Source organism: Mycobacterium sp. P2_H7, assembly GCF_056403275.1.
In genome coordinates this window covers 171,775-229,445 of the sequence record NZ_JBFUFU010000003.1, presented here as the reverse complement: position 1 = coordinate 229,445, position 57,671 = coordinate 171,775, and the positions used below count along the sequence as shown (strand labels likewise).

Sequence of the window (57,671 nt, the reverse complement as noted above, 5' to 3'; positions counted from 1 at the left end):
GGCGGCGTCGACGTGGTCCCACCCGATGTCGGCCTGTTCGGCGGGCAGCACCACCTGTTGGGCGGTGCCCCCGGGCGCGGTGTAGAGGGTGCGCAGGGATTCGTGCCTGCCGACCACGTCGGCCAGTGCCGCCCGCAACGCGCCGGCGTCCAGCCTGCCGCGCAGCCGCAGCGCCACCGCCAGGTTGTAGATCGGTGAGGGTCCCTGCAGCTGGTCGAAGAACCACAATCTGTTCTGCGCGAACGACAGCGGCACCACGTCGGGCCGCGCGGTCGCGGTCAGCGGCTCCAGCCGGCGGGCATCCCCGCCGACCCGGGGCGCCAGCTCGGCGACCGTCGGCGCCTCGAAGACCGTGCGCACCGAGAGATCGGCATTCAGGCTGGCGTTGACGGCACCGATCAGGCGCATGGCGGACAGCGAGTCGCCGCCCAGATCGAAGAACGAATCGTCCACCCCGACCCGTTGCACGCCGAGCACCTGGGCGTAGATGTCGGCCAGGATCTCCTGCACCGCGCCCACCGGGGCGCGGTAACCGTCGGCATCGGAATACTCCGGCGCGGGAAGGGTTTTGCGATCCAGCTTGCCCGAGGAGGTCAATGGCATCTCGTCGAGCACCACGATGTGTGGGGGCACCATGTAGTCGGGCAGCCAGGTGCTCAGTCGCCGACGCACCGCGCTGAGCTTGGTGCTGCTGTGCGGTTCGTTGGCCAGGTGATGCTGATGCGGGTCCGGTAGGTACACGTCGGTCAGCACGGCATCCGTGGGCCTGACGAAGACGGCGTCCACGGTGCCGGGCTCGGCGCCCCAGGTGACAGCCACGCGATAGCCGGCGCCGGCGCCCAGCCGATGCAACTCTTCGGGTACCACTCCGGCCTGCACGGTGCCGACGGCGCCGCCCGCCGCGAGTGCCCGTTCGCCGGCGACGTCACCGATGACGCCGGCACGCGGAATTCCGCTGATACGCAGTGCATCCGGGATCTCGGTGGTCAGCCGATCCGTCAAGACGGACAGGTCCGCGACCTCCGCCCACGGCCAGGCGGGGGCGGTCGCGACCGAACGGACCGCGGCGGGTGCCTTATGGATGGTGACGTCGTAGCGGTAGCGGCTCAGTTCGTTGTCCGCTGATCCGCGTCGGACCTGGATGTCGAGTCCGCCCGCGGCCGACCATCGGGAGAAGAATTCCGGGGCCAGCAGCAGTTCGGGTTCGCCCAGCACGGCGTGCTGCACGCGCTGGCGCAGCACCGCCGCGTCGGTCGATGCGGTACTGCCGGTGCGGGCCATCGCGATGCCGGTCTGGAAGGCGTTCTGCAGACTGTGATTGCGCACATCGCCGATGAACAGGGAACCACCCGGCGCCAAGAGTTCCAGCGCGTTGTCGATGACCTCGGCCAGATAGGTCGCATTGGGGAAGTACTGCACCACCGAGTTGACGATGATCGTGTCGAAATGCGCCGTCGGCAGGCCTACGGTGACGTGCGCGGGCCGCGCCGACAGGTCGACCCGGTCGCGCCACGGAATCTGCCACTGCTGCAACGCATGTGTGAGCTTGTCGACGGCGGCCGCGGAGATGTCGGTGGCCACGTAGCGTTCGCAGTGCGGGGCGACCTGGGAGAGCAACAGGCCCGACCCGGCGCCGATTTCCAGGGCGTGCCGCGGGTGCAGCGCCAGGATCCGGTCGACCGTCGTCGAACGCCATTCCTCCATCTCGGCCAACGGAATCGGTTCTCCGGTGTAGCTGCTGTTCCACCCCCGGAAGTCGGACCCGAACGGCACCGCCTCGCCGTCGGCCGCGTACAGCTCGTCGTAGATGGTCTGCCATTCTTCGACGATCTCGTCGTCGTGCTGGGTGTCGCGGTTGGTCTCGGTGGCCTGCTCGAAGGTGATGTAGGCGACCAGCTGGGAACCCGTCGTGCCGTGGTGCACGGTGGCCGCCGCCTGACTGACCTGCGGGCAGGCCAGCAGTGCACTCTCGATCTCGCCGAGTTCGATGCGCTGGCCGCGCAGTTTGATCTGGGTGTCGACGCGCCCCAGGTAGTCCAGCGTCCCGTCGGCGTTCCACCGGGCCAGGTCGCCGGTGCGATACATGCGTTGCCCTTGTCCGCCATGCGGATTGGCGACGAATCGATCGGCGGTCAGGCGAGTGCGGCCGAGGTAACCGTGCGCCAGCGCGGGTCCGGCCAGGTACAACTCGCCGACCACGCCGACGGGTACCGGGTTCAGCTGGGCATCGAGTGCCAAGGTGCGCACGCCGCCGATCGGTGCGCCGATGTTGACCGGCCGCGCCGGTGTCAGCGGTGTTCCGGTGGCCCAGATGGTGGCCTCGCTGGGGCCGTAGGCGTTGAACATCCGCCGCCCGGGCGCCCACGCGTGCACGAGCTCGTCCGGGCAGGCCTCGCCCCCGGTGATCAGGGTCGTCAGGCCGTCGAGGCGGGCCCGGTCCAGCGATGCCACCACGGTCGGGGTCAGCAGTGCCGCGCTCACCCGCTGCCGCTGCATCAGCGCGGTCAGCGCCTCGCCGGCGTAGACATCGCGGGGGGCCACCACCAGCGCGGCCGCGGAGCCGGTCGCCAACAACAACTCGAACAGCGAGGCGTCGAAGGTGGGCGCGGCGACCGCCAGGACGCGGGCGTCCGGGCCCAGCCCATAGCCGACACGTTGGGCCGCAGCGGCTCCCAGCAGTCCGGCATGCCCGACCGCCACACCCTTGGGCTCGCCGGTCGAGCCCGAGGTGAAGATGACATAGGCAGTGTTGGTGGGGTTCAGCGGGCCGGGCCGGTCGGCGTCGGTGAGCGGCGCCGCGCTGAATTCCCCGAGCTGCAGGTCGTCGATCCGCAACACCGGCCGGGCTCCGGCGCCCGCCACCGTGTCGGTCCCGCCGGTCAGCACACACACCGCCGCCACCGAGTTCAGGACCGTCGCGATGCGTTCCACCGGATGGGTGCGATCCACCGGCACGTAGATGGCGCCGGCCTTGCTCACCGCCCACCAGGCCGCCACCAGTTCCGCACTGCGGTCGATCGCCACGCCGACGGCGTGCTCGGGCCCGGCTCCGTCGCCGATCAGCTTGCGCGCCAATCGGTTCGACCACTCATCGAGTTCGCGGTAGGTGTAGCTGCGGTCAGCGTCGATGACGGCGACCGCTTCCGGATGGGTGATGACCGCGGCCGCCAGCAGCTCGGTGGCGACGCCGACCGGCGCCGTGGCGTCCGCACCCGACCAGCGGTCCAGCTCAGTCTGTTCTTCCGCACCGAGCAGGTTGACCGACAACAACTTTCGATCGGGCTCGGTGGTCATGGCCACCAGCAGCCGGCCCAGCCTGCCGGTCAGCGCGGCGATACCGGCCGCGGTGAACACCTCGGTGTCGTACTCGACGTGCAGGCTGAGTTCGCGGCCCGGTAGCGCTTCCACCGTCAGCGGGTAGTGGTTGTATTCCCGGTTGGTGAAACCGGCCATGGTCAGGTCGTCGCCCAGCGGGACGTCGGTGTCGATCGGATAGTTCTCATAGACGAACAGGGTGTCGAAGAGTTGCTCGTGGCCGGTGGCGCGATGAATCTCGGCCAGGGCCAGGTGCTGATGGTCCAGCGTGTCGTTGTGCGCGGTCTGCAGCTGCCCGAGCAGATCGGTGGCGGTGGTGTCCGCGGTGATGGCGGCGCGCACCGGCACCGTGTTGATCAGCAGGCCCACCATCGATTCGGCGTCGGCCACGTCGAGTTGGCCCATCCGGGATCGGGCCGTGCCGAACGCCACGTCCTGGTTGCCGGTCAGCGCGGTGAGCAAGACGGCCCAGGCTGCCTGCAGCACCGTGCTGACGGTGGTCTGGCGGGACCGGGCCAGTTCGCCAAGCGCCCCGGTCGTCTGTTCGGAGACCTCGAAGGTGGCGAAACCGCGCCGCCCCAAGCCCAATCGATCCTGCAGCCGGTCCCGCGGGCCGACCAGAGTGGGCGTGTCGAAGCCGGCGAGCACGTCGCGCCAGGCCGCGCGCGCGGCGTCCAGGTCGCGGTCGGCCAGCCAGGTGATGAATCGGCGGTAGGACGCGGCGGCGGGCAGGCGTTGCCCGAAGTAGCAGGCGAAGATCTCGCGCAGCAGGATCGGCATGGACCAGCCGTCGAGCACGATGTGGTGGTTGGTCAACACGAAGCGGTGCCGCTGCGGCGCGGTGCGGATCAGCACCGCCCGGAAGGCCGGTTGGTCACCGAGGCTGCCGACGGCGGTGCGTTCCCGCGTGCAAAACCGCTCGATCTCGTCTTCGAGCCCGTCGCCGGTGCCGCTGAAATCCAGGAAGCTCCAGGCGATCACCGGATCCGAGAGGATGACCTGCACGGGATGCTCGTATTGCCTGCAGAACTGCGCGGCCAGGTGCGGGTGCCGGCCGACCACCGTGCGCACGGCGTCGTGCAGCCGGTCCGGGTCGAGCGTGCCGACGAGCGTGAAATCCAGCTGCACCGAATACATGTCGGCGAACACCTCACCGCCGGCGGTGCTGGTGTGGAACAACAGCCCCTGCTGCAGCGGAGTCAACGGCAGAATGTCGGCGATCCGGTGGTGGCGCTGCAGTTCGTCGATCTCATCCTGGTGCAGCCGGGCCGGCACGATGTCGGACGGGGTCAGCCCGCCACCGCCGGCCCGCACATGCGCGCAGATACCCGCCAGGGCCTCGAACCACAGCGTGTTCAGCCGCGCGACCTCGTCGCGCTCCAGCACGGACGTGGCCCAGGTCCAGTCGGCCTGCAACTGCGGGCCGGCGGCGGTGTCGATGGTCCCGGCATCGAGCTGCACGCTGTGGGCCAGCGGAATAGCCAGTGCGGCAGCGAGACCCGAGCGGGAGAGGCTGTCGGAGCCCAGTCGCCAGAGGCTTTCGATCCCGTCGATGGCCGGGAAGCCGAACCGGCCCAGATAGTTGAACCCGATGGTGGGCTCGGCGGCGTCGAGCAGGTTGTCGGGCCGCAGGTAACGCAGCAGCCCGTAGGTCAACGAATCCGGCAGTGCCCGCAGTTGCTCCTTGGCGTCCTTGAGCACCGGACCCAGCGCGGCGTCGCCCGCACCGATCCGCGCCCAGGGCACCCCGGCCCGGTCGACGGTGAGCGCGACCGGGTACTTGGTGGTGAACCAGCCGACGGTGCGCGACAGGTCGACGTGGGCGCTGAGTTCTTCGTGGCGGCCGTGGCCTTCGACATCGATACCCACCGGCGCCGTCGGGTTGCCCGCGAATTCTGCTACTGCCAAGGCGAATCCGATGAGCAGGACATCCTGCACCCCCGCGTGGAACGCGGCCGGCACCTCGCCGAGCAGCATGCGGGTGCACTCGGCGTCGAGTGTAGCCGTCAGCTGGCCGGCGGTCGCGTAGGTGTCACCGGGACCCGCGGGTGCCAGCACCGGCGGTACGGCCGCCGTCCGTTGCCAGGTGTCCGTGTGCCGCGTCACCTCGTCGGAACGGGCGTGCTCGGTGAGCAGCTGCGCCCACCGCTGAAACGAGGTGCCGGTGGGCGCCAGCGTCACCGGTTGCCCGGCCCGATGCTGGCCCCAGGCGATGTTGATGTCCTCCAACAGGATTCGCCAGGACACCCCGTCGACGGCGAGGTGGTGGACGACGAGGACCAGCTCGCCGCTGGTCGCGACCCAGACCGCGCTGAGCATCACCGCGGTGGCCGGGTTCAGCCGTGACCGGGCCGCCAGCACCACCGCATCGGACAGTTCGTCCACCACGCGCAGGCAGTCGCGGGCGTCGACCTCGCCGGCCTCCAGTGTCTGCAGCGCACCGTTTTTCAGGCGCAGCCGCAGCATCGCGTGCGTGTCCAGCAGTGCCTGGAGCACCGCGGTGACGTCGGCCTCGATCACTCCCGCCGGTGCCTGCACCACCAGCGTCTGGTTGAACTGGTCGACCGGTCCGTCTTGGGTGGCCAGCCACCGCATGATCGGGGTGGCCTGCACCGGTCCGACACCGTCGTCCGCGACAACGGTGTCCGTGTCGGCTGCCCCCACCGCGCGCGCGAGGCGTGCCACGGTCTGCTCGACGAACACATCGCGCGGCCGGCACGTCAGTCCGGCGGCCCGCGCCCGGGCCGACACTTGCATGGAAAGGATGCTGTCGCCGCCGAGTTCGAAGAACGAGTCGTCCACGCTGACGCTGTCGACACCGAGCACGTCGGCATAGATGCCGGCCAGCAGTTCCTCGGTCGCGCTGCCGGGGGCGCGGTACGCGCCTGCGGTGTACTCCGGTGCGGGCAGCGCCCTGATGTCGAGCTTGCCGCTGGTGGTGAGCGGCAGTTCTGCCAGCACCACAACCACCGCGGGAACCATGTACGCCGGCAGCCGTAACCGTAGCGCCGCCCGCGCCTCGACCGGGTCGACGACGCCGGTGACGTAGCCGACCAGCCGTCTGTCGCCGGGCCGGTCCTCGCGAACGATGACGGCCGCCCCGGCGACGCCCTCGATACCGGCCAGTGCCGTGTGCACTTCCCCGAGTTCGATGCGGTAGCCGCGGATCTTGACCTGATCGTCCGCGCGGCCCACATAGTGCAGCTGACCGTCCGGTCCCCAGTACACGAGGTCACCGGTGCGGTACATCCGCTGCCCGGCGGAGCCGAACGGGCAGGCGACGAAACGCGCCGCGGTCAGGCCGGTCCGATTCACGTAGCCGGCCCCGACTCCGTCACCGGCGACATACAGTTCGCCGACGACGCCGGGGGCCACGGGCTGCAACCATGAGTCGAGCACGAACAGTGCCGACCCCGGCACCGGTGTACCGATCGGCGCCGCGCCGCTGCCCGCGGTGAGTGGGTCGCTGACCGCGACATAGATCGTGGTCTCGGTGGGGCCGTAGGCGTTGATCATCGTCCTGTTCGGACTCCACCGGTCGACGATGTCGGCGGGGCAGGCTTCACCACCCATGACCAGCGCACAGGATTCCAGTCCCTCATCGACCAACATGCCTATGGCAGAAGGGGTCTGGGTGAGGACGGTGACCTGCTCGGCGATCAGCATGTCGTGGAATTCCTGCGGCTCAGCCGACACGGATTCCGGTATCACCACCAGCCGGCCGCCGCGCAGCAGCGCCGCGAAGATCTCCCAGATGGAGAAGTCGAACGCGTAGGAATGCCAATGCGACCATGCCTGCTCCGCCGGCGCGGGCAGCCCGCCGTCCAGCGACGCGATGAGCTGCGTCAGGTTGTGGTGGGTGATGGCCACCCCCTTGGGGGTGCCGGTCGTCCCGGAGGTGTAGATGACGTAGGCGATGTCGCCGGCGTCCGGTGCGGTGAACGCGGAGGCGACATCCGCATCGTCGACACCTGCATCGTCGACATCGATGGCGCGCACCCCGAATTCGGCTACCCGGGCGGCGAGTTCGGCATTGGTGAGCACCGCCGACGGGGCGGCATCGGAGAACAGGAACGAGATTCGGGCGTCCGGTAGCGCCGGGTCGATCGGCAGGTAGCTCGCGCCCGTCTTGAGCACCGCCAGGATCGCCGTGACGGCCTGGGTGGAGCGCGGCAGCAGCAGTGCGATCCGCTGCCCCGGGCCGATCCCCCGTTCCACGAGCAGATGGGCGATGCGGTCGGTCGCCTCGTCGAGCTCGGCGTAGGTCAGCGACTCACCTTGACTGCTGAGCGCGATCGCCGCGGGACTGCGGCGGACCTGCTCGCCGAACATGGCCGGTATCGAAACCTGTTCCGGCACAGATGATGTCAACGCAGACCAGTTGCCGAGGCTTTCGAGGTGGGCACGCGTGGGCTGGTCCAGCAGATCCAGGGACGACACGGGCCGTCCCGGATCGACGATCATCGCATGCAGCACGCGCTCCAAACGGCCCGCCAGCTCGGCGGTGTCGACCGCCGCGAGTGGCCCTGCCGAACCGAAGACGCCGAGGAACACCTCGTCACCTGTGCCGGAGAACAGAAATCCCGAGCCGCGACCGGGCCCGGAGATCAGCTCGGCCGACGCCGAGGTGGCTCCGAACGGCACCGTGAACGACGAGGGCAGGAAGTCGACGACCATCCGGTCGGACAGCTCACCGGGGCCGCGCAGCCCGGACTTGCGCTCCAGGGCCTCCACCGGGAACCGCTGGTGGTCCAACGCCTCCCGGATACGCACATCCACGTGGGCACAGAAGTCCGACACCGAATCCGTCGGCCCGACACGCAGGCCCAGCGGCACCACCCCGGCGACCATGGCGGGCAGGGTCTTGGTCTCCGGGCGCACCCGCCTGCTGACGGGGAAGTCGAGCACGACGCCGTCACCGTCGGCGCACCAGCCCCGCACGATCAGTGCGCACGCCGCGGTCAGCACGGTGGAGCGCGGCATGTCCCACGCCTCGCACAGGCGCTGAACCCGTTGCAGGACTGCGGAATCCAACGGGACGTGGGCGGTGTTCCTGGCGGAATCATGGCCTGGCTGCGTGCCGGGTGTGCGCCGCCCCAGACCCGTGCCCTGCGCCGGCGTCGGGAGATTCGCCGTCCAGTACTCCCGATCGGTCACGTAGGACTGTGACTTCTCGTAGTCCGATTCGCAGTCGATGAGCTCCTGCAACGATCCGAAAATCGACGCGGGGATCGGCGCGCCGGACTCCAGCGCCGAGTACAGCGAGGCGATCCGCTGGCACACCAGGGCCAGCCCGTAGCCGTCGATGACGATGTGGTGGCAGCACACGAACAGGTAGGTCGTGCCCGCCGCGGCCTGGAAGACGGCGAATCTGAAGAGCGGGCCGGACAGCGGCATGGGCGTGCGCTGGATCGACGAGGCGATGTCGCGCGCTTCGCGCKCGGGGTCGGCGGCCTGGCTCACGTCGAACACGGCCAGGTCGACCCCGGCCGCCTCGGCCGGGCGCTGGTAGACCTCGCCGTCGACGTCGAGGAATGTGGCGCGCATCGGCTCGGCCTCGTCGACGGCCCGCCGAATTGCCCATTCCAGGGCGTCCAGTTCTATGAAGCCGTCGATCTCGGTGAAGAGGCCGAGCTGCCAGGCACTGCCCGCCTGGGAATCGCTTCCCGTTTCCTGTGCCAACCAGATGTCAAGCTGCCCGCGCGTGATCGGCAGCGCTGCGTCGTCGTTCCCGAATTCCATCCCCACCCCGAATCGAGCAGTTGAGCGATTCAGCCTGATTGCTGCTGGGCCAACCGGTCGCGAAGACTCTTCGGCCGGATATCCGTCCACTCGTTTTCGATGTAGTCCAGACAGGCGGCACGCTCCGCTTCACCGAAGACGACTCGCCATCCGTCTGGAATATCGGCAAACGTCGGCCAGAGGCTATGCTGCTCCTCCTCGTTGACCAGTACTACGAAGCGGCCGCCGTCGTCATCGAACGGGTTTGTTGTCACAGTGCCCTCCAAGGCAATTGGCGCTTCGTACTTCCGGTCTTTCGATTGCCCGAATATTACCTGGCCAAACGACTGCGAGGAACTGATTCCCTCAGCTAACTTTCCCCAGGGAATTAGTGACGGTTTCACAGCGTATGATCGTCGGCCGTCACGGCCCGCGCGGGCGCCCCGGCAGCATTTGCACTCGCGAGGAGCTGTACGCGGCGTCAATTTCAGCTAATGCGCTTGCTGATCCGACACCGGAAACAACAACGCCTTTCCCGGATTTGCCTACGCTGTCGCAAATACATCTGATCTTGCGGCTGAAGCGTCCCCGGAGCCCGGGACATCGACGTCCGGGCAGCGGGTTCGGCTTTGCTCAGCACGTCCGGCACCCGCCGCAGCATCTCGCGAGAAAACGAAATAGGCTGTACTGCATCGAATTTGACGCGGCTGCAAATTCCATTTGGCGTGCGGACGGCGGCCGATGATTTGCGCGGGCCGGATCAAACGTCAGCCGAAGAGGATGCCGATCCCGAATTCGCCGCCCGACTCGCCATCGATTTCGTTCGGGCAGCGCACGTCGACGTAGACGGCGTCGCCGACCGCCGGCGGGGCACCGGAGTGGTCCGGATTGTTGACCGCGACGACCGTGCAGTAGGCCAGCGGTTTGGTGTTGTACCCGTTGACCCAATTGATGTTGACGATGTAGCCCTGCGCCTCGAGGTCTGCGATGACGGCGTCGGCGCCCGCAGCCCGTGCGGCGGGCGCGCCGATCACCGCACCGGCCGCCAAGGCCGCGACGACGGGCACCCAGCCGAACCGCATACCTCCACGATCCGCCTCCGGTCGCCGCGGGGCAATGGTCATTCGCCGGTCGGTTACCCGGACCCGGTCGCAGCTGCCCACCCCGGTGGGTGGATCATGCTCCATGACAATTGGTTTCACCGGGCCCGGTCGGCGGGCGCCGCGATCGAATCTGTGAATCGGCTATGACTCGCTGGTTCTGGATGCCGTCACCATTGCTCCAGGCTCCGGACTTTTTACTCTTGACCAGCGTTGTTGCTGTAATTCTCGCGCCACGAAGGTGCCGCCGGCGGGCACCGTGGCGGTTAAGATCAATGAAATCGCTTTGGGGAGGTTGCTTTTGAGTGCGATCGATGCGGCAGGGCTGACACCGGAGTTTCGTGAACTCGTGCATGCGGCGGCCCGGCAGGAGCTGACGCAATGGGGTATCGACCGGTTCAGCATTGTGGCATTGGCGGATCGCAATGATCTGGTGGTCGACGAGATCCTCGAGTTCTGGTCGGACGAGGCGGCACTCATCATCGATGTGCTCCTGGAAGGCGCCGGCCGCGAAGCGATCGCACCCGATACCGGCTCCCTGCGCGGCGACCTGCTTGCGCTCGTCGCCGCCATGGCCACCTATGTGGGGTCCGGGCAGGGCCATCAGATCCAGGGCTCACACCTGATCGGCGAGCCGTTCCTGGATGGCATCGAGATCCGGCGCACGCTGTGGCGGGCCCGCGCGGAGCGGCTGAGCGTGGTGTTCGCCCGCGCCGCGGACCGTGGTGAGCTCCGGGACGGTATCGACTCGGAGGTGGTGCTCGAGCTGCTGCTGGCACCCATCAACATGCGTGCGTTGTTCACCGGCGAGACCATCGACGAGCCCTACTGCCAACTGGTCGCCGATCTGGTGTGGCGCGCGGTGCGCGCCTGATCGCTCGCTCCGTTTGGATTGCTGCCGTGCCCGCGCGTTAATGTGCTCTGGTCAGCCTCGGCGAGCGCGCAGATAGAGAAGTTGAGCCCTTCATGACCGCAGCATCGGACACCTCGACACTTGAATCGCGGGTCGGCCACTACTACCAGATGGACGACACGTACCTGGTCGGCCGCGAGAAGATCCGCGAGTTCGCCCGCGCGGTGCAGGATCACCACCCCGCACACTGGAACGTCGACGCCGCCAGGAAGCTCGGCTACCCGGGCCTGATCGCGCCGCTGACCTTCACATCCGGTCCGGCGATGGCCTGCAACCAGCGCATGTTCGAGTCGGTGGTCGTCGGCTACGACATGTACCTGCAGACCGAAGAGGTCTTCGAGCAGCACCGCCCGATCGTCGAGGGCGACGAGCTGTCCATCGACATCGAGCTGACCTCGGTGCGCCGGGTGGCCGGCCGGGACCTGATCACGGTCACCAACACCTTCACCGACACCGCGGGCGAGATCGTGCACACCCTGCACACCACCGTCGTCGGAGTCACCGGTGAGGAGGTCGATCCAGCCATCAGGCCGGCCGTTGCCGGTGTGATGATGCACGGCATCAACATGCTCGGCGCCGAGGACTCCGCTGCTCCGTACGTGAAGACGGTGCGTCCGGCGACCGCGAGCCGGATCGCCGAGAACACTCACACCCCCACCTCGCCGTCGTTCGACGATCTGAAGGTCGGCGACGAACTGCCGGTGCACCACACCCGGTTGTCCCGCGGCGACCTGGTGAACTACGCCGGCGTGTCCGGCGACGCCAATCCGCTGCACTGGGACCAGAACATCGCCACCCTCGCCGGCCAGCCCGATGTGATCGCGCACGGCATGCTCACCATGGGGTTGGGGGCTTCGTTCGCCTCGTCGTGGTCGGACGATCCCGGTGCCGTCACCCGCTACGCCGTGCGACTGTCCCAGCCCGCCGTCGTGCCGGCCGACGGCGGCGCCGATATCGAATACAGCGGCAAGATCAAGTCGCTGGACCCCGAGACCCGTACCGGTGTCGTCCTCGTGGGTGCGAAGTCGCAAGGCCGGAAGATCTTCGGCCTGGCGACGTTGAACATCCGCTTCGGCTGACCGTTCCGCCTTGCGTCTCCCGGCGCCCGCGCAGATACTTAGATCAATTAACGTTCTGACTGTCGCGGCCGGCGAGCAGAGGAGTGGCGCGGTGAATCTCTGGGGTGACCTCACGATCCTGGACGGCATGCTGGCGCTGGCCCTGGTCGCCTGCGTGTTCGTCTACATCCGACGGTTGGAGAACCGGACGCCCGCGGCGCTGGGTGAGCAGGTGGGTGCCCACAAGACCATTCTCGCCAAACTGCGCAAGCGCGAAGCCCTGACCCGCGACGAGTTCGATTACGCCACCGAGCTGGTCGACGATGCCCGCTCGCCGCTGGCCTACGCGATCCCCGCCGTGCTCTTCAGCTGTGGTTTCTTCTACGTCGTCGGCTGCCTGTACGAACTGCACGTGCACGGCGGCAACCCGTCGTTCCGCACGTTCATCGGCGGGATCCCGATGCTGACGTCCATGAACATCGCCGCACAGCTGCGGCGGGTGGCCCGGCTGAAGAAGAACCTGCGCGACGTCGAGGTCACCGAACCGGTCTAGCTGCCCTTCGGGGCTGCCGAGTCGCCGTCCTCCCACAGCAGGAGCTGACGGACCGACGCCCGGGATCCATAGGGCTGCAGCATCTGGCTCGCAGGCCTGGGGCGCACCTTCAGCGGCCACCAGAACCAACGGCCGAGCAGGGCCGCGATGGCCGGAGTCATGAACGACCGCACGATCAGCGTGTCGAACAACAGCCCCAGCGCGATCGTCGTGCCGATCTGCCCGAGGATGCGCAGATCCGCGAAGACGAACGAGGCCATGGTGGCCGCGAAGACCAGCCCGGCCGCCGTCACCACCGCCCCCGAGCCGGCCATGGCCCGGATGATGCCGGTGTTCAGGCCCGCGCCGATCTCCTCCTTGAACCGGGATATCAGCAGCAGGTTGTAGTCCGAACCCACGGCGAGAAGCAGAATGACGGCCAGCGCCAAGACAATCCAGTACAGATCGATCCCGAACAGGTCCTGCCAGATCAGCACCGAGAGACCGAACGACGCGCCCAGGGACAGCGCGACGGTACCCACGATGACGATCGCCGCGATGATGCTGCGGGTGATGAACATCATGACCAGCAGGATGAGGCTGAGCGCGGCGATCGCCGCGATCATGAGGTCGTACTTGGCGCCGTCCTGGATGTCCTTGTAGGTGGCGGCGGTACCGGCGAGGTAGATCTTGGAACCACCCAGCGGCGTGCCCTTGACGGCGCCCTGCGCGGCATGCCGGATGGCGTCGATATGCGAGATGCCTTCGGGGGTGGCGGGATCGCCGTCGTGGGTGATGATCATCTTCACAGCCTTGCCGTCCGGCGACATGAACAACTTCATGCCACGCAGGAACTCGGCGTTGGTGAACACCTCCGGCGGCAGGTAGAAGGAGTCGTCGGTCTTGGACTCGTCGTACGCCTTGCCCAGGGCCGTGGCGTTCTTCAGCGCCGCCGCGGTCTGGTCGTTGATGCCTGAGGTGGTGGCGTAGTTCGTCAGCGTGAGATCGCGGTTGGTCTGCTGGCTCTGGATCTGGGGCGGGATCAGTGCGAGCAACTTCGGTTGCAGGGCATCGAGTTTGGCGATGCTGCCCGCGACATTGCTGAGCTGATCGGTCAGCGCGTCGATACCGTCCAGCGCATCGAACACCGACCTGAGCGCGGCGCACGCCGGGATGTCGAAGCAGTGCGGTTCCCAGTAGAAGTAGTTGCGCAGGGGGCGGAAGAAGTCGTCGAAGTTGGCGATCTTGTCGCGCAGATCGTTGGCCGTCTGGACGGTCTGCGCGAAGGCCTTGGCCTGCTCGTCGGTGACGGCACCGGACTGCTGCTGCAGTGCGTATTGCTGTCGCAGCACATCGATCGAATTGTTGATGACGTCAACCTGTTTCAGTAGATCCGCACCGCGGGCCTGCTGGAACGGCAGATTGTTGATCTGGGACGCGCTGCTCGCGCTGATCTGGAACGGGATGGATGTGTGGTCCAGCGGCGTGCCCAGTGGCCGGGTGATGGTCTGCACCTGAGCGATGCCGTCGGTGTGGAAGATCGCCTTGGCGACCCGCTCCAGCAGGATCATGTCGGTGGAGTTGCGCAGGTCGTGGTCGGCTTCGAGCATCAACAACTCGGGGTTCAGCCGGGCCTGCGTGAAGTGCCGCTCCGCGGCGGCGTATCCGACGTTCGCCGGTGCGCTCGCCGGCATGTACGGCTTTGCGTCGTAACTGGTTTGGTAGCGCGGTAGCGCGAGCAACCCGATCAGGGCGATGGCGACCGTCGCGGCGAGAATGGGGCCCGGCCAACGCACGATGGCCGTGCCGATACGCCGCCAGCCCTGGGTGCGCATCGGGCGGGCCGGCTCGAACAGACCGAAATGGCGGCCGATGACCAACAACGCGGGCGCCAGCGTCAACGCCGCCACGACGGCGACCAGCACGCCGGTGCCGGCGGGGACGCCCAGGCTCTGGAAGTACGGCAGCCGCGTGAAGGTCAGACACAGCACGGCGCCGGCGATGGTCAGGCCCGAACCCAGAATGATGTGCGCGGTGCCGTGATACATCGTGTTGTACGCCGCGACGCGATCCTGACCGGCGTAGCGCGCCTCGTGGAAGCGGCCGAGAAGAAAGATCGCGTAGTCGGTTCCGGCCGCGATGACCAGCAGTGTCAGCAGATTGGTCGAATACGTGGACAGTTCGATGATGCCGGCGTTGGCGAGCACCGCCACGACGCCGCGCGACGCGGTCAACTCGATCATCACGGTGAAGATCACAAAGAACACGGTGGTGAGACGGCGGTAGAGCGAGAACAGCATGACGGCGATGACCCCGAGGGTGATCAGGGTGGTCTTCAGGGTGCCGTGCCGGCCCACCTCGAACTGGTCGGTGACCAATGGCGCCGCGCCGGTGACGTAGACCTTCAGTCCCTGTGGCGGGGGTGTTTTGTTGACGATGTCGCGCACCGAGTCGACGGATTCGTTGGCCAGGGACTCACCCTGATTGCCTGCGAGGTAGACCTGTACCAGCGCCGCCTTGCCGTCGGCGCTCTGCGATCCCGCCGCCGTCAGCGGGTCGCCCCAGAAGTTGTCGACGTGCTGGACGTGCTTGGTGTCCTCGACCAGTTTCTGCACCAGACCGTCGTAGTAATGGTGCGCGTCCGGACCGAGCGGCTGGTCGCCTTCCAGCACGATCATCGCCGAGCTGTCGGAATCGAACTGCTGGAACACCTTGCCGATCTGCTTGCTCGCTTGCAGCGACGGCGCGTCCTGCGGGCTGAGCGACACGTTGTGCGATTCGGCCACCGTCTCCAGCTGCGGCACGAACACGTTCGTGAGGACCGCCAGGCCCAACCAGAAGAACGCGATCAGGACCGAGAATCGCCGGATGAAGTCCGGCACGCGGTGACTGCTCATCCGGACTTGTCCAGGCAGTAGGTGAGGGCGTTCACGGTGTTCACCGTTCTCTCGTCCTTGACCGCGTCGTCGATCTTGATACGGCAGCCGATCGAGTCGCTATTGCCCTGCGCCGTGACGTTGACCGCGACGGCGGGCTGGGTGGTGGTCGTGTCGTAGGCCCAGGGCAGCGTGACGTCGTCGGCGCGCTGCGGTTGGGCGTCCACATCCATGTAGGTGATGGTGGCCACGGTGCCGGGCGGGCCGAACACCTCGATGACCACATGTTTGGGGTTGAACGGCACGATGTCGTTGCCCGCGCCGTCGGGAGTGGACGTGACGTCCTCGGAGGCGAAGACGCCGTGCAGCCGGGACACCGTGAAGCCGGCGATCAGGATCACCGCTATCGCCACAAGAAACATCCAGCGTTTTGCCAGCTTTCTGCTGAGCGAAACCCGCTGCATCCGTGACCCTTTCATGAGCGGCGACAGGCGCGGACGGTGGATCCTTTTAGGACGGCTAATCAACTAGGTTGACGGTACGACACAAGGCCGGGCATCACAACACCGGCGGCGCCGGGTCACGCCAGCCGCGACCGCAGGATCGGCACACCCGGCCCGGTCAGGCCGTCCAGCGCGACCGTGCGGCCGCACACCGCCAGCATCACCGAGGCACCCGGCCCGCTGACCGTCTCGCCATGTCCCCAGCGACGGCCGGTGTCCTCGTCGTGCAGCGCGATCCCGTGCAGCCGCCGGCGCGGGAAGAACCCGGCCTGGGTCGGGCCGGTGAGAAAGTCGACGACGCGCGCCACGTCCTGCGGATCCGGCCGATACGGCAACCCGAGCGGGAGCCGGATGTCCGCGCCGTGGACCAGGACGTCCGTCAGACCCGACACCGGTCCCGTCAGGGGCGGGCTGAGCCGGTGGTCTGCGTCGCGGCGCAGCGTGTCGGCGATGTGCCCGGCCGATGCCTGCGCCCGGCGCCGGGCGAGTGCGTCGATGCCGCGATCCATACCGCCGTGCCGGATCCCGCTGGCCAGAAACCCCCAGAACCCGTCGGTGAAGTCGCTGACCAGATGTGCGGCAACGGTTTTCACGTCCCAGCCACCGCACAGGCTCGGCGTGGCCAACTGGGCAGGATCGAGCCCGTCGATCAGATCCGCGATGACCCGCCGTTCGGCGGCGACCGCGGCGAATACCTGTTCGCGTTCGGCTGGGCGCAGGCGCACGGGTGTCTAGCCTTTCGACAGGTGGTACATCCGGTAAACCATATCGCCGGTCTGCACCGCCCTGTGCAATCCGTACCCCGGTGCCCCGGCCACACCTCTGGTCAATTTGCGCAACACCGCCGGTGTGTGGCGCTTGAACCGCGCCTCGGTTTCGGGCGCGCTCCACATGGTGTCGAGCCCGCGCAGGATCTCATCGTTGATGTCGCGGCAGGCCACCACCGTCAACGGCGCCGCAGCCAACTGCGCTTCCCATTCCGGCACGTGCTTGCGCTTCCTGAGATCGACGTAGAGGAAGTCGCCGCCATCGACGAGAACGCGTGCGACTTCACGCAGGAAGCCGGGGAAGTCTGGATAGCAGTGCGATGACTCGACGTTCACGACCGCATCGAACGCGGCTTCCTGAAATGGCAGATCTTGGGCGGTGCCCTGGATGAAGGTCAAGCCCGGCACCTGGTGCACCTGCCGGCAGAACTCGATGCCGCTGCCGTTCAGGTCGAGGCCGGTGTACGAGGCCGGCTGCAGGTACCGACTGAGATACGACGCGCCGCCACCGTGGCCACACCCCACCTCAAGCACACGCTTGCCGGATATGTCGGTCTGCGTTGCGGTGCAATGGTAGAGCTGGATCGAGGGTCGATCAGGTTCGTCGGCAGGATCGAGCATCAGCCCCACCGGAGGGTCCGTCTCGTAACCGGCGTCGAGAAACACGGTGCCGTCACGTTTCAGCCGCCGTGTTTGCAGAGGATATGCGTACTTGGCCGAGTACTTCCACGTGATGGGGTTGTACGTGAGACGGAAAACCAGATCCATGAGACAGCCTTCGTAGGTTGAGGTGATTTCGGCCCGACACTCGCGTATCACTATGGCGGAACGGGTATCTCGCCCCGGTGAATGCGCATGTGCAGCCGGGCGAGCGGGCCTGGTGCCCACCAGTTCCACCGCCCGAGCAATTGCATGAAGGCCGGCAGCAACACCATCCGGATGAGCGTTGCATCGACCAGCAGAGCAATGGTCAGCCCGACACCGAACATGCGGATGAGTGCCACCTCAGCGCCGCTTTGCGCGGCAAACGGAATGGCCATGAGGACGGCGGCCGCGGTGACGACCCGGCCGGAGCGGGTCACACCCAGGGCGACACTCGTCTCGTTATCAGCCTGCGTGCGACCGGATTTCAGCCAGTACTCGCGGATCCTCGCCACCAGGAACACTTCATAGTCCATCGACAACGCGAAGGCGAAGCAGAACAAGGGAACGGGAAGGAATGTCGACAAGGTGCCGGTCGGTGTGGTTCCCAGTCCGCCCAGGTGACCGTCCTGGAAGATCCAGACGAGCGCGCCGAACGTTGCGGACAGCGACAACACACTGAGCGCAAGGGCCTTGATCGGTATCACGACACTGCCCGTCAGCAGGAAGAGCAGGACGAACACCGTGACCGCCATGGTCGCGAGCACCCACGGCAGCGGTTTCGTGACGGACTCGACGTTGTCCCGATTGCCTTGAGCCAGACCCGTGAAAAGGACCGACCGCTGTGCCGGCCCCGCGACACCCCGAAGCTGGTCGAGCTGCCGTTCTGACTGCGCGGTGAGCGCAGACACCGTGCTGTTGATCGTCAGGAATGCGCTACCGTCCGCCACCCCACTGGCACCCGACGGCGGACCGGCCATGACGCCGGCCACGAAGGTGCCCGTCGGGGAAGACACCGCGGCCACCCCCTCCACCGTCGATAGTTGTGCCGCATATCGACTGAACGCATCCGGCTCCAGCCCGCGGGCATCGGGCACCACGACGGTGCTCGCCGAGGACTCGTCGATGGCGAAGTCGTTACGCAACTGGTCGCCGACTTGGCGCGCCGACGCCGATGTCGGCAGCATCCGATCATCGGGAATGCCCAGCTTCAGGTTGAGGAAGGGCGCACCGAGCACGAGCAGCAGCGAGATCACCGCCAGGGCGATGGGTACCGGACGGCGCATCACGAACCGGGTACTTCGGTACAGGAACCTGGACTCGACCGGGCGCTCCACCCCGCGCCCACGCCGCAGCAGCTTTCCTATGCTGAGCATGTTGATCCGCTCGCCGAGCAGGGCGATCGCTGCCGGTGCGACGACAACGGATGCGAACGCCGCGAAGAACACCGCCGCCACCCCGGCGTACGCCAGTGATCGCAACATCGGGGTCGGAAGCAGCACCAGCGACAGCAGCGACGTCGCGACCGTGACGGCGGAGTACACGACGGTGCGTCCCGCCGTGGCAAGAGCCGCGACCAGTGCGTCCCCCCTGGATGTGCCGTCGGCCAGCTCGTCACGATAGCGGCTGACTATCAGCAGGGTGTAGTCGACCGCCAGGGCGAATCCGAGCCCGGCGCAGAGATTCAGGGCGAACAGCGATACCTCGGTTCCGTAGGCGAGGAGTTTCAGCGCCGCCATCGATCCGATGATGGCCATGACACCGACGGCGACAGGCAACGCGGCCGCGACCAGGCCACCGAAAACCCAGACAAGGACGAAGAAGGTGATCGGGATCGCGATCGATTCCATCAACAGCAGATCGTGTTTGGTCTGCTCCTCGATCTGCGACGCGAACATCGTGACCCCGCCGGCCCGCACCGTCACCCCATCCCGGTCGACGGCAAGTTGTCGGGCCAACTCCTTGGCCCGCGCAGAAGACACCCCTTCGTCACCTTCGATGCCGGCCACGATCAGACCCGATGTCCCGTCGGTGCTGATCAGTCTCGCAGCGGCCTGCGGGGGAACCGACCACGGTGACGTGACGTTCACGACTCCGGGCGCGTGACTCAGCTGCTCGACGATAGAGGTTCCCACCGCCCTGGCCGGACCCTCGAGCACGTTCTGCTGCCCGGATACGGTGAACATCACCTGCCACGGACTCTGCCCGAACTTCTGCTCCAGAAGCGCATTGGCGCGCGCCGACTCGGCCGCCGGGTCGAATCCGCCTCCCGCGCTGAGACTTTCCACGACAGAACTGGAGAACAGCCCGAGCAGGAGCGTCAAGAACGCGGCCCCGACCAGGATACGGCGTGGCGTGGTCAACGCCAGGCGAGCAAGTCGCTGCAGCATGTCACCTCCCCCGCTCGTATTCGGTCAATCCGTCGCGACGTTCCCGCGTGGGCCCGGGTCACCGAACCTCGCCGCGATGACGGTCCAGGGATCGGCATACGTGCCGGCCTCTCCTCGCCGGTACGCCGCCTGCCGCCGGAACACCAACGCGACGAGCGGGCGCAGAAGGTGTAGCGGAAATCTCTTCCAGCCCATCTGACTTCTGATCTCGCTCAGCATGTCCGGCCAGGAATGGTCCTGGAATGACAGCAGCCGCTGGGCCGGTGCGGTATCCATCCAGTCCGTGGTGAACCATGCCTCGTCGCTCTCCGGATCGCCCGGCAGCCCAGGTGGCAGGCAATCGCCCAAACCGCATACGCCGGTGATTGCCGAGCCGATATCGCCGTGGCGCAGCCTCGTCGTCTCGTCGCCTGCGACCAAGAGGATCTGGCCCACCGCGGGTGTGGTGGTAGCTCCAACGACGGCGGTCACCGCATCGCGAAGATCGATGAGGTGAGCCCGACCATCGATCGGCAACGCGCTACCCATGTACAGGCGGTCGGCGCTGAACGATCCGTTCGGCGGGACGACCTGCAGAATCGCTCCGAGCCTCAGCACCACCCAGTCGAGGTCGGAGGCGACGACCGATGCCTCGGCCTCGAGCTTGTGGACGCCGTAGACATCACATGGTGCAGTAGGCGTGGCCGCCCCGAGAAGTTCACCGCCGCGGTGAGGGTTGCGCGCACCGTAAACGGCTGTGCTGGAAGCGAACACAAACCGTGGGGAAGGTCCGTATCGTTGTGCCGCGTGCACCAGCGCTGAGGTGGCGCCGACATTCACCGCGCGCGCGGCGTCGACATCCTGATATGTCCACGGCGGCGTGACCGCGGCCAGGTGGATGATTGCTCCCGGCCTACTGGCCGAGACGACGCGTTCTGCGGCATGCGGTTCGGCCAGATCCGCCCAGCACACCTCGACCTGTGACGGCAACCGCCGGGCCGCTCGGCGGTTGGCGGCGGAGTCCCGTCCGGTCACCACCACCGAGCGCCCTTCGGCAGCAAGTCTGCGCACCACCTCGGAACCGACCAACCCGAATGCGCCGGTTACCAGAACCGTGTCCGACATCAGGAGCTCGGGACCGAGTCTGTGGTGGTCGTCGCGGAGCGCTTCGCCATGGTGTCCTCGACCTCCCGGCTCCACACCGACACGGGGTACTCGGTGTCCAAGACGTACTCGACCCGGTCCGTCATGTCCGCAGTGACGTCCGCGACATCGACGTAGAACTGCTGATACCACCGCCGCAGTTGATAGATCGGCCCGTCCTCGTCGCACAGCAGCGGGTTGTCGATCATCGCCTTGTGCATGAAGATCTCGACGTCCTGTTCGAACCCGGCCGTGACGCCCTCGGCCACCAACGTGGCCAACTTCGCGCTGGTCTCGGGATCCAGGCCGCGCGGCCGCTGTACCGATACCGCGTTGTACAACATGAACGACCGCTCATCCACCGGATAGTGAAAGGCGATCAGGATGGCTTCGGTCCGATATCCTCCGAAATCGTTGTGCAGGTAGGTCACGACATAGGCCGGCCCGTGATACGACGACTCCACCTTCAGGATCGATTTGCCGAACGCCGGTCCGAGGTTGGTGTCGGGCCGCCCCCGATTCGTCAGGAACTGGCTGGCCACATGCCCCTCGAACACGTTCCTGAACTCGGTGGGAAATCCGTCGTGTACATAGAAGAAGTGCGCCGTGTCAGCCAGGTTGTCCACGATCTCGCGGCTGTGCGAGTCATCGATGCGCCACTGCTTCACCGACCAATCCGTCCAATCGTCCGAATACGCCTCGTCGATGCGCGGGATGGCCACTTCATCGGGCGGCGGGTTGCCCTCGGGGTCGTGCCAGATATACAGGAAACCGTTGCGCTGACCGGTGATCCACGCGCGGGTGCGAGCAATCTTGGGGGTCCGCCTGCTATAGGGCACCAACCCGCACCGGCCATCGCCGCGCCACCGCCAATCGTGAAAGGGGCATGCGATGGCGCCTTCCTTGACAGACCCGCGACTCAGATCGCCGCCCATGTGCCTGCAGTAGGCATCAAGGACCCTGAGCACGTGGCCGCTGTCCTCGAAGACGACAAGTTTTGTTCCGAACGCTTCGACCGGATGCGGCAGGCCGTCCTGGAAGGACGACTCCAAACCGAGGCAATGCCAGCCGCGGGCGTATCTTGCTGGCATTGACCCGGTTTGGATCTCCCGTACAGCGTCCAACATCGTCCCCCCGACTTCAGCTGTCTTCGTCTGTCGCCTACCGCCGCGTGAGCCGGACGGGTAGGCCGCCGACCAGGCCCGCCGATATCCTGAGCTTCGGCTTCGGCACCCAACCGGGCCGCAGTTCGACGCTGTAGCGCTGGAGCACCGCGGCCAGCGTCATCAAGCCGTCGATGTACGCCATCCGCCACCCCATACACTTTCGAGGTCCGGTGTTGAACGGGATATACGCATTCCGGTTGATCGTGCCGGACAGGAACCGCTCTGGCTCATAATTCTGCGGCCGGACCCAGAAGCGCGGGTCGTGGTGCAACGCGTACGGCGACAGCACCACGTGCGAGTCCTTGGGAATGCGATACCCGGCGATCTCGTCCTCCTCAGCGGCTGTCCGGATGAGGCCCGGTGACGCCTGGACTCGTAACGCTTCGTCGAAGCATGCGCGAAGGTAAGGCAGCCGCTCCAGGTGCTCGTAGCGAATAGGCACCGCACCGAGCACATCGACCTCTGTGCAGGCCCTGGCGAGCACCGCCGGATTGCGGTGTAGCAGTGCGACTGTCCATGCCGCCGACTGGGCGGTCGTCTCGAATCCGGCGAAGATCAACGACGACAGCTCGGTTCGTAGTCGTCGATACTGCTCGTCAGGAGTTCCGCTGAACGGCATACCCATGAGAACGTCGAGCAGATCAGGACGTGCACGCGGCCCTTCGCTCACGCGTCGCGCGATGAGCTTGTCGAGTTCACCGAGAAGGGTTGCCTGAGCTGCCTCGCCACGCCGATGCAGGGGGCGGGGCACGAACTGGGGAAAAGCCGACATCAATGCGCGGACGATCGTGTAGGAGCCCAGATCGCGCGCAGCGTCGACGTAACGGGCCAAGGTTTCCGCGTCGAGCACCATGCTGAACATCGACCGCATCAACGCGTCCATGACGACCGCGCCGAGCTCGTGCTCGAGGTCGATCCATTGCCCGTGTTCGGCGTACCCCTGCCAGCCATCCATTCCCGAGGCAACGGCCGCCGACATCGCCTCGCTGAGCCCCGCCAGAGAACTCTCGGTGAAGAACGGATTCAGCGCCTGCCGCCAGCGCCGCCACTCCTCACCCTCCAGGACCGGGATCACCTCGGGCTCACCGACCACGAGTTCGTTGGTCATGCGATGACGGACGTAACGCGCGTGATGGCGGGTCATCACGTGGTCGACGTGATCCGGATGGCTCAGCAGAGTCATCGTCCAACTTCGCACGGGGACGCCCAGGTCGACGACATCGCCATGCCTGCGCGCCAATTCGGGCAGCAAGCCGTAGAACACGTCGTGTCGTGCACTCAGCACGGCGAGTTCAAGGAGGTTCGGGCCCGGTGGACGGCTGCAACCCAGCCCACGTTCGGTTGAGCCATGCCGGCGGCCCAACAACGCTTTCATCAACCGACCTCGATACTTTCGAACCGGTGGTAGCAGGCTTGCCTTCGGCGCAAACTTTACATAGATCGGAGGCAGTGTCAACGTTCAACAATTTCCGCCGTCGTAAATCGCTTGTGCGCCCGCGTGATTGGATTTTTTGCGGCCAAAGCACCGCTATCTGCTGCGATGCTCTGTCATGCTGAGGTCTGGTCTGGGGGCGCAGCCGACCACTCTTGAATGCCGAGAGCCCGGGGGAATCGACGCATGACACCAGTGCAGCACGACTTCACCCGCGGGTGGGCACCGCGACGCCTGAAGATTTACTTCTGGTGCTCAGCCTTCGGGCTGCTGTTCTCGTTGCTGCCGATCACCTTGGTCGGGACCGGTGTGTGGCCGATGGAACCCACCGGCCTGATCTTCGGACCCGCGCTGTGCGTACCGCTCTTCGTGGCGATGGCAGCGGCGTGGTGGGACTCTCCGGGCGAACACCGGACCACGCTGGAGAAGTCGAACGAGTTCTTGCTGGTGTGGTTCCCCATCACGGCAGCCAGTGAGATCTTCTGGGAGCTGGTATGGCTTGTCGCGGACGCACTCGGCCACATGGACCTCACCGAGCAGGACAGGTGGGGGTGGTTGTGGTGGATCTATGGGGTCGCCGACACCCGCTATCTGACCAGCGATCCGGGCCTGTACGCCGTCGAGACCTTCGTTGTTATCGGCGGGATCGTGCTGTTCTTCCAGTGGATCCGACTCGTGTCTGCTGGTGACGACGTCGCCAAACGTATCAACGCGTTGTGGTGGTCCTGCTTCGCGCTCACCAACAATTTGACGGCATTCGGCATCTACTACGTCTCCGAGATTCGCGCGTCCTTCCAGCATTTGGAGCAGGGACTCTGGGGCTTCGTACTGAAATTCATCTTCATGAACAGCCCGTGGCTGGTCGGGCCGGCTCTCTGTCTGCCGTTCATCGTCAAGCAACTCGCTTACTTGTACCGAAACCAAGGCGCGGCCGAGATCGACGCTTCCGCCGTCGGTGACGGACGGCGCACTGCGGCTGAGTCGACGCCCTAGGCGTCCAGAAGCTCCTGCAATGCGAGCGGGACACCGCTTGCGAGGTAACCGATGTCGCGGATCAGCGCCGGGCAGCCCACGAACCCGATCCCGACGGCACCGTTGAGTGTGGAGGCGGTGACGTTCAGCGCAATCTGGTTCACGATCGGACCGAACGGGTAGTTCACGACGATCGGCGCCCCGAGAATGTGTTCCTGAAATCCACGGACGTTCGAGAACGTCAGGTTGATGGGCGGCTGACGCGTTCCGATGCCGGTTCTCGCGAAGAATTTCAGGGCATTTCTGAACAGGGTCGGCATGAACTGTGTCCAGTCCTCGATCAGTGTCGAACCGATGGCCGAGATGTGTTCCTGCCCTAGCAGATTGGTCTGTGCAATGGCAGCGAGCCGTCTCACCGGATCGCTCACACTGGTGTGTATGGAGCACAGCATCGGGGTGAGCTGATTACGGGCCGGCCGGTTCGGGTCATAATGCGATACCGGTATCCCGGCGACCAGATCCTTGGTCGGTAGTGCGTCGTGTGCCGTGAGATACCGCACGAGCGCACCCGACACGACGGCGGTCAGCACGTCATTCGCCTTGACGCCGAACTTGCGTTTGGCGGCCTCGACGTCCTTCAATTCGATTCGGATATAGGCGACTTCACGGGTGGGGTCGATGTCGCCATTGAACAATGTCTGCGGCGCGGCGAACCAGCTGCTCATCGCCTGCCCGAACTTCATCCGACGGCTCGTCCGCAGCAGCGCCACCACCGTTCGCGGCAGCACCCTGGTCACGAAGAACCACGGCCGAAGTACCGCCTGCGCCATCCCGTCCATCGCCACCTGGCGGGCGGTCCACGTCCCGAAGCTGCCCGCGGTTTGCGTCGTAGGTGGTGCCTCGTCGTAGAGCTTTGCCCAAAGATCACCCGAACTGACACCGTCGGCAAAGACGTGGTGCGTCCGGACGAGCGCGGCAACGCGGCCGCTGACCGCCGGTGGCACCGAATCGATGCCCTCGATGATCGTGATATCCCACAGCGGCCGGGAACGATCCATCGGCGCGCTCACCAAACGAGCTGCGAGGTCGCACAATTCGGTTCGACCGCCCGGCGCGGGTAGATCCACGCGACGCACGTGCGCGTCGATGTCGAATTCGGGGTCGTCGACCCATGCCGGGGTACCCAGATTCATCCGGCTGTCGCTGAGCTTGGCCCGGAACTCCGGTAGCAGCCGGGCGCGCGCGGCCAGCTTCGCGCGGAACGTCTCGAACGTGTAACCCTGCGACAAGCCCGACACGTCGAGTTCTGCCAGTGAGCACGAGTGCAGCGGCTGCGCGGGGATCTCCATCAACAGGAATGCCGTGTCGATTCCCGCCAGCCGATGAATGGTCTTCTCAACACCGTGTGCCTGCATGCCCCCGCCCGCGTTACACGCTCTCGCACTGTGCATGCAGTGAATCACGGCAACCGACCGGGCGCAAGGAACGTGGCCATAGGCGCTGTGGCACAAGCAGTTCTGTGTTCAGGCAGGACGCTCGCGGAGCGTGCGTCTGCGCGGCGAGAGAGTGAAACCGTGCGGCTTGAGGGTCAGCGACTCCTTTATCGCCAGTCGATAGCCGGGATCTGGCTCAAGGTCGAAGCGCTGGAGTGCGAGGGCGAGGGTGAGCACGGCTTCATGCATGGCGAAGTGCCGGCCGATGCATGCTCGCTGGCCTGTACCGAACGGCTTATACGCATGCGCCGGACGACTCTTGGCCAGCCCCGGCGCGAACCTGTCGGGATCGAATCTTTCAGGATCGGGCCAGATCTGCGGATCGCGGTGCAGCACCGGAAGGAACACCAGCGCCCACTCCCCCTTTCGCATCGGGTACCGGCCACCGAGCATCGTGTCGGCCCGTGCGGCACGTTGGTATCCCGGCGCAGTCGGCCACAACCGCAGTGCCTCGTCCAGCACCGCGCGCAGGTATCGCAGCTTGACCACGTCTTCGAACACCGGAGCGACGTCGTCCCGCGTCCCCCACAGCGCAGTCACCTCGGCTCGCGCGCGACGGAGAACTTCTGGATCTCTGGTGAGGTAATACAGGGCGAACGACAGCGTGCTGGCCGTCGTCTCGTGACCGGCCATCAGGAACGAGATGATCTGTCTGCGAATGTTCACCGGGTCCAGGCGGCGCCCCGTGACGGGGTGCGCCGTGTCCAACATCAACGCGAGCAGGTCGGGTCGGGGCACCGCCGCGCCCCGCTGACGGTTGCGAATGATCTCGTCGACGGTTTCCTCCATCATGTCGACGTCGGATCGGTAGTGACGAGACAGTGTCGCGAGCACCCGATCAGCCGGCTCCCAGGGAATGGCGCCCGCCATGTTCGCGTGCCGGGCGATTCTGCTCACCGCGGCGACGAACGGATGAGGTCTGCTGTGGTCGAAAGACGCAAACTGGTAGCCGAATCCGACGCGCCCGATCGTCTCGAAGGTCAGGTGCGTCATCTCGGCGGTGACGTCGATCGGCCGACCGCTGGTCGCCACCCCATCCCAGCGCTCCAGCATTTCCCGGATCACCGTCACCATGGTGGCGTGGTAGCCACGCATCGCCTCCCGGCTGAACGCCGGCGCCAGGATGTCATGGCCCAACTGCCACGCCGGTTCGTCGCTCTCGGCGGTGAACAGTGCATCCCCGAGCAGACGGCGCAGTGACTGCAAGGTGAAGCCGACGTGTTTGGTGAAGCGCGCCTCGTCGTTGAGTTCGGTGACGAGGTCGACACCGCTCACCGTCACCAGTTCGATTCCGGCCCACTTCTGCACGGCGATCGGACCGAGATCCTGTAACCGCCGCTGCATCGACTGCAGGGGTTTGCGCAGATTGAACCCGACGAAATCACCTGCGAGCGGCACACGGTGAGGCGGGTGCGGAACTCTGGCTGTGTCCACGTGCGCCTTTCCGGGGGGCAGACGAATCTCTACGAAGCTACCCCGGGGACTCGTCAATGAAAACTGATAAGGCTAGCCTGATGAAATGGCGGCGTCCCGCGAGACCGAACAGGTGGCACGGTCCTTGTTCCTGTGCATGGGCCTGCTGCGAAGGCGGCTACGGCAGATACCCGTCGCCGACGTCCTGACGTTTCCTCAGATGGCCGCCCTGAGCCGGCTGGACCGGTGCGGGTCGACGACATCCGCCGAATTGGCGCGTCAGGAACAGATCAGCCCGCAATCGATGGGCACCACCATCGGAGAGCTGGAGGCTCGCGGCTTCGTCACGCGGCAGTCCGATCCGACCGACGGGCGGCGAATCCTGCTGTCCATCAGCACGTCCGGCCGGCGTGAGGTCAACCGGCGGCGCGACGCCAGGGTGGACCAGCTGACCACGGGATTGGCCGGCTTCACCGCCGCCGAACTGGCCCAGCTGGCCGCCGCCGCGCCGCTCATCGAACGACTGGCACAGCGGCTGTAGATGTCCGTCGAACAGCAGCGCAGCGAAGCCCGCGACAACTACCGCTGGGTGGCCCTGACCAACACCACCGCGGCAGTCTTCATGTCGGCGCTGGACGGCTCGATCGTCATCATCTCGCTGCCCGCGATCTTCCGCGGTATCCATCTGGATCCCCTGGCGCCGGCCAACATCACCTACCTGTTGTGGATGATCATGGGGTACCGCCTGGTGCAGTCGGTGCTCGTGGTGACGCTGGGCCGCATCGGGGACATGTACGGCCGTGTGCGCGTCTACAACCTTGGTTTCACCGTCTTCACCGTGGCCTCGATCCTGTTGTCGTTCGACCCTTTTGACGGTGCGACCGCCGCCGAATGGCTCATCGGGTGGCGACTGTTGCAGGCAGTGGGCGGTTCCATGCTGACGGCCAACTCGGCGGCCATCCTGACCGACGCCTTCCCGGCGGACCGCCGCGGCTTCGCCCTGGGGTTCAATCAGGTTGCGGCGCTGGCCGGGCAATTCATCGGCCTGGTCGCCGGCGGTCTGCTGGCGGCTTGGGATTGGCGCGCGGTGTTCTGGGTCAACGTGCCGGTCGGGGTCTTCGGCACCCTCTGGGCCTACCGCCGGCTGCGCGACAACGGGGAACGCCACCGCGGCCGTATCGACTGGTGGGGCAACATCACCTTCGCCGTCGGACTGTCGGCGGTGCTCATCGCCATCACCTCCGGGATCCAACCGCACGGCGGACACCCCACCGGCTGGCACAGCCCGTTCGTGCTGGGCACGCTGGCGGCCGGGATTCTGCTGCTGGTCGCGTTCGTCATCATCGAGTCCCGCGTCGCCGAGCCGATGATCCGGTTGAGCCTGTTCAGAATTCGGGCGTTCAGCGCAGGCAACATCGCCACGCTGGCCGCCGCGCTGGCGCAGGGCGGCCTGCAGTTCATGCTCATCATCTGGCTACAGGGCATCTGGTTGCCCCTGCACGGCTACGACTACGCCGACACGCCGCTGTGGGCGGGCATCTTCCTGCTACCGCTGACGGCGGGATTCCTGATCGCCGGCCCGGCCTCGGGGGCCCTGTCAGACCGATTGGGCGCCCGCGGTATCGCCTCGGCAGGCATGGTGCTGTTCGGTCTGAGTTTCGTCGGCTTGTTGTTCCTGCCGATCGACTTCGCCTACTGGATGTTCGCTTCACTGATCGCACTGAACGGCGTGGGCAGCGGGATGTTCGCGGCGCCCAACACGTCGGCGATCATGGGCAGCGTGCCCGCCGCCGAGCGCGGCGTCGTGTCCGGGATGCGCGCGACGTTCCTGAACAGCGGCACCGCCCTGTCCATCGGGGTGTTCTTCTCGCTGATGGTGGTCGGCCTGGCGGGTAGCTTGCCCGGTGCCCTGTCGACGGGTCTTCAGGACCACGGCGTGCCCGCCGGGGTGGCCCAGCAGGTGGCCGGGCTGCCGCCGGTGTCCACCCTGTTCGCGGCGGTGCTCGGCGTCAATCCGCTGGAACATCTGCTGACGCCCAGCGGAGCCCTCGCGACGCTGCACGCGGGCGATCGCGAGACCATCACCGGCCGCGAATTCTTCCCGCAACTCATCAGCGGACCGTTCCATCACGGACTGACCGTGGTCTTCGGTGTCTCCATTGCGCTTGCCCTTGTGGCGGCGGCGGCGTCACTGGCCCGGGGGCGGGTGGACGGCCCCCGCTGATCTTTCGATTTGCGCACAGGATCGCACTTTTGGCAAATAAAACGTGCGCCTCGTGCGGATCCATGCCAAGATCAGTTTTGGGGGTACACAGTGCGTGGATCAATGGGACGTCCGCTGGGAATGCGCGGATCAGATACACGAGAGCGAATAGTTGCTGCCGGACGCAAAGTGTTCGGCGAGCTTGGCTACGAAGGTGCGACGGCGGAGAAGATCGCGCATCGAGCGAGCGTCACCCGCCCCGCATTGCGTCACCACTTCCCGTCCAAGCGCGCCATCTACGACGAGATAGTGGCCACCACCAGCGCCGACGTCACCTCCGCTGCGTTGGCCGCCGACCGCGAGGACACCCTGGTCAACCAGCTCACCGCCTTCCTGGGCACCGTCGTCACCTCCGACCGGAAACGCGCGTCGGACACCGCGTTCTTCGCCGCCCTGGTCCTGGATTCCTACCGCCATCCCGACCTGAAGCAGGAATTCTGCGCCCCGCGTGAGGACACCCGGGCGTTCTTGACGTCCGCCGTGGCCGGGGCCGTCGAACGGGGCGAGCTGGCCGACGACTCGGACACCGACGCGGTGGTCGAGATGCTGTTCGCCGTGATGCTGGGCGCGAGCTTCTACGGCCGGCTCGCGGGCGCCGACACCGCGCACTCCGCGGTGATCGACAGGCTGTCCGCCCTGCTGTCCAGCGGATTCCACGGCTAGCTCGGCCGCTTCGCTACCGTCGAAGCGGTGACCGACAGCCCCCTCGAGTACTTCCCCGGCCGGTGGGCCGATGTCTTCGGTGCACTGTCCGGACCCACTGCACTGCTCTGGCACGGATCGCAGCCGAGTTCGCGCGCGGCGGTGCGGGTGTTGGCCCATGCCCTCGACGAACGCGGGTTGAGTGTGGTGGCACCCGACTGGGATCCGCACGGACCCGACGGCGGCCGCGCGGAGTTGCTCGCCTCGGCGGACTTCACCCGCACCCGGGCCGCGGGCGGGCCGCTGGTGCTGATCGGCTGGTCGCTGGGCGGCGTCGCGGCGGCCGGGCTCGCATTGCGCGCGGCGCAGTTCGACGTGGAGGTGGCACACGTCGTCTGCCTCGGCGGCGCCTTCATGGCCCGCGATCCGATCTCCGGCGGCGCAGTGCTCGACGGCGTGACCGTCGGCCCCGCCCGTGCGCCGATGCATCTGTTCACCGGAACGGCCGACGACGTGATACCCGCCTATGCGGCAACCGAATTCGCCGCGGCGCTGCGGGCCCTGCACTGGCCGGTCGACACCGTGGAGGTCCGGGCCGACCATGGCTCGATCGCCGGCGCGCGGTATGACGCGGTGCACCGACGGTATGAACCGGCCGACGACCCGGCCACCCGAGCGGTCGCCGACGACATCGCCAACCGCATCGCCGCGATCGTCCGCTAGCCGACCGTCACCGCAATCTCGTTGCGGCGCAAGGCCGGCAACGTCCACGGCGGATCGTAGAACCAGGCGACCGGGGCGCCGACGGGCGCGAGACCCTTCTCCCGCAGCGCTTCGAGCAGACGCGCCGTCTCGGTGGCCACCGCCTGTGGACTGCGGCTACCCGAGAAACGGCGGGCCGCGACCGTCTCGGCCGGCACCCGCACCAGACGCACCGCCGGGTCGTCGGGTTGGGGTAGCGACTCCAGCGCCAGACCCTCGGGCAGGAAGAACCGGATGACCCAGGCACCGTCACCGACCGACTGCTGCGTGACCGCCTGCTGGGCGACGGGTGCGGTCATCGCGAATTTCGTACCCGCATCGTTACCGCCGAAGATGTAGCCCGCAAGTCGCCGGAACCCGACATTGCGGGCGGCTTCCTCGCCTGCGTCGACGTTCGTCTCGGCGGCCAACCGTTCGCCGTAGTGCCGAATCTCGATGCCCGAGCACAGTGTCTCCACGCGGTGCGGTGGTTCCTCGGTGCCGTCCCGAACACCCACGATCGATCCGGCGGCGTCACGCGCCGTACCGACGATCTTCGCCAACGAGCCGAGCATCGTGGCCTCCTCACCTCGTCTTCCATGATGCCGACGCCGCGGCGATGTGTCGACCACCCGGCGCGGCCGACGGCGACAGGAACTCAGAACATGTTCTGCACCAAAGCGATTGACGCGCAGGCGCTCGGGAGGACTACGCTGCGGTCCCATGAGCACGCGCCGGAAGTTCCTCGTCATGGGTCTTGCCGTCGGCGCGCTTCTCGTCGCCGTCGCCGTAGTGCTCGGCGCCCTCGCGCTACAGAACCGCCAAGCTGCAGAGTCCGCACCCGCACCACCGACGGTGCCGCCGGCCCCGTCCGGCGACCTGTCCGCCGGCGACCTCGCCCAATTCGACCAACAGCTGCTGACCAGCCTGCGGTCGAAAGGGCTCGACATCGCGAACCCCGCCATGACCGCGCGCGACGCGCACCTGATCTGTGCACGTCTGCAACACGGTCAATCCGTCGACCAGGTCAAGCGCGACTACTCGCAGGTGACCCAGGGCGACGCGTCGGTCGCCGACGTTTTCGTCTCGACGGTGATGACCGTGTACCCAAGCTGTCCGTGACCTGTTTGAGACCTCGCCGAAGTGGCTATTCACACGTCGGTCGAGCTGACGCACGAGCTCGCTGATCGAGGAGCCCCCTCATGCCAGATGTCGCCATCCGCGAAGCGACCTTCGACGATCAGCTGGGCATACTGCGCTTCAGGCTGGAGCAGGTCTGCGGACTGCTGGAGGCCTCCCTGCTGGCGGCCGGCGACCTCGGCGCTGCCGAGGCGTTGCTGGTGATCGACGAGGTCCGCCGCGACAACGATCAGGTCCAGGCGCTGTGCGCCGAGGTCAGGCGAGAAGCGCTGGCGCTGATGTGGCACGTCCCCGGCGCCTCGGATATCCCGGTTCTCTTCAATGTCGTTCGTGACACCCGCGCCCTGGCACGGATGGGCTGGCTGGTGGTCGAACTCGCCGAGGCGGGCGCGCCGGTGGCTGGCACGTGCGCCGAGGTGCTGGCGGCGGTGCAGGCGAAAATGCTGGCCGCCACGACCGACCTGTACCTGTCCATGTCGGATGGGGATCGAGCCCGCGCCAACGACATCCACGCGCACGCAGCGTTCGACCAGTCGCTCCTCGGCCCTTCGTCGGGTGGGAAGCACGCCCGGCGGCTGGTACGGGCCTGCGAGCGCTGGACAGGCCATGCGATGGCCATCTCGCGGCGAGCCACCGCCGCTGCCGCCGCGTGACGCCGGCCGGCGTTCACCTCTCAGTCGAGTAGCCGACTACTCGCCCCTGCCGACCGCGTATCGCGAAGAATTCTCGCCAACGAGGGATCAACTGTTGGGCGGCGGTGACTTGGCGCCGCCGCCGGCTGCCCAGAGGTGAGGACGATGAACCACGTCACGATCGCGACCACGGCACGTCATTCCAGCCTGGCCACGCTGACATCGCGGCTGAACACTCTGGCAATCACGGATCTGCAACGGCGCGAGGTGAATTCACTGGACCGGGCGTCACTGATCCGTGAGATCTACCGCATCTTCGCGCTCGTCGGCACGACCGCCGGCCTCGACCGCGCCAGCATCGTCGACGACATCTCACCTCTGCTCGCCACGATGGAATCGCAATGCCTGCCTCTGCACAGTGGCATCTGCCCCCTGCTGGCCAGCCACTACAACCTGTTTCTCGGCACCGTGCTGGAGCTGGGCGACCTCGACCACCCGGCGATCGCGCGTCTGGTGGAGGACGCGCTCGCGATGCGGACGCACGGGATCTACATGGTGACCGAGATCGCACGGGGCAACAACGCGATGAGCCTGTCGACCGAGGCACGATTTGACCCGGCGACCAATACATTCGAGCTGCACACCCCGACACGCGATGCCGCGAAGATGATGCCCTACCTGGCGCTCGACGGGCTCCCCAAGACGGCGATCGTGATGGCCAGGTTGAAAGTGCGCGATCTGGACCACGGGGTGCACCCCTTCGTGGTGCCCTGTCGGGACAGCGACGGGCATCTCTATCCGGGCATCCGTGTTTCGCGGCCGGGTGTCCTCGAGTTGCCCTACTACGGTGCCGTGGACCACGCCATCACGACGTTCGACCGGGTGCGCGTACCTCGGTGGGCGATGCTGTCCGGCAAGGAGAATCACCTTTCGCCGAACGGCGAGTTCAGCTCGTCGCTCGGCGGTTCCCGCGAGATCTTCTTCAGTTCCCTGCGGCGGGTCGACTGGGGCAAGTTCGTGTTGACCGCGTCGATCATCCCCGGTCTGAAACTCAGCCTTGCCCTGGCGGTGCACTACGCGCTGACCCGCGCCCTCAGCACCCACAGCGGACGACGGGTATCGCTGTCCGAGAATGCTTACCACCGGCGGACGCTGGCGCAGTCCTACGTCCGTGGGCTCGGCTCGATCGCGCTCTATGAGGGGCTCAAGTCGAAGCATCTGCCGAACGGCCTGCGCGACCCGCAGCGGTTTCGAACCGATGCCGGTATCGCCAAGGCCATCTGTGTCGAGTTGGCCCGCGAGGTGGTCGGCGACTGCATGAAGCGTTGCGGCGCACAGGGAAAGTTCATGCGCAACCGGATCTCGACCACCCTCGCTCTGTGCGATGCCGTGGCGACGGCCGAAGGCGACAGTGTGCCGGTGATGATGATGGTCGCCAAAGATGTTCTCTCCTGGCCGGAGTCGGATCTGTCCGACGGTGGTGCCCTCGGGACGCTCGCCGTCCGGATCCGCGACGACATGACCCGTCAACTGCTGGCCGCCTCCGACAAGATGGTCGCGTGGAATGACCTCGGCGAGCAGGCGCGCCAACTCGCGTGGGTCACCGGTCTCATCACCGCGGCGGGCTATCTCGATGAACGCCCGGATATCCAGCGGGCGTTCGTCAATGCCGCCATCTTGGAGTTGGCGCCGGCCTTCCTGCGCTACGGCGCCTTGAAACCCGGCCAGATCGCCGCCATCGGCGAGCAGCATCCTGTCGAACTCGACGCGATCTGGAGTCGCCATGCGCATTCCCTGGCCTCCGAGTTCGAGGTCGAGGAACTGATGGCGACCACCCCGCTCGGAAGCCCGGACCTCGGCGCGGCATGGTTCGGGCTGGCGCCCGATTTGTTCACCGAGGAGCTGGCGTGAACTCCTCAGCCAGGAACTCGAGCAGCGCCGCGTTGAATTCGTCTGCGTGACTGACGTTCACGCCGTGCGGGCCGCCCGCGATGATGTGCAGCCGGCTGTCCGGTAGGGCGTCGTGGGTGCGCTTGCCGGACCCCTCGAACGGCACGATCTGGTCCGCGTCGCCATGCAGCACCAGTGCCGGCACGGCCACCCGCGGCAGATCTTCGGTGAAGTCGTGGCTGCCGAAGGCGGTGAGGCACGCCAACGCACCCACCTTGCCGGCTTGGTGGCACATCTCCAGTGCCAACTTGCGCTGCTCGTCGTCGACCGTGAATGTGCCGTCGGCAGTGAAGAAGTCGGTGACGAACTGCTCGAAGAAGGAATCGGCACCGGTGGTCAGGGCCGCGGCCATCTGCGCTGCCTGTTGCTTGCTCAGCGGCCCCTCCGGATTGTCCTTGGAGTGCAACATGTACGGCGTCACCGATGACGCGAACACCACGCTGCGCAGCCGGGCCGACCCCGTGCGCGCGCAGTAACTGGCGACCTCGCCGCCGCCCATGGAGAAACCGACCAGGGTGGCATCCGTCAGATTCAGGCCGTCGAGCAGCGCGGCCACGTCGTCGGACAAACTTTCGTAGCTGTACCCGACGATCGGCTTGTCGCTTCGGCCGAATCCCCGACGGTCGTAGGTGATGACGCGATAGCCCGCCGACTGCAGGGCGTCGATCTGCTCTGACCACGCCTCGCCCGTCATCGGCCACCCGTGGATGAGCACCACCGGCCGCCCGTTCCCTCCGGTGTCGTCGACGTGCAGGTTGGTATTGCGGAACAAGCCGCGGTGGGCCGTGATCTCTGACATGGACGCGTTCCTCTCGATCGATCTGGAACTGGGATTTCGAGAGTGGTACCCGCGTCGGGAGAAATTTACGCCCGCGGCGAGGCTCCGCGATTAACACCCGTCACTTTGTTAACATCGCGCCCGTGTCAGACTCGCCGTGGACCAGGGATCAGCGGCCTTCGCGCCCGGTTTCCCGGCGTGATGCGCTGCGCTACGCGACCGCCTTGACGGCGCTGGGCGTGGCCGCCGTGGGTGTCGGCGCTCCCGAAGCCGCCGCCGCCGCTCCCACGCTGATCGACTTCGCGATGCGCCAGATCCCGGCCCAGGACATCCGCGCCGCCGGCCACGCCGGGGTGATCAACTACGTCTCGACGTCGCGGCCCGGCTCGTCCTTCGGCGCCAAACCGATCACGCTGCCCTACGCGAAGGCGCTGACCGCCGCGGGCCTGGTGATCGTCAGCAACTACCAGTACGGCAAGCCCGGTGGCACCGCACCGTCGGACTTCACCCGCGGGTTCGCCGGCGGCGTCGCCGACGCACGTACCGCCTGGCAGCTGCACACCGCGGCCGGCGGCGCCCAGAACGCCCCCGTCTTCTTCTCCGTCGACGACGACATCAACCGCGAGACCTGGAACAACGTTGCGCTGCCCTGGTTTCGGGGCATCAATTCGGTTCTCGGCGTGCAGCGCACCGGTATCTACGCGGGCATCAATCCGTGCCAGTGGGCCACCGCCGACGGTGTCATCGGACGATCCCGCACACCGGGCCGGGTGTGGGCCTGGCAAACCCGATCATGGTCGGGCGGCCAGATCTATCCCGGTGCCGTGCTGTACCAGCGCGTGGTGAGCACCGCGTCGAACCCCGGTCCGATCGTCGGTGGCCTCGAAGTCGACGTCAGCGATGCCCTGGCCCAGGATGTCGGCCAGTGGAACCTGCATCCCTGAGCACCGCTCGAGTTCTCACCTCCACACCGTTGTTTCCCTCCGTTTAGGCTGGGGCAAGGTACCGGCGAGCGCAGCGTTGATACAGCTCCCCCGGTTCAACACCTGCTCGGAGGAGAGTTATGCGTCGGCGGCCGCCCACCTGGGCGATGGCAATCAGTTGTGCGGTCCTGCTCGTCAGCGGATGCGAGGCACAGGTGCAGAGCGCACCGCCGGCCGCCGAGAGCACCTCGCAGGTACCGCTCGTCGCCCCGCAGGGCTGGTCCTTGCCGCCCGCAGCCCCACCCCTGCGGCCGACGGCGACCCTCGACGGGCTCGACGCCCGTGTCCGTCAGGCCACCTCCGATGCGGCCAAGTCCGGAGCCGTCATCGAGACCGTCGTGCTGGACCGCGACACCGGCCAGACCGTCTCCAACGGCGCCAACAAACCCTTCCCCATCGCGTCGGTGGCGAAGCTGTTCATCGCCGACGACCTGCTGCTGCAGGAATCCCAAGGCTCGACGAAACTGTCCCCCGCCGACCACGCATCACTGGACGTCATGCTGCGCTCCTCCGATGACGGTGCGGCGCAGACTTTTTGGGACCGCAGCGGCGGCAACGCCGTCATCGCCCGGGTGAAGGCGCGCTACGGGTTGACCGGCACGACGGCGCCACCCAACGGGCACTGGGACGTCACCCTCAGCACCGCAAACGATCTCGTCCGCTACTACGACAAGCTGCTCAACGGAACCGGCGGACTGCCGCCCCAGCAGGCCGAGGTGATCCTCGGCAACCTGGCGCAATCCACCCCGACGGGCACCGACGGCTATCCGCAGCGATTCGGCATCCCCGACGGGCTCTATGCCGAATCGGTGGCGGTCAAGCAGGGCTGGTTCTGCTGCTGGAATGGCGGCAATCAGTTGCACGTGTCCACGGGCGCCATCGGACCCGAGCGCCGGTATGTGATGGCGATCAGCTCCCTGGAGACCGACGACGCCGCCGCCGCGCGCGACACCATGACGCAGGCAGTCAAGACGATGTTCCCGGGCGGCAAGATCTGACGTCGCGAGTCGTCAGTCAGCGGCGCGGCGTCGTCGTGATGTGCACATGGTCGAAGTGGCCGTAGCCCGAAGCTTGCGGACCGGCGGGCGTGTAATAGGTGCCCCGCCAGATCACATCCTGCAACCCGAACCGGGCCGCATTGCTCATCGCGAACGCCAGAATCTGGTCGCCGAGCGCGATGCCCTCCGGGCTGCCGGAGTTGGGAATCATGATGTCGATCGCCAGACCGCTCGGATGCCACGGCTTCGAGTCCGGCCGCACCCCGTCGATCTCGGCAACCTGGGGAAAACGTGCGCTGACGGCGCGGGCGGCCACGATGGTGTTGGCCTGCAACCCCGCCTCGGAGGCGACACCGACGGGCAGTGCCTCCGGGATATCGGCGCGGGCCGCCGCGAGAACCGGTGGCGCCTCCTCGACCGGAGGCGGGCCGGGCATGGCGACGATCGCAGGGTCCACCGGCGGGGGTGCTATCGGCGGGGGGACCGCACTGTCGATGACCGCCTGCTGTTGCGGTGTCAACGCGGCGTACTGGGCCTCCGCCGCAGTGATCTGCTTGAGCATCTCAGTCAGTTTGGCCTGCAGCTCGGAGCGCACTGCGGCGGCCTGTTCGGCTGCGGCGCGGGCCTCGGATGCGGACTTCTCGGAGGCCACCGCGGCATGGGTGGCTCGGTCACGCGCTGCGTGAAAGGCTTTCAACTGGTCGGCTGCGCTGTCGGCGACCGCCCGCCGGAGCGACAGTCCGTCGATCAGCTGCTGCGGGGAGTTCGCGGTGAGCAGCGCCACGAACTGACCGGTGCTGCCACTCATGTAGGTCATCGCCGCCACCCGGTCGACGGCGCCCTGGTAGGGCCGAAGCTGGTTGTTCGCGGCCTCAAGCGCCGCAAGGTCCACTCGGTGGCCCTCTTCGGTCGCCGCTTGCTCGGCGCGTCTGGCGTCAACATCGCGCTGGGCTGCGGTGACGGCTTGGCGACTCTGCAGCGCCTGCTGGGACATCTCGTTGAGCTCGGCCAGTGCGTCGGAGGCAGGGTCTGCGTGGACGTCGCCCATCGACATGACCACTGCCAAGACCGCGGCGGCCGTTACGGACACCGTTCGTCGAGGTGATGTTGCGCGCACTCGGGTCGAGCGGATTGTCACGGTCCTTCGCTGCAGGGACCGATCCAGGCCCGCCTTGTATTCCTCGGACAGGCTACGAATTGGCCTCGGCGCTGTCCACTCGTCCGAGTCGGGCTCCTGAAGGGATGGCGTTGTCGACGAGTACAGCCGCGATGGCGGCGGCGGTAGCGAAGCTTTCGGAGTCGAGGACCCGGTTGCGGGCCGAGGCGCCATCCAGGAGCAGCGCCAATTGTTCGCCGAGTTGTTCGGGATCGACGGCGCCTGCCTCGCGCGCGGTCTCGGTGAGTCGCGCGGCGAAAGCCTCCTTGTAGTCGCGGGACCTGCGGCTCGCCGACTATACGGGCCGCATCGTGGAGTGGATCAATGTCGGCCAGCCCGATGAGCGCGCCTTGGGCAAAGCGGCCAGTCAAGCCGATCACGATCAGGTGCTGCTGTTCCCGTTCGCCTCCAGCGCGACCACCTGGCGGCGCACCGTCGCCCCGAAGGTATCGGCATTGAAAAACTTGTCGGTGGTGCAGATACCCCATGCCGCGGTGCAGCAGCTGGCCGAGACCGTGGACCGCCGGTTTTCGGCGCAGGTGCTGGTGATGGAAGGGCAGGTGACGATGACCGTGGGCGATGTCGACGTCACCTTCACGCCCGAACCCATGGCGTGAACGTATGAGCCACGCACGGCCAGGTGAGTTGCGACGCGTCATCTCTGTCCTAGCGCGGAAGTGGCCACAGTCGCCGCCCGCTTCTCTGCCCGAGACTTCTGCGAGGTCTAGCGTGGTCGAATGGGTTTGTTCAGTCATGAGGAACTCCGGGACCCGGCCGATGGCGTGGGTGGCGACTCTGGTACTGGGAGCGTTCAGAGGGTCCGGGGCGCTGAGGTGGACGAGTTCGGGGTCGATGGTCCTGTGGTCGTGGGTCCGGGGTCACCGCCTGAAGATGGTTCGTGTGGCCAGTTCGCGGTGCAGTTTCATGTGACGACGTCAACGCTCGTCGGGCTGAAACGTATTGCTGATGCGCGGGGGGTCACTGTGCCGGAGGTGTGCCGCCAGGTGATCGGTGTCTTTGTTGCCCAGCAGGAGGGCGAGTTGACTGCGTTGCTCGCTGCTGAGGCAGAGGCGGCTGATTATCGGCCTAGTTTGGGTCAGGCGTAGGGATTCAGCTTGCTCGCCGCCATGCGGAACGTAGAGGTACACGCTTCTGGTGACACCCGGGTACACACGGTTACTGACCCACCGGAAGTGGTAATACGTCCCGGACGGCACGTCGTCCTGAGGCAAAGAGTCAGCGCTCAACGTGTAGTTGGAGACCTGATCGTCTGCGAGCGCATAGGCAGCACTGTCTTTTCCTGAGACGCCCGAAAGCGTAAAGCCGACATCGGCGTCATCAGCGACTGCCTGTCCGTGCAGTAGTTCGACAGTTTCCAGTTCGACCGTTTCGGCCTGAGAGTGCTGGGGCATCGAGCAATCACTTCCCTTCTTTGGCGTCGTCCGCAGCTGGGCGGTTGCGGTGGTGTCACCGTCTGGTGTTGGCGCACGGGGTATTGGGCGACCGACCCCGGGATCGGCGGCCGACTCCGCGCTGGTGGCCAGGTTGGACTCGACATGCTGAGTCAGCACTGCCGCTGACATCACGGCTTTGAAGATCGCCCGTAAGACCTCTCGGAAAGTGGCTTCGCCGTGGACTGAACGCCAAGCGTCTTTTTGATCCGTCGGTCAGGCGGTCCGGTCGGCCACGTTCACCCGCGTGGCCGACGCGAGTGCTGCGCGCAAGGTGTCGGTGGAGACGGGCGCTGGCGGGGCGGTCATGAAGTTCTCGGGGGGCACGGTCGGGTCGGACAAGTAGATCTGGGTGTATCCGGCCGATTCGGGCTCGAAACGCCATGTCTGCGAGGCATCTCCGGCGTTGAGAGTGTCGAATCCGAGGCGGTCGATCAAGCCGGCGGCGAGGTCAAGCGCTTCGGCGTTGTCGCCGGCGATAGGCAACGCGGTGCGGTCTGGTGCACCGGATGGTCGGGCGAGTAGGGGGATGTGGTGGGCGAGGATATTGCTGAAGGCCTTCACCAAGGCGGCGCCGGGAAGCAACTTCTGGGCGAGCTGAAGTTGGGTGTACTGGCCAGCGTCCAGTTCGGGGATCCGTCCCTCGCGCGAGGGATAGTAGTTGCCGGTGTCGAGGACCGTCCTCCCGCTGAGCAGGCCTTCGGGAAGCCCGCGGTAGGCCGAGAGGGGGATGCTGAGCAGGACGGCGGCGCCGCTGCTGGCCGCATCCTCTGTCGTGGCGGCTGTGGCGTGGGTCCCCAGTTCGCCGACCAGCTCGGCGAGACTTTCGGGCCCTCGCGAGTTGGCGATGACCACGTTGATGCCGGCCGCTGTTGCCAGCCTTGCCACGGCCGTGCCGATGTTCCCACTTCCGATGATGCCCAGTGTGGTCACGGTGCTCTCCGTTCTTCTCGGTTTCGTGTGCGGTCAGCGATCACTCGCGATTCAGGATCGCGAAGGAGCGTTGCTAGCCCACCTTCACTTCGGTCGCCTTGGCGTCAGTGTTGTGGCGAAAGACCTAGTGCTGGAGCCAAAGTGGTCAGCGCCGGCAGCACGTCGTTGGTGCCGATGACCTGAATGGCGACGTGGTCGGCACCGGCTGCACGGTGCCGGTGCAGGCGTTCAGCTACCTGATCGGCCGCCCCGTAAGCGATGATGGCATCGACGAGTGCGTCGCTGCCGGGTTTGGTGACGTCGTCGTCGCCGAAGCCCAGGCGTTTCCAGCTGTTGCGGTAATTGGCCAGTCCCAGAGGCATTTCCAGGACGTCGCGGCCCACTGCGCGGGCCTGGGCGGTGTTGTCAGACAACACGATTTTTTGCTCCGGCGCCAAGAAGGCCGCCGGCCCCATTACCTCGCGGGCGCGAGCGGTGTGCTCTGGGGTGGTGAGATAGGGGTGCGCGCCCGCCCCGCGCCGCGCGGAAAGCTTGAGGATTCCGTCGCCGAGGGCGGCGAGGACCCGTCGGTGAGCGGGCACACCGTAGCGGTCCAGGTTATCGAGGTAGGCGTYGAGGGCGTCGAAGGGCTTCTCCCACTGCGAGATGGCTTCGCGGTGCCCTGCCCCGATGCCCAGCAGGAAACGGCCTGGGTAGCGGTCGTCGAGTCGGTGGAACGCCTCTGCCACGGGTCCGGCCGGCGAGTTCCAGATGTTGATGATCCCGGTCGCGGCCTTCAGCATCGCGGTGCGATCGAAGATGGGGTCCACCCAGGACAGGTCGGTGGGCGCGGCGCTACTGACCCACACCGCCCCGTAGCCCAGCCTTTCGATCTCTTGGGCGGTCTGCGGGGAGATGGGATTCACCGTCCACACACCGAACGATCCGAGGCCAGGTCTGCCCGCATTGTGCGGTGTCGCTGCCGAGCTGGTTCCTTGGGAATGCATGATCTTCCGTTCTCAATGTCGTTTGCGAACTCATGAGCGCCCGCCGACCGCCACGTCCTACTTAGGCCGCGACACGGCGCCGCGCCGGGCAACGGGCACTGTCACATGTTGAGGACGCGGTTGAGACGCACGCCGTAGTCTTCGTCAGGGTTGGTTCCGTCGGCGCCAAACCGTTCAGCGACGGCGGCCATGCCGATGTCGCGGCGTTTGGGTGATCGGGCAGCATCGGCAGTGGCCAGCGCGGACGGCATCTCGTCACTGGTCAGATCGGTGCAGTAGGCCGGTGTCCCGGGCTGCTGGCGCCACGACTGGTCCAGCCCTGCGGCGTCGAAACCGTCGAAACCGGTGTCCTCGACCAGGGCGATGCCCAGGGCCCGCGACGTGGCGTCATCAGCGGCAACGGGGATCGCGATGCGGCCCGGCGTTCCTGGTGGGGTGTTCTTGTTGGCGAATGAGCCCGACCCGATGGCGTTCCAGGCCTTCACCACGGGGCGGCCGAGTTGTTCTGCCACCCAGTGGCTTTCGATCTGGCCGTCCTCGATGGCCTGGATCTGGGTGTCCCTGGCCGGGTAGTAGTTGGAGGTGTCGATGACGACGGTGTCCGGTGCTGCGCCGGCCACGATCGGTGCGATATCGGGAATGCGGTTCAGAGGGGTGGAGAGAATAAGGACCTCGACGTCCGTTGCGGCCTCGGAGGCCGGTACGGCCCGCGCCCCGGTGCGCAGCGTGTCAGCTGAGATGGTTTCCGGGCCGCGCGAGTTGGCCACCTTGACGTCGTGTCCGGCGGCGGCCAGCCGCTGGCTGAGCGTCTTGCCGATATGTCCGACGCCGATGATTCCGATCTTCATGATTGTTTCCCTTTCTGAGATGCCGGACCTAGTCGCCAGCGGGATGTCCGAGTGCTTCAAGCGTGCGCCGAAGCTCGTCGATACCGTCGTCGGTAAGTTGGCAGGCTGATTTGATGTGGTCGGTGACGCCGCGGATCTCGGGTTCCAGGGCGCGGCCGCGGTCTGTCAGATCGACGAACACCCGCCGTTCGTCGGCGACGTCCCGGGTCCGGGTGACCATGCCGATGGTTTCCAACCGTTTCACCAACGGTGTGATGGTGCCCGTGTCCATGTCAAGGCGCGCTCCTAGAGCGCCCACTGGTAGCGGCGCGCCGTCGAGTAGCGCCACTACTACGAGGTACTGAGGAAACGTCAACCCGAGCGGTTCCAGGATTGGCTTGTGCTGACGGATCATCCGGTTGGCGGCGCCGTACAGCGCGAACGACAGTTGGCGACCCAGGTGACCACGCGATGTTTCCGGCATCGTCTCACCACTTCCCCTAGCGACCGAGTTACTTGTCATCAATAGGCTAGCACACTAGATACCTGACCGCTCTGTTTTCTTAGCCGCCGCTCCATCTCAGGGAAGAGGTTGTTTGCCCTTGAGCTTCGGCAGGCGCCTGCTTGGGTCGAGGGCCGCCAGGAACTTGGTGGTTGCCGTGGTGGCTGCGCGGCCGGCGCGGAGCGCCAACAGGACCCATGGGCGGCAACCAAGATGTTGGCTTTGTGCTCCTCCTCGCAGATGCCAGCCATCTCTGAGTCGGCCCGCGGAGCGCCCTGCTTGTGCGACTAAATCGGCAGTAGGCCCGTCTCGCGGAAGCTGGCGATCAACGAGTCGTAGAACGAGACGTCCGAGTGACCGCGGGCGATGAGTTGCGCGCCGGCGACCGCGGCATAGATTGCGCGGGCACGCGATTCGCTGCCGGCGGCCTCGACGACCCCCGCGTTCTGCAGAGTGATTGCCAGCCAGGCGACGTTGACATCGGCGAATGTGCACACTTCGGTGCGTACCAGTTCCGGTAGGTCGTCGTACTCCGCGGCCATGAAGCTGCACATGCACATTCGGTTGTCCTCGATCAGTGCCGCGCGGAATAGCTCGGGGTAGCGTGACAGCGCTTCCAGCGGATCGGAGGCCTGCATCGCGATCGCGCCGAGGCCAGCCTCGGCGTCCTCCCAGTACCTGCGCGCCAACGCCGCACCGAGTTCCGCCTTGCTCGGAAAGTAGTGGTAGACGCTCGCCGCCTTGATGCCCACATCTTCCGCCAGATCCCGAAAGCTCAGGCCGCCATAGCCTCGCGCCTGAGCGACGCGCCGGCCCGATGCCAAGATCCTGTCCCGCGTGGTGACTTCGATCGTATTCAACGCGCCACCCTTTCCTTCCGCACGTCAGACAGCCTACCAATCGGCAGGTAGACAGTGACCGCCTCGGCGACTAACCTCCCTACCATGTGGCAGGTAGGTAACTGTCCGCGATGCACGCGCCGACAACGAAGGACGTCTCATGCCGACTACTACTGCAGCACTGGCCCACGATCCCGGCCCGCTGCACTACGCGGACGCGACCGCGATGGCGGCACTGATAGCGAGCCGGCAGATGTCGTCCCGCGATGTCGTGCAGGCCCACCTCGATCGCATCGCCGAGGTCAACCCATCCATCAACGCGATCGTGACGCTGAGGGCCGATGACGCCCTACGTGCCGCCGACACCGCAGACGCTGCTGTGCGTGCCGATGTTCCGCTTGGGCCGTTGCACGGCGTTCCGTTCACCGTGAAGGACTGCCTGGACACCGCCGGCGTGCTCACCCAACACGGCTCCACGATCTTCGCGGGCAACATTCCGGCCCGCGACGCGACCGCCGTGGCACGGATGAAAGCTGCCGGCGGCATTCTGCTCGCCAAAACCAATCTCCCCGAGTTCTCCTCAGCCACCGAAACCGACAATCTGGTCACCGGCCGCACCAACAATCCCTGGAACCTGGATCGCACCCCCGGCGGATCATCCGGCGGAGACTCCGCGGCCATCGCGGCCGGCATGTCTCCGCTGGGTATCGGCAGCGATGTGGCCATCTCTGTCAGAGGGCCGGCCGCGTTCACCGGGATTGCCGGACTCAAGGCCACCCACGGTCGCATCCCGTTCACGGGCCACTTCGCGCCGATGACGTCGGCCTGGTGGCACGTCGGCCCGATGGCGCGCACCGTGGGTGACGTAGCGCTGACCTATTCCATCCTCAGCGGGCCCGACGGTCTCGATGGATACGCAGTGCACCCCAGGCACTTTGACGCAAGCGCCACGCGGATCCCCGGGCGGGCCCTGCGCGTGGGCTGGGTCTCCGACGATGCCTTCGGACCCGTCGATCCCGAAATCACCGCGACAGTTGCCGACGCGGCGGCACGGCTGGCCGATCTCGGGTGCCACGTCGAGCAACTCGGGGTTCCCTTTCTCAAAGAGGCGGATGCGCCGACAGCGTTGACGGCGCTGATCTACGGCGAATTAGTCGCGTACATCACGTCTTTGGCCGCCGGGCGGGAGGGAGATCTGTCCGCATCCGGCTCCGCGATCATGGCGGTACCAAGCCCGACACTGGACCACATCCGTGACGCCAGACGGGCAACGGAGACACTGCGATCAGCATTCACCGGCTACTTCAGCGACTACGACGTTCTCCTGTGTCCGGTCAACCCCGTGACCGCCCTGCCGCACGGGTCCGAGGAGTTCGTCGTCGACGGCGTCACCGTCCCATGGACGCATGTCATGGCCGCGACATCTCCCTTCAACCTCACCGGACTTCCCGCCCTCTCAGTCCCCTACGGCATCAGCTCAGAGCACCTACCGATCAACATCCAACTCGTGGCGTCATGGTTCGACGAATCGACCCTCTTGCGGCTCGCAGCGATGCTCGAACGCAGGGGCGGCCTGGGCTCACGCCGTCCACCAATCTCGAATTCACCCGCAGGTGTACGTGATTCACACATCCCGCGGTAGGCGCGAAACACGGCCGACCCATCGTGGCCAGTCCGATCCGAGCCTCCGTCGACACCCTCGACGCTGTGGGACCTCAGCGGTCCCGAAGAACCAAGGAGCGAGAACAAATGAAAATCACCGGCAACACCATTCTGATCACCGGCGGCACCTCCGGTATCGGGCTGGGCCTCGCCCTGCGCCTGCACGAGGCGGGCAATACGGTGATCGTCGCCGGACGGCGCAAGAACCTCCTCGACGAGATCACCGCCGCCCACCCCGGAATCGACGCGCTCCTACTCGACGTCGAGGACCCCGACTCGATCGCCCGAGCCCGCGACACGCTGGCGGCTAGCCACCCCGAATTGAACGTGTTGATCAACAACGCGGGAATCATGCTGCAGGAAACTGTCCTGGACCCCGCCGGACTGCAGACCGCCGAGAAACACGTGACGATCAACCTGCTCGGCACAATCCGGATGACCTACGCCTTCCTGCCCCAGCTCGTGAACAAGGCCGACGCCGTGGTGATGAATGTGACGTCCGCGCTCGCGTTCGTGCCGTTCCCCATCACACCCACCTACAGCGCCACCAAGGCCGCTCTGCACTCCTTCACCCAGAGCCTGCGCATCCAACTCGCGCACAGCGGCGTTCACGTCATCGAAGTCATCCCGCCGAACGTGCGCACCACGCTGCTGGGCCAGCAGGACGACGACCAGGCCATGCCGTTGGACGAATTCCTCACCGAGACCCTCGAACTCCTCGCCCAGAATCCCGACGCCACCGAACTGGTCGTCGAGCGAGCCCGCTTTCTACGCAACGCGGAAGCCAACGGCTCCTACGACGACGTTCTGGCGATGCTCAGCAACTACTGACGCCGGCCTGCCGCTGCGTGGCTGCCACCTCCGGCTCGCATGGCATCGACGTCATCCTTGCCAAATCGCGAGGACCCAACAGTCTCGCGAATCTCGTCGACGAGCTGGAACCACACGCCACGGCTTGCACGATCGAAGATGCCGCGCGCGGCGGCACGGCCCTGCTGCTCAGCGTTCCGAGGACCGCGTACTGGAACCTCTCCGGGTACGACCATCGGCACAACGGCATACCGCAAACGTCTGACTCACCCGAAAAACCTGCGCCGCTAAGCTAATCGCCAAAAAACGGTCGGCGGCGCGCCACCTGTCCACGGGTCATGAACATCAAGCAGGTCGTGAGAGCCGCTGTGGCAGAACGGCTCTCCCCCAGCGCGAGGCCCGCAGGGCTATTGCACAACGGTGAGGGGAGCACGTACTGCTGTCGCCGCGTGCGAGCGGCGTTGACGTTGCTCGACCATGTCCACCAAGCCGGCGATGCGTTGGTCGTGTGCGTCGGCAGGCCAAGCCAACTGGACATCGATCACCGGCAGCCCGGCCACGGGGATGGCGACGACATGCCCTCCGAGCCGGTCGACGGCGCTGTCGCCGACAACGGCGAGCAGTTGTCCGGTGGCGACCATATCGATGAGGGCATCCAGGCCGACCGAAGGTAGGTCCGCTGTGTACGCCGGGTCCTCAAGCAAGCGCGCCAGGGTCACCGTGCCCTGGATCGCGAAGGGGTGGTCCGCCGGAACGAGCACGACCGGGCGTTCGGGAGCGAGACTGTGCGCATGCAGACCGGTCAGGTCGCCCGCTGCGCAGATAAGGGCGACGTCGGCGCGGCCCTCGCGCACCGCACAGGCCTGGTCCGTGGTGAACACCAGCTCGACGGTGCCGTGGCCGAAGCGGGCAAGATAGCCACGGACGGCTTCCCGCAGCAGGCCCGCGCCCGTTCCCGGCGGAGTCGCTATGCGCAGCGCACCAACCCCGAATTGCTGGGTCCGGCGGACGGCTCGGTCCAGGCAACGCAGAGTGTTGCGGGCCTCGACTTTGAACACCCGACCCGCTGCTGTGAGCTCGACACGACGGCTGGTCCTTTCAAACAGAGCAGTACCGAGTCGTCGCTCGAGTCGTGCGATCGCTCGCGACAGCGGGGGCGATGCGATGCCGAGGTTCTCAGCGGCACGGGCGAAATGCAGCGTGTCGGCGACGGCCAAGAAGTACTCGAGCTCGCGGACCTCGATGCGGTTCATGACCCTCAGGGTAATGATCACGACCTCTTTTGTCATCGCGCTCCACTGCCGGCGGGTGCCACCCTGAACCAGTACACCCGCCAGCGCCGACCTGAGCCCTCCGGTTCGGTGACCGCGGACACTCGCCTGCGGGTGTGCGAGGACAAACGTCCGTGTGACCTGGAGAAATGAGCACCATGAGAATCGGCATCATCGGCACCGGCAATATCGGAGCCACCCTTACCGGCAAGCTGAGCGCGGCCGGACATCTCGTTCAAGTCGCGAATACCCGTGGGCCGCAGAGCATCACCGAGCTCAGCAAGAGATCGGGAGCTACTGCGGTCGCTCTCGAGGACATCACGCGCGACGTTGACGTGCTCATCACCTGCATTCCGTTCGGCAACATGGCAGATATCGCCGGTGTCATCGGTCGACTGCCGCATCACGTGCCGCTCGCCGACACATCCAACTACTACCCGCATCGCGACGGTCGCAACGAGGAGATCGAAGCCGGCAAGCCCGAAGGCCTGTGGCTGGAACAGCAGTTCGGACGCCCGGTCATCCGGGCGTGGAACACGCTCGTACAAACGACGCTTGCGGCCAAGGGGCGGCCACAAGGTGACACCGACCGGCTGGCGGCACCCGTGGCGGGAACCGACCATGTTGCCAAGCACACAGTCATGGGGTTGGTGAACGACACCGGATTCGACCCCATCGATGCAGGAACTGCTGACGACACGTGGCGACTGGCGATGGGGGCGCCCGCGTACTGCACCGAACTCAACGCCGAACAGATCCGGACAGCCCTGACCCTGGCCAACCCCGATGTCGTTTCGGCACGACGCGAAGCGCTTCTGGCGATCATCGCGTCCTGGCAGCCAACTCCATCGATCTTCGAGGACCTCGTGGCCCTCTATCGCGCGACGGCAGGTCTGCACAGCCTCCTCGACCACTAGTGCTCCGTCACGGGTCCTTGGCGAAGACACGACTGCCCTTCGCCATCGAACCACTGGGACACCAAGACGTTTCCGACGGCGGGCCGGCACGGCCCAGCACCCCACACCACCGATCGTCGGGCACGTGGCGCCATCCCTGCCTCCACAAACACCGACCCCACCAACAACCAGAAGAAGCGGAGCACAAAATGACCACCGTAGGCATCATCGGATCCGGAAACATCGGATCGGCCGTGGCCCGGCTGGCCGTAGCCGCCGACATAGACGTCATCCTCGCCAATTCGCGAGGACCCGACAGCCTCGCCAATCTGGTCGGCGAGTTGGGTGCGCACGCCACAGCGGGCACGATCGACGAGGCAGCGCATGCCGGGGCGGCCGTGCTGCTCAGTGTTCCGATGTCGGCCTACGCCAACCTCCCCGAGGGACTGTTGCGCGGAAAGACAGTGCTCGACACCGGCAACTACTATCCCTCGCGCGACGGCCGCATCCCAGAACTGGATTCTGGCCAATACACCCAACTGCAGCTCGCCCAGAAATTTCTTCCCGGCGCGCTGCTGGTGAAGGCCTTCAGCAATATCCTGGCCAACCACATCCCGGAACTGGCCCGACCATCCGGTGCGCCAGACCGGACCGCGTTGCCCATCGCCAGTGACGATGCCGGCGCGCTCGACCTGGCAGCAGATCTCATCGACCGCCTCGGATTCGACACCCTCAACGTCGAACCAGCCTCGCAGACATGGCGTTTCGAACCCGAATCGGCCGCCTACACACAGATCTACCTGTCAGATCCGAACGTCTCCTGGGAGCAATCCACCAGCACCCCAGGTGCACCTGTGTCCAAGGACGCGCTGCGCGCAGCACTGGCTGCCGCCACGCCCGTCAACGTGGCCGGTCGGACCGTCTGACCCACGGCCCGACAATCCGCGTGCCAACAACCACAGCCGCGCCCAACACCGGATAACCAGGGATGGGAGCCCGGGGAATTCCCCGTTCCCTGGGCACAGAGCACTCCGCTAGTTCCGGTGGCTCGAAAATTGGTGGCAGCGCAGTCAGGGTCGGACAATCACGCGACGTCGAAGGGCACGGTCCCTCCTTCGGCGCACGCCACGACGACTCGCACATCGAGGCCGGCCTAACTACGCACGGCCAACTTGTCGACGTGATCGGGATCTGGGAATGCTTCACTCACGATTAGCTTCCGCTTCGGAGACGCTCAGGGCATCTCAGGTGGTGAGCTAGCCGTTGCGTCGTCGGGCGGTGGAGCGAATTGTCGGATGCGCTCAAGAATAGAAGAAAATAATCAAAACAACTACAGGGGGAAACATGCATATCCCATTCAGCAACTCAAGAGAAATAAACACACCAGAAGGCACGATATGGAAATACTTTCTGAATAAAGAAGTAGGTGTGTCATATCAGACACTGACGATGAGGAGCCCCCAGGCTGGTCAGCACCTCAACAGAGAGACCAATGAAATCTATTTCATTGTCAGAGGAACTGCAAAGTTCATCATCGGCGATGAGGAGTACGACGTAAGCGAAAAGGACGTCGTCGTGGTGGAAGCGAAGATCGCCCACCATATTGAAACGACCGACCTCACCTATCTGACCATTACACGGCCAGACTGGCAGATAGCGCAATACGAACATGTTGAATAACCTGCGGGCATCCCAGCCGCACCGATCGAACGGTCGCGAGCGCGGTTCGATGTCGGCAATGACGGCCTCCGACAGTCTGGCGGCCTGCTGCAGCGAGCACCACGCCGTCGGGACCAAGGATGCGACTACACCTTAGGGCGAGGCGCCCCTCTTGCTCCCCTGCGACGTCCGCCTGGACCAGCGACACCGTTCTATCGACGGTACGCGCGACAGCAAACGCCTGGACGTCGCTGTGGTCGCTTTTTCTTCGTTACGACTTCGATGACGTGTTCACGACACCGCGGCCTTCGTCGGCCTGATCCATCTCGCTGCTTTCGACAAGACGCCCAGCGGAGACCGACAAGAACTCTGGGCTCCCGGCAAAAATCCCACTTCCATGTCCAATTGGACATCGGGTGGACATTTGATCTGGGATATGGACATAGAACTCGGGAAGCCACAAGTGCTGCGACCTACCTCGCCATGTTCGTGAACCGCGACAGGTGAAGCTGGTGTGCCACAGTGATATTCGCGGTCGGGCCGTTACGGTGCTTACCCAGGATCAGGTCGGCCTCGCCGCCGCGCGGGTCGTCGCGGTCGATGGCGTCCGGACGGTGCAGCAGGATGATCATGTCGGCGTCCTGCTCCAGCGATCCCGACTCACGAAGGTCGGACACCTGCGGCCGTTTGTCGGTGCGCTGCTCCGGGCCACGGTTGAGCTGGCTGATCGCCACCACGGGCACGTGCAGTTCCTTGGCCATCAGCTTCAGGCTTCGGGAGAAGTCCGAGACTTCCTGCTGACGTGATTCGTACTTCTTGCCCGAGCTCATCAGCTGCATGTAGTCGACGACGATGAGGCGCAGATCGGCCTTCTTCTTGAGCCGCCGCGCCTTCGCCCGGATCTCCATCATGGTGAGGTTCGGCGAATCGTCGATGTAGAGCGGCGCCTCACTGATCTCACTCATCCGGCGCGCCAGCCGGGTCCAGTCGTCGTCGTTCATCTTGCCCGAGCGCATATCGCCGAGCTTGATGTTCGCCTCCGCAGACAGCATGCGCATGACGATCTCGGACTTGCTCATTTCCAGCGAGAAGATGACGCTGGCCATCCGGTGCTTGATGGAGCAGGACCGCATGAAATCGAGTCCTAGCGTGGAGTTGTGGGTCGGCACCATGGCCTGCGAGGCCAGATACATGTGGCTGTCGTTGTCCACCTCGACGCACCGGACCGGCACCGACTCGACCTGGCGCACGTCCACGATGAAACGTGAATTATGGCGGGCCGGGCCGCACGTGGCACGACGTTCCTTGTGCAGCAACGCTTTCCGCTCGAGACCGAAGACCATATCGTCGGTGGCGAAGGTCAGCGTGTAGGCGACCGACGATTCCTCGCTGCGGCCGCGGACCCGCTTCGTCGACAGCTGGCAGCGGTAGCCGAGGCTCACGATCAACTCGGCGACGTCGGTGACCAGGCGACGGTTGGTGACCGAGAACTGCACCGAACCGCCATGGGTCACCGTGCCGTCGGTGTCCAGCAGACCGGCTAGGAGGGCGCGCCGCTGCGCCTGCGAAGCACGCAGGTACTGCATCGGAATGTGCTTGTCGCCCAAAACCCCAACGGTGCGCAGCCGCGCCTGCAGGGTGCCTACAGCGTTGCGGCACTGCTGGCACAACACCAGTCCGCAGGACGTTCCGCCGCAATGGGAGCACGTCGGGGCGGGCACCTGAGCGGTCCCGCGGGCGGCCCCGCCGCAGCGCCGTCCGCAGGTACGGACCTGGCTGGTCTGTGGGACAAACTGCTCGCCGCACACCACGCACGCACGCGCTTCGACGTCGACACCGGCCGGCAGCTTCAGCTGATAGCGCATGGGCGCGGCGCTCGACGGCTGCGCCACGATTCCCTCGCCTTCGATCCGCATCACGATCTCGGGATCAGCAGAGGTGATCTGCGCGGCGGCGGTCGTCCCGTCACCGAGCCAGGCTCCCAGGGTGTACGGCGGGACGAGAAGCTCTGCCGCCGGAGCGACGAGTGGTTCGGCGTTGACCACCGAATGGTTGATCCGGCGATCTGACGTGGGGCACCGCAGGGTCTCCAGGATTTCGCCGGTGGTCCGGATCTCGGCGGCAGCACGAGACGACCTGCGTGACGCTCGGGTATCGGTGAGCCACTGATGCTGTTCGTCGGCGACGATCACGGTGCCGTCGGAGAACTCGACCTCGTAGCAGGGCCGACCCAGCATCACCTCGGTCGTGGCGACCACCCTGGTGGGCAGGCCATCGTCGCCGATCAGTTCATCACCCACGCTGACATCGGCCATGGTGGTCCAGCCGGTCGGCGTCGGCAGCGGGGTATCCAGCGACAGCGCCTTTCCCACGCCAGGCCGCGCCGCGACGATGATCATCTGACCCCCGTGCAGCCCGTTGGTGACCTCATCCAGGTCGATGAACCCGGTGGGCACACCGTGGGCCATGCCACCGGCCGAGGCGATGGCATCGATCTCGTCCATCGTTGGTTGCAGCAGTTCCTCCAGCGGGACGAAGTCCTCGGACTGGCTGCGCTTGTCGGTCACGTCGTAGATCTCGGCCTGGGCGCGGTCGACGATGTCGTGCACATCGGCGCCGTCGGCTCCTGCGTAGCCGTACTGCACGACGCGGGTGCCGGCCTCCACCAGCCGGCGCAGCAGGGCCTTCTCGGCCACGATGGTGGCGTAGAAGCCGGCGTTGGCCGCCGTGGGCACGGTGGAGATCAACGTGTGCAGATACGGCGCGCCACCGATGCGGCGCAGCTGCCCGCGCCGGTCCAGCTCGGCGGCGACGGTCACGGCGTCGGCCGGCTCACCTCGGTCGTAGAGCCCGAGAATGACGTCGGCGACGTCTTGGTGCGCAGGCCGGTAGAAGTCGCCGGGCTGCATCCGCTCGAGGACGTCGGCGATGGCGTCCTTGCTGAGCAGCATGCCGCCCAGGACAGCCTGTTCGGCCGCCATGTCCTGCGGGGGCTGGCGCCCGAAATCCTCGCTGGGCGGCTCGCTCATACCGTGATGACCGAGATCGTCCACGACAGCCACTAAGCGTCCCCACCCTCCGTTTGTCACCGAACATACGTTCGGTGTTAGCTGCCATGACAGTAGGACGCGACACCGACAAACCCGGCCGGGGTTCGGCTCCACCGCCTAGCGACGGCCAACATTAGACGTTGCTGAGGGTTGCGCAATCCGGCCTGTTGATAAGGGTGTGGATGGCGTGTGGACAGCCGTGGACAACGATGTTGAGTGCATGGGGAGAACTTGTGGATAAACTCACCGGTAATCAAACAACCCGCAGGTCAAGGCTACCGCTGAAGTGTCCAATGTTGTGGATGCAAATTATCACGGCGTGTCGGGCGGGGTTGCCATCTCGGGCGTGTTGCGTTGCGCTTGAGAGCCGACGAGGTTAACAGCCGGTTGCCGTTGCTGGAGCCGAACGGCGAGATGCGTTCGCTGGAGACACAGCAACGCCCGGGTGGGAAGTTTGGGGCTTCCACCCGGGCGTTGCACTGGTGTGCGAAGGTGTCGAGCTTACTCGGCGACGACGTTGAGCGGGACCGAGATGGTCACGCCCTGGTGCAGCTTCACGCTGACCGGATGCGTTCCGGTCGACTTGATGTGCGCCTTCGGCAGTTCGACGGTGCGCTTGTCCAGGTTCGGGCCGCCGGCCTTCTTGATGGCCGCGACCACGGTGGCCTGGGTGACCGAACCGAACAGCTTGCCGCCCTCGCCGGCACGGACGGCCAGAGCAACCGGGCCGAGCGCCTCGATGGCGATCTTCAGTTCGTTAGCGTGCTCGACGCCACGAACTTCCTTGGTCTCGCGGGCGCGACGAATCTCGTCGGCCTGCCGCTCGGCGCCACGGGTGGCCACGATGGCCAGCCCGCGCGGGAGCAGGAAGTTACGGCCGTAGCCGTCCTTCACATCGACGGCGTCGCCTGCGACACCCAGGTGGTCCACCTCAGCGGTGAGAATGAGCTTCATGATGTGGTTCCTCCCTTACCGCGTCGACGAACCGAAGGGCAGCAGAGCCACCTCGCGGGCGTTCTTCACCGCGACGGCGACGTCGCGCTGATGCTGGACGCAGTTGCCGGTCACCCGGCGGGCACGGATCTTGCCGCGCTCGCTGATGTAGGTGCGCAGCAGCGCGGTGTCCTTGTAGTTGATGTCCTGCCCCTTGCCCTTCTTGGAGCAGAACACGCACTTGCGGGTCTTGACCGGCTTTTCCGGAGCCGGGCGCCGCTTGGTGCCTGAGGATTTGGCCATGGGTCTATCTCTTTCTCAGTTCAAAAATCTGTCAGTGTTTGTCAGAAGGGCGGTTCTTCGTCAGCGCCGCTGTAGGAGCCCGCCGCGGGAGCACTGCCCCACGGATCGTCTTTCGGCTCCGCACTGCGCGGCTGACTCGATCCGCCGCCGAATCCACCACCGCCGCCGCCACCGCCACCGCGGCTGGCCTTGTTGACCTTGGCCGTCGCGTATCGCAGCGACGGGCCGATCTCGTCGACCTCGAGCTCCACGACGGTGCGCTTCTCGCCCTCACGGGTTTCGAAGGACCGCTGCTTGAGCCGACCGCTGACGATGACGCGCGAGCCCCGGGTGAGGCTCTCGGCCACGTTCTCGGCCGCCTCCCGCCAGATGTTGCAGCGGAGGAACAGCGCTTCGCCGTCCTTCCACTCATTGGTCTGACGGTCGAACGTCCGGGGAGTGGACGCCACCGTGAAGTTGGCGACAGCCGCGCCGGACGGCGTGAACCGCAATTCCGGGTCGGCGGTCAGGTTTCCGATAACGGTGATGACAGTGTCACCAGCCACGAGGTCCTCCTGGGCAGTGGGCAGCCTATGTTGGGCGCGAGCCTACGCAACGCACCCGACATCGGCGGGGTGTATCGACCTAGTGCTTGTCGGTCCGCATCACCTTGGTCCGCAGCACGGACTCGTTCAGGTTCAGCTGACGATCGAGCTCGGACACCGTGGCGGGCTCGGCCTTGAGATCGACAACGGCGTAGATGCCCTCGGCGTGCTTGGCGATTTCGTACGCCAGCCGGCGGCGGCCCCAGATGTCGACCTTGTCGACGGAACCGCCGTCCTTGCGGATGACGTTCAGGAACGTCTCCAGCGAGGGAGCTACGGTGCGCTCGTCAAGTGTGGGGTCGAGAATGACCATGACTTCGTATGGACGCATGAGAAACCCATCACCTCCTATGGTCGTTGCGGCCACGGCGTATCCGTGGCAGGAGGGTCGCCTGCGTCGGCAACCCGCCCAGGTTACAGGTGGGGCCGCTGATCTGCGAAATCGCGGATAGGAACCGCATTTGTGCGGCCCGGTACATCGTCAGCGGTGTGTCGCGGACGAAACCGCACTTTCCAGATCGGGGGCCGGGGCGGGCTCGGGGCCGACGAGTGGCGCACGCGGACGCACCCGCGCTGGCAGCCACTTCGGGAACGCATCCGGCGCACCCTCGAACTCCCCGCCGGACGGGTCGTCGATGCGCCCGTGATAGCGGACCAGGTCCAGCTCGGGGCGGTAGATCTGCCGGATCACCAGGGCGATCAGTGCGAACACGGCGATATCGCGCAGCAGCACCGTCGCGGTGAACCACTGTTCGGGCAGCCCGCGGTTCTGCTCCCCGAACAGGAACAGCATCCGCGGTATCCACACCAGCGCGTCGATCGTCATCCAGGCCAGCAGGATCCGCCGGTGCGGCAGCGCCAGCACCGCCAGCGGCACCAGCCACAGCGAGTACTGCGGGCTCCACACCTTGTTGGTCAGCAGGAAGGCGGCCACCACCAGGAACGCCAACTGCGCCACCCGCGGCCGGTGCTGCGCCGTCAGCGCGACGTACGCGATACCCACACAGCACAACGCGAACAGCAGGGCCGTCACCGCATTGGTCACCGAGGGGGGCTCCCAGAATCCGAGATGCGGGTCGAATCCACCCCACCCGGTGAACGACTTCACGACGTTGTACAGCGAATCCATATCGTCACCGCGGCGGGTGTTGAGCCGGAAGAACTCCGACCACCCGCGCGGGAACAGCAGCAGCACAGGCAGATTCACCAGAATCCAGGTGCCCACCGCCGCCAGCGCCGTCGTCCCCACCGCGCGCCACCGGCCGGTGCGCACCGCCAGGATCACCAGCGGCACCATCAACAGCAGTGGGTAGAGCTTCAGCGCCACCCCGACACCGATGAGCACCCCGGCCACCGCGGGTCTTCGGCGCGCCCACGCCAGCATCGCGCCTGCCGCGCACGCCGCGGCCAGCGCGTCGAAGTTGGTGAAGATCTGGAAGATCACCAGCGGGGACGCCGCGACCAGCGCCGCATCCCAGATCCGCCGCCCGGCCAGCAGGGCCGTCGCCCACACCGTGGCCAGCCACGCCAGCCCCAGCCCGAACGCCGAGATGTTGAAGAACATCACCACCTCGGCGACCAACGGCAACGACACCAGTTTGGTGAGCGCCGAGTACGTCTTGGCCAGCGTCATCGACAGGTACTGGTAGATGCCCGTCAGGACCGGATATTCCATGTAGCGGATCGCCGGGCTGCCGTCGTACTGCACGTTGGGCTTGCCGGTGCTGTCGGTGTCCACCCAGCTGGACTTGTACGGAAACTTGCCCTGGCTCAACAGTTCCGCCGTGTAGAGCGGGACCGTGTCCGAATAGCAGAACTCGTAATAGGCGCGCTGGTTCTGCCAGTTGGCGACGCGCTGGGCCGCGGTACCGGTGTTCGTGGACTGCAGGCACGCGGCCTTGGTCGAGTAGCCCAGCGCCAGGAAGATGACACCGATCACCAGCATCACCCGCAACGGTGTGAAGAACCGCGCGCGCCCGATGAGCGCATGCCGACCCACCGGGCCACCGATGGTGTGCGACAACGCCGAGCCGATCACGTCCGTGCGGCTGGGCAGATCCCGTTCGTAGGCGCTGCGCAGATCACGCGCCAGTGGAACCGGGGAAACCGTCTGCGGCTCTTCGGATTCCGTCACGGTGGCGGCGGCGGACCGGGCGGCGGTACCGGGGCGTTGGGATCACCGACCGGGGGCGGTCCCAGCGGGACGGTCGTCGGCGGGCCCCACGGAATGGTGACACCGGGCGCGATCTCCAGCGTCGGCTGAATCA

General features: G+C 66.2%; 47 protein-coding genes and 2 pseudogenes (2 of these 49 only partly in view). 19 read left to right on the top strand and 30 right to left on the bottom strand.

What is annotated here, in order from left to right:
* From AC1DY7_RS04290 to AC1DY7_RS04280, 3 genes are all read right to left on the bottom strand, one after another.
* Positions 1 to 9,057, bottom strand: the 5' end (the start) of a protein-coding gene (locus AC1DY7_RS04290; RefSeq protein ID WP_477492416.1) for a non-ribosomal peptide synthase/polyketide synthase. It extends 21,855 nt beyond the left edge of the window; only the first 9,057 of its 30,912 coding nucleotides appear in the window; it begins with the start codon at positions 9,055 to 9,057; its stop codon lies off the left edge, out of view.
* Between the two features lie 29 nt (positions 9,058 to 9,086).
* On the bottom strand, positions 9,087 to 9,311 hold the full coding sequence (locus AC1DY7_RS04285; RefSeq protein ID WP_477492415.1) for an MbtH family protein: 225 nt from the start codon (positions 9,309 to 9,311) through the stop codon (positions 9,087 to 9,089).
* Between the two features lie 492 nt (positions 9,312 to 9,803).
* Positions 9,804 to 10,118 (bottom strand): hypothetical protein, encoded by a 315-nt coding sequence (locus tag AC1DY7_RS04280; protein WP_477492414.1) that lies wholly within the window; start codon positions 10,116 to 10,118, stop codon positions 9,804 to 9,806.
* A gap of 319 nt (positions 10,119 to 10,437) precedes the next feature.
* Between AC1DY7_RS04280 and AC1DY7_RS04275 the strand changes: the two genes are divergently transcribed.
* From AC1DY7_RS04275 to AC1DY7_RS04265, 3 genes are all read left to right on the top strand, one after another.
* Entirely contained in the window at positions 10,438 to 11,010 is a 573-nt protein-coding gene (locus AC1DY7_RS04275; RefSeq protein WP_477492413.1) for a TetR-like C-terminal domain-containing protein, read from the top strand.
* A gap of 92 nt (positions 11,011 to 11,102) precedes the next feature.
* Positions 11,103 to 12,128, top strand: coding sequence for a fused (3R)-hydroxyacyl-ACP dehydratase subunits HadA/HadB (locus tag AC1DY7_RS04270; RefSeq protein WP_477492412.1), 1,026 nt, complete (start codon positions 11,103 to 11,105; stop codon positions 12,126 to 12,128).
* A 127-nt stretch (positions 12,129 to 12,255) separates the two neighbouring features.
* Entirely contained in the window at positions 12,256 to 12,660 is a 405-nt protein-coding gene (locus AC1DY7_RS04265) for a hypothetical protein (protein ID WP_477492426.1), read from the top strand.
* Here AC1DY7_RS04265 and AC1DY7_RS04260 read toward each other — a convergent pair.
* The 8 genes from AC1DY7_RS04260 to AC1DY7_RS04225 all read right to left on the bottom strand — a co-directional run bounded on the left by AC1DY7_RS04260 (position 12,657) and on the right by AC1DY7_RS04225 (position 23,480).
* On the bottom strand, positions 12,657 to 15,536 hold the full coding sequence (locus tag AC1DY7_RS04260; protein ID WP_477492411.1) for an MMPL/RND family transporter: 2,880 nt from the start codon (positions 15,534 to 15,536) through the stop codon (positions 12,657 to 12,659). The two genes, AC1DY7_RS04265 and AC1DY7_RS04260, sit on opposite strands and share 4 nt — an antisense overlap.
* On the bottom strand, positions 15,533 to 15,979 hold the full coding sequence (locus tag AC1DY7_RS04255; protein ID WP_477492410.1) for an MmpS family transport accessory protein: 447 nt from the start codon (positions 15,977 to 15,979) through the stop codon (positions 15,533 to 15,535). The genes AC1DY7_RS04260 and AC1DY7_RS04255 overlap by 4 nt, the downstream gene beginning before the upstream one ends.
* A gap of 116 nt (positions 15,980 to 16,095) precedes the next feature.
* Positions 16,096 to 16,743 (bottom strand): maleylpyruvate isomerase family mycothiol-dependent enzyme, encoded by a 648-nt coding sequence (locus tag AC1DY7_RS04250; protein ID WP_477492409.1) that lies wholly within the window; start codon positions 16,741 to 16,743, stop codon positions 16,096 to 16,098.
* A 6-nt stretch (positions 16,744 to 16,749) separates the two neighbouring features.
* Positions 16,750 to 17,553: a phthiotriol/phenolphthiotriol dimycocerosates methyltransferase gene (locus AC1DY7_RS04245; RefSeq protein ID WP_477492408.1), complete on the bottom strand. Its 804-nt coding sequence runs from the start codon at positions 17,551 to 17,553 to the stop codon at positions 16,750 to 16,752.
* Between the two features lie 50 nt (positions 17,554 to 17,603).
* Entirely contained in the window at positions 17,604 to 19,817 is a 2,214-nt protein-coding gene (locus tag AC1DY7_RS04240; RefSeq protein WP_477492407.1) for an MMPL family transporter, read from the bottom strand.
* A gap of 24 nt (positions 19,818 to 19,841) precedes the next feature.
* On the bottom strand, positions 19,842 to 20,921 hold the full coding sequence (locus AC1DY7_RS04235) for an NAD-dependent epimerase/dehydratase family protein (protein ID WP_477492406.1): 1,080 nt from the start codon (positions 20,919 to 20,921) through the stop codon (positions 19,842 to 19,844).
* Complete coding sequence (locus AC1DY7_RS04230) at positions 20,921 to 22,030, bottom strand: 3-ketosteroid-9-alpha-monooxygenase, oxygenase component (RefSeq protein WP_477492405.1); 1,110 nt, start codon at positions 22,028 to 22,030, stop codon at positions 20,921 to 20,923. Before AC1DY7_RS04230 ends, AC1DY7_RS04235 begins: the two co-directional genes overlap by 1 nt.
* Positions 22,031 to 22,100: 70 nt before the next feature.
* Entirely contained in the window at positions 22,101 to 23,480 is a 1,380-nt protein-coding gene (locus tag AC1DY7_RS04225) for a cytochrome P450 (RefSeq protein WP_477492404.1), read from the bottom strand.
* A gap of 243 nt (positions 23,481 to 23,723) precedes the next feature.
* On the opposite strand from AC1DY7_RS04225, the gene AC1DY7_RS04220 reads away from it, so the two are divergent.
* A complete protein-coding gene (locus tag AC1DY7_RS04220) occupies positions 23,724 to 24,530 on the top strand; it encodes an Emopamil-binding protein (protein ID WP_477492403.1) in 807 nt (268 codons plus the stop codon).
* Here AC1DY7_RS04220 and AC1DY7_RS04215 read toward each other — a convergent pair.
* Positions 24,527 to 25,924 carry a wax ester/triacylglycerol synthase family O-acyltransferase gene (locus tag AC1DY7_RS04215; protein WP_477492402.1) on the bottom strand — a complete coding sequence of 466 codons (1,398 nt, stop codon included), beginning with the start codon at positions 25,922 to 25,924 and terminating at the stop codon, positions 24,527 to 24,529. The genes AC1DY7_RS04220 and AC1DY7_RS04215 overlap by 4 nt on opposite strands.
* A gap of 108 nt (positions 25,925 to 26,032) precedes the next feature.
* Entirely contained in the window at positions 26,033 to 27,436 is a 1,404-nt protein-coding gene (locus tag AC1DY7_RS04210; protein WP_477492401.1) for a cytochrome P450, read from the bottom strand.
* An 85-nt stretch (positions 27,437 to 27,521) separates the two neighbouring features.
* Here AC1DY7_RS04210 and AC1DY7_RS04205 point away from each other — a divergent pair, with 85 nt between their 5' ends.
* The 4 genes from AC1DY7_RS04205 (at position 27,522) to AC1DY7_RS04190 (ending at position 31,043) form a co-directional block, all read left to right on the top strand.
* The gene (locus AC1DY7_RS04205; RefSeq protein WP_477492400.1) at positions 27,522 to 27,956 is read left to right on the top strand and encodes a MarR family winged helix-turn-helix transcriptional regulator; all 435 of its coding nucleotides are present in this window, start codon (positions 27,522 to 27,524) and stop codon (positions 27,954 to 27,956) included.
* Positions 27,957 to 29,639 (top strand): MFS transporter, encoded by a 1,683-nt coding sequence (locus AC1DY7_RS04200; RefSeq protein WP_477492399.1) that lies wholly within the window; start codon positions 27,957 to 27,959, stop codon positions 29,637 to 29,639.
* A gap of 102 nt (positions 29,640 to 29,741) precedes the next feature.
* Positions 29,742 to 30,341, top strand: coding sequence for a TetR/AcrR family transcriptional regulator (locus tag AC1DY7_RS04195; protein ID WP_477492398.1), 600 nt, complete (start codon positions 29,742 to 29,744; stop codon positions 30,339 to 30,341).
* A 27-nt stretch (positions 30,342 to 30,368) separates the two neighbouring features.
* Positions 30,369 to 31,043 carry an alpha/beta fold hydrolase gene (locus tag AC1DY7_RS04190; RefSeq protein WP_477492397.1) on the top strand — a complete coding sequence of 225 codons (675 nt, stop codon included), beginning with the start codon at positions 30,369 to 30,371 and terminating at the stop codon, positions 31,041 to 31,043.
* Here the strand turns inward: AC1DY7_RS04190 and AC1DY7_RS04185 are convergent.
* Entirely contained in the window at positions 31,040 to 31,636 is a 597-nt protein-coding gene (locus AC1DY7_RS04185; RefSeq protein ID WP_477492396.1) for an SOUL family heme-binding protein, read from the bottom strand. The genes AC1DY7_RS04190 and AC1DY7_RS04185 overlap by 4 nt on opposite strands.
* A gap of 148 nt (positions 31,637 to 31,784) precedes the next feature.
* Between AC1DY7_RS04185 and AC1DY7_RS04180 the strand changes: the two genes are divergently transcribed.
* The 3 genes from AC1DY7_RS04180 (at position 31,785) to AC1DY7_RS04170 (ending at position 34,744) form a co-directional block, all read left to right on the top strand.
* Positions 31,785 to 32,183: a DUF732 domain-containing protein gene (locus AC1DY7_RS04180; RefSeq protein WP_477492395.1), complete on the top strand. Its 399-nt coding sequence runs from the start codon at positions 31,785 to 31,787 to the stop codon at positions 32,181 to 32,183.
* Positions 32,184 to 32,263: 80 nt separating this feature from the next.
* Positions 32,264 to 32,854 carry a hypothetical protein gene (locus AC1DY7_RS04175; RefSeq protein WP_477492394.1) on the top strand — a complete coding sequence of 197 codons (591 nt, stop codon included), beginning with the start codon at positions 32,264 to 32,266 and terminating at the stop codon, positions 32,852 to 32,854.
* Positions 32,855 to 32,998: 144 nt separating this feature from the next.
* A complete protein-coding gene (locus AC1DY7_RS04170) occupies positions 32,999 to 34,744 on the top strand; it encodes an acyl-CoA dehydrogenase family protein (protein WP_477492393.1) in 1,746 nt (581 codons plus the stop codon).
* On the opposite strand, the gene AC1DY7_RS04165 is transcribed toward AC1DY7_RS04170, so the two are convergent.
* On the bottom strand, positions 34,725 to 35,582 hold the full coding sequence (locus AC1DY7_RS04165; RefSeq protein ID WP_477492392.1) for an alpha/beta fold hydrolase: 858 nt from the start codon (positions 35,580 to 35,582) through the stop codon (positions 34,725 to 34,727). The genes AC1DY7_RS04170 and AC1DY7_RS04165 overlap by 20 nt on opposite strands.
* A gap of 122 nt (positions 35,583 to 35,704) precedes the next feature.
* Here AC1DY7_RS04165 and AC1DY7_RS04160 point away from each other — a divergent pair, with 122 nt between their 5' ends.
* Together AC1DY7_RS04160 and AC1DY7_RS04155 are read left to right on the top strand one after the other, a co-directional pair.
* Positions 35,705 to 36,505, top strand: coding sequence for a DUF1906 domain-containing protein (locus AC1DY7_RS04160; RefSeq protein WP_477492391.1), 801 nt, complete (start codon positions 35,705 to 35,707; stop codon positions 36,503 to 36,505).
* A gap of 119 nt (positions 36,506 to 36,624) precedes the next feature.
* A complete protein-coding gene (locus AC1DY7_RS04155) occupies positions 36,625 to 37,542 on the top strand; it encodes a serine hydrolase (RefSeq protein ID WP_477492390.1) in 918 nt (305 codons plus the stop codon).
* A 16-nt stretch (positions 37,543 to 37,558) separates the two neighbouring features.
* Here AC1DY7_RS04155 and AC1DY7_RS04150 read toward each other — a convergent pair whose 3' ends face one another.
* Positions 37,559 to 38,590 (bottom strand): coiled-coil domain-containing protein, encoded by a 1,032-nt coding sequence (locus tag AC1DY7_RS04150; protein WP_477492389.1) that lies wholly within the window; start codon positions 38,588 to 38,590, stop codon positions 37,559 to 37,561.
* Positions 38,591 to 38,976: 386 nt separating this feature from the next.
* On the opposite strand from AC1DY7_RS04150, the pseudogene AC1DY7_RS04145 reads away from it, so the two are divergent.
* Positions 38,977 to 39,315 (top strand): annotated as a pseudogene (locus AC1DY7_RS04145) (YaeQ family protein); the annotation flags it as partial.
* 318 nt (positions 39,316 to 39,633) lie between these two features.
* On the opposite strand, the gene AC1DY7_RS04140 reads toward AC1DY7_RS04145, so the two are convergent.
* The 6 genes and pseudogenes from AC1DY7_RS04140 to AC1DY7_RS04115 form a co-directional block, all read right to left on the bottom strand.
* A complete protein-coding gene (locus tag AC1DY7_RS04140) occupies positions 39,634 to 40,110 on the bottom strand; it encodes a hypothetical protein (RefSeq protein WP_477492388.1) in 477 nt (158 codons plus the stop codon).
* Positions 40,111 to 40,365: 255 nt separating this feature from the next.
* A pseudogene (locus AC1DY7_RS04135) lies at positions 40,366 to 41,085 on the bottom strand (NADPH-dependent F420 reductase); the annotation flags it as partial.
* Between the two features lie 101 nt (positions 41,086 to 41,186).
* Positions 41,187 to 42,068, bottom strand: coding sequence for an LLM class F420-dependent oxidoreductase (locus AC1DY7_RS04130; protein ID WP_477492387.1), 882 nt, complete (start codon positions 42,066 to 42,068; stop codon positions 41,187 to 41,189).
* A gap of 101 nt (positions 42,069 to 42,169) precedes the next feature.
* Positions 42,170 to 42,916 (bottom strand): NADPH-dependent F420 reductase, encoded by a 747-nt coding sequence (locus tag AC1DY7_RS04125; protein ID WP_477492386.1) that lies wholly within the window; start codon positions 42,914 to 42,916, stop codon positions 42,170 to 42,172.
* 28 nt (positions 42,917 to 42,944) lie between these two features.
* Positions 42,945 to 43,379 carry a MarR family winged helix-turn-helix transcriptional regulator gene (locus tag AC1DY7_RS04120; RefSeq protein WP_477492385.1) on the bottom strand — a complete coding sequence of 145 codons (435 nt, stop codon included), beginning with the start codon at positions 43,377 to 43,379 and terminating at the stop codon, positions 42,945 to 42,947.
* A 305-nt stretch (positions 43,380 to 43,684) separates the two neighbouring features.
* Entirely contained in the window at positions 43,685 to 44,257 is a 573-nt protein-coding gene (locus tag AC1DY7_RS04115; RefSeq protein WP_477492384.1) for a TetR/AcrR family transcriptional regulator, read from the bottom strand.
* A gap of 139 nt (positions 44,258 to 44,396) precedes the next feature.
* On the opposite strand from AC1DY7_RS04115, the gene AC1DY7_RS04110 reads away from it, so the two are divergent.
* Together AC1DY7_RS04110 and AC1DY7_RS04105 are read left to right on the top strand one after the other, a co-directional pair.
* Positions 44,397 to 45,878, top strand: coding sequence for an amidase (locus tag AC1DY7_RS04110; protein ID WP_477492383.1), 1,482 nt, complete (start codon positions 44,397 to 44,399; stop codon positions 45,876 to 45,878).
* 107 nt (positions 45,879 to 45,985) lie between these two features.
* Positions 45,986 to 46,729, top strand: a complete 744-nt coding sequence (locus tag AC1DY7_RS04105; protein WP_477492382.1) for an SDR family oxidoreductase — start codon at positions 45,986 to 45,988, stop codon at positions 46,727 to 46,729.
* A gap of 386 nt (positions 46,730 to 47,115) precedes the next feature.
* Here the strand turns inward: AC1DY7_RS04105 and AC1DY7_RS04100 are convergent, their stop codons facing one another.
* Positions 47,116 to 47,961 (bottom strand): LysR family transcriptional regulator, encoded by an 846-nt coding sequence (locus AC1DY7_RS04100; RefSeq protein ID WP_477492381.1) that lies wholly within the window; start codon positions 47,959 to 47,961, stop codon positions 47,116 to 47,118.
* A 167-nt stretch (positions 47,962 to 48,128) separates the two neighbouring features.
* Between AC1DY7_RS04100 and AC1DY7_RS04095 the strand changes: the two genes are divergently transcribed.
* From AC1DY7_RS04095 to AC1DY7_RS04085, 3 genes are all read left to right on the top strand, one after another.
* A complete protein-coding gene (locus AC1DY7_RS04095) occupies positions 48,129 to 48,896 on the top strand; it encodes an NADPH-dependent F420 reductase (protein ID WP_477492380.1) in 768 nt (255 codons plus the stop codon).
* Positions 48,896 to 49,801: an NADPH-dependent F420 reductase gene (locus AC1DY7_RS04090; RefSeq protein WP_477492379.1), complete on the top strand. Its 906-nt coding sequence runs from the start codon at positions 48,896 to 48,898 to the stop codon at positions 49,799 to 49,801. The genes AC1DY7_RS04095 and AC1DY7_RS04090 overlap by 1 nt, the downstream gene beginning before the upstream one ends.
* A 418-nt stretch (positions 49,802 to 50,219) precedes the next feature.
* Positions 50,220 to 50,555, top strand: coding sequence for a cupin domain-containing protein (locus tag AC1DY7_RS04085; RefSeq protein ID WP_477492378.1), 336 nt, complete (start codon positions 50,220 to 50,222; stop codon positions 50,553 to 50,555).
* Between the two features lie 452 nt (positions 50,556 to 51,007).
* On the opposite strand, the gene dnaB is transcribed toward AC1DY7_RS04085, so the two are convergent.
* The 7 genes from dnaB to AC1DY7_RS04050 form a co-directional block, all read right to left on the bottom strand.
* Positions 51,008 to 53,596: a replicative DNA helicase gene (dnaB, locus tag AC1DY7_RS04080; RefSeq protein ID WP_477492377.1), complete on the bottom strand. Its 2,589-nt coding sequence runs from the start codon at positions 53,594 to 53,596 to the stop codon at positions 51,008 to 51,010.
* A gap of 489 nt (positions 53,597 to 54,085) precedes the next feature.
* A complete protein-coding gene (rplI, locus tag AC1DY7_RS04075; RefSeq protein WP_477492376.1) occupies positions 54,086 to 54,538 on the bottom strand; it encodes a 50S ribosomal protein L9 in 453 nt (150 codons plus the stop codon).
* A gap of 15 nt (positions 54,539 to 54,553) precedes the next feature.
* On the bottom strand, positions 54,554 to 54,820 hold the full coding sequence (rpsR, locus tag AC1DY7_RS04070) for a 30S ribosomal protein S18 (RefSeq protein WP_477492375.1): 267 nt from the start codon (positions 54,818 to 54,820) through the stop codon (positions 54,554 to 54,556).
* A 41-nt stretch (positions 54,821 to 54,861) separates the two neighbouring features.
* A complete protein-coding gene (locus AC1DY7_RS04065; RefSeq protein ID WP_090359468.1) occupies positions 54,862 to 55,365 on the bottom strand; it encodes a single-stranded DNA-binding protein in 504 nt (167 codons plus the stop codon).
* Positions 55,366 to 55,444: 79 nt separating this feature from the next.
* The gene (gene rpsF / locus AC1DY7_RS04060) at positions 55,445 to 55,735 is read right to left on the bottom strand and encodes a 30S ribosomal protein S6 (protein WP_057169208.1); all 291 of its coding nucleotides are present in this window, start codon (positions 55,733 to 55,735) and stop codon (positions 55,445 to 55,447) included.
* Positions 55,736 to 55,885: 150 nt separating this feature from the next.
* A complete protein-coding gene (locus AC1DY7_RS04055; RefSeq protein WP_477492374.1) occupies positions 55,886 to 57,538 on the bottom strand; it encodes a glycosyltransferase family 87 protein in 1,653 nt (550 codons plus the stop codon).
* Positions 57,535 to 57,671: the final stretch of a transglycosylase domain-containing protein gene (locus tag AC1DY7_RS04050; protein ID WP_477492373.1), read on the bottom strand. The gene runs 2,254 nt beyond the window's last position; 137 of the gene's 2,391 nt are visible here — the last part of the coding sequence; its start codon lies off the right edge, out of view — the gene reads right to left on this strand; the stop codon is at positions 57,535 to 57,537. Before AC1DY7_RS04050 ends, AC1DY7_RS04055 begins: the two co-directional genes overlap by 4 nt.

Excerpts from the sequence above, each read along its gene's own strand:
- AC1DY7_RS04280 (WP_477492414.1), bottom strand. The coding sequence starts at position 10,118 with ATGCGGTTCGGCTGGGTGCCCGTCGTCGCGGCCTTGGCGGCCGGTGCG.
- AC1DY7_RS04270 (WP_477492412.1), top strand. The coding sequence starts at position 11,103 with ATGACCGCAGCATCGGACACCTCGACACTTGAATCGCGGGTCGGCCAC.
- AC1DY7_RS04265 (WP_477492426.1), top strand. The coding sequence starts at position 12,256 with ATGCTGGCGCTGGCCCTGGTCGCCTGCGTGTTCGTCTACATCCGACGG.
- AC1DY7_RS04260 (WP_477492411.1), bottom strand. The coding sequence starts at position 15,536 with ATGAGCAGTCACCGCGTGCCGGACTTCATCCGGCGATTCTCGGTCCTG.
- AC1DY7_RS04255 (WP_477492410.1), bottom strand. The coding sequence starts at position 15,979 with ATGCAGCGGGTTTCGCTCAGCAGAAAGCTGGCAAAACGCTGGATGTTT.
- AC1DY7_RS04245 (WP_477492408.1), bottom strand. The coding sequence starts at position 17,553 with ATGGATCTGGTTTTCCGTCTCACGTACAACCCCATCACGTGGAAGTAC.
- AC1DY7_RS04240 (WP_477492407.1), bottom strand. The coding sequence starts at position 19,817 with ATGCTGCAGCGACTTGCTCGCCTGGCGTTGACCACGCCACGCCGTATC.
- AC1DY7_RS04235 (WP_477492406.1), bottom strand. The coding sequence starts at position 20,921 with ATGTCGGACACGGTTCTGGTAACCGGCGCATTCGGGTTGGTCGGTTCC.
- AC1DY7_RS04230 (WP_477492405.1), bottom strand. The coding sequence starts at position 22,030 with ATGCCAGCAAGATACGCCCGCGGCTGGCATTGCCTCGGTTTGGAGTCG.
- AC1DY7_RS04225 (WP_477492404.1), bottom strand. The coding sequence starts at position 23,480 with ATGAAAGCGTTGTTGGGCCGCCGGCATGGCTCAACCGAACGTGGGCTG.
- AC1DY7_RS04220 (WP_477492403.1), top strand. The coding sequence starts at position 23,724 with ATGACACCAGTGCAGCACGACTTCACCCGCGGGTGGGCACCGCGACGC.
- AC1DY7_RS04215 (WP_477492402.1), bottom strand. The coding sequence starts at position 25,924 with ATGCAGGCACACGGTGTTGAGAAGACCATTCATCGGCTGGCGGGAATC.
- AC1DY7_RS04205 (WP_477492400.1), top strand. The coding sequence starts at position 27,522 with ATGGCGGCGTCCCGCGAGACCGAACAGGTGGCACGGTCCTTGTTCCTG.
- AC1DY7_RS04200 (WP_477492399.1), top strand. The coding sequence starts at position 27,957 with ATGTCCGTCGAACAGCAGCGCAGCGAAGCCCGCGACAACTACCGCTGG.
- AC1DY7_RS04195 (WP_477492398.1), top strand. The coding sequence starts at position 29,742 with ATGGGACGTCCGCTGGGAATGCGCGGATCAGATACACGAGAGCGAATA.
- AC1DY7_RS04185 (WP_477492396.1), bottom strand. The coding sequence starts at position 31,636 with ATGCTCGGCTCGTTGGCGAAGATCGTCGGTACGGCGCGTGACGCCGCC.
- AC1DY7_RS04180 (WP_477492395.1), top strand. The coding sequence starts at position 31,785 with ATGAGCACGCGCCGGAAGTTCCTCGTCATGGGTCTTGCCGTCGGCGCG.
- AC1DY7_RS04175 (WP_477492394.1), top strand. The coding sequence starts at position 32,264 with ATGCCAGATGTCGCCATCCGCGAAGCGACCTTCGACGATCAGCTGGGC.
- AC1DY7_RS04170 (WP_477492393.1), top strand. The coding sequence starts at position 32,999 with ATGAACCACGTCACGATCGCGACCACGGCACGTCATTCCAGCCTGGCC.
- AC1DY7_RS04165 (WP_477492392.1), bottom strand. The coding sequence starts at position 35,582 with ATGTCAGAGATCACGGCCCACCGCGGCTTGTTCCGCAATACCAACCTG.
- AC1DY7_RS04155 (WP_477492390.1), top strand. The coding sequence starts at position 36,625 with ATGCGTCGGCGGCCGCCCACCTGGGCGATGGCAATCAGTTGTGCGGTC.
- AC1DY7_RS04150 (WP_477492389.1), bottom strand. The coding sequence starts at position 38,590 with ATGGGCGACGTCCACGCAGACCCTGCCTCCGACGCACTGGCCGAGCTC.
- AC1DY7_RS04140 (WP_477492388.1), bottom strand. The coding sequence starts at position 40,110 with ATGCCCCAGCACTCTCAGGCCGAAACGGTCGAACTGGAAACTGTCGAA.
- AC1DY7_RS04125 (WP_477492386.1), bottom strand. The coding sequence starts at position 42,916 with ATGAAGATCGGAATCATCGGCGTCGGACATATCGGCAAGACGCTCAGC.
- AC1DY7_RS04120 (WP_477492385.1), bottom strand. The coding sequence starts at position 43,379 with ATGCCGGAAACATCGCGTGGTCACCTGGGTCGCCAACTGTCGTTCGCG.
- AC1DY7_RS04110 (WP_477492383.1), top strand. The coding sequence starts at position 44,397 with ATGCCGACTACTACTGCAGCACTGGCCCACGATCCCGGCCCGCTGCAC.
- AC1DY7_RS04105 (WP_477492382.1), top strand. The coding sequence starts at position 45,986 with ATGAAAATCACCGGCAACACCATTCTGATCACCGGCGGCACCTCCGGT.
- AC1DY7_RS04100 (WP_477492381.1), bottom strand. The coding sequence starts at position 47,961 with ATGAACCGCATCGAGGTCCGCGAGCTCGAGTACTTCTTGGCCGTCGCC.
- AC1DY7_RS04095 (WP_477492380.1), top strand. The coding sequence starts at position 48,129 with ATGAGCACCATGAGAATCGGCATCATCGGCACCGGCAATATCGGAGCC.
- AC1DY7_RS04085 (WP_477492378.1), top strand. The coding sequence starts at position 50,220 with ATGCATATCCCATTCAGCAACTCAAGAGAAATAAACACACCAGAAGGC.
- rplI (WP_477492376.1), bottom strand. The coding sequence starts at position 54,538 with ATGAAGCTCATTCTCACCGCTGAGGTGGACCACCTGGGTGTCGCAGGC.
- rpsR (WP_477492375.1), bottom strand. The coding sequence starts at position 54,820 with ATGGCCAAATCCTCAGGCACCAAGCGGCGCCCGGCTCCGGAAAAGCCG.
- rpsF (WP_057169208.1), bottom strand. The coding sequence starts at position 55,735 with ATGCGTCCATACGAAGTCATGGTCATTCTCGACCCCACACTTGACGAG.